51 protein-coding genes and 1 tRNA gene (2 of these 52 running past the window's edge) are annotated in these 57,671 nt (G+C 36.4%); 34 read left to right on the top strand and 18 right to left on the bottom strand.

Translation table 11 applies throughout. The features are described from left to right. On the top strand, window positions 1-1,075 hold the 3' portion of the coding sequence (locus FLUTA_RS20850; protein ID WP_052301380.1) for an SUMF1/EgtB/PvdO family nonheme iron enzyme. Its footprint begins 959 nt before the window's first position; the window shows 1,075 of its 2,034 coding nt (coding positions 960-2,034); the start codon falls outside the window, past its left edge; it ends in the stop codon at window positions 1,073-1,075. A 62-nt stretch (window positions 1,076-1,137) separates the two neighbouring features. Continuing rightward, entirely contained in the window at window positions 1,138-2,421 is a 1,284-nt protein-coding gene (locus FLUTA_RS12790; protein ID WP_013687302.1) for a UDP-N-acetylmuramoyl-tripeptide--D-alanyl-D-alanine ligase, read from the top strand. 90 nt (window positions 2,422-2,511) lie between these two features. Here the strand turns inward: FLUTA_RS12790 and FLUTA_RS12785 are convergent, their stop codons facing one another. Then, entirely contained in the window at window positions 2,512-3,654 is a 1,143-nt protein-coding gene (locus FLUTA_RS12785) for an acyl-CoA dehydrogenase (RefSeq protein WP_013687301.1), read from the bottom strand. A gap of 71 nt (window positions 3,655-3,725) precedes the next feature. Between FLUTA_RS12785 and FLUTA_RS12780 the strand changes: the two genes are divergently transcribed. The 15 genes from FLUTA_RS12780 (at window position 3,726) to FLUTA_RS12710 (ending at window position 20,854) form a co-directional block, all read left to right on the top strand. Then, window positions 3,726-4,796 (top strand): anhydro-N-acetylmuramic acid kinase, encoded by a 1,071-nt coding sequence (locus FLUTA_RS12780; RefSeq protein ID WP_013687300.1) that lies wholly within the window; start codon window positions 3,726-3,728, stop codon window positions 4,794-4,796. 115 nt (window positions 4,797-4,911) lie between these two features. Then, a complete protein-coding gene (locus FLUTA_RS12775; protein ID WP_013687299.1) occupies window positions 4,912-6,141 on the top strand; it encodes a Glu/Leu/Phe/Val dehydrogenase dimerization domain-containing protein in 1,230 nt (409 codons plus the stop codon). A 4-nt stretch (window positions 6,142-6,145) separates the two neighbouring features. After that, complete coding sequence (gene nhaA / locus FLUTA_RS12770) at window positions 6,146-7,348, top strand: Na+/H+ antiporter NhaA (RefSeq protein WP_013687298.1); 1,203 nt, start codon at window positions 6,146-6,148, stop codon at window positions 7,346-7,348. A gap of 174 nt (window positions 7,349-7,522) precedes the next feature. Next, window positions 7,523-8,257 carry a MotA/TolQ/ExbB proton channel family protein gene (locus FLUTA_RS12765; protein ID WP_148235440.1) on the top strand — a complete coding sequence of 245 codons (735 nt, stop codon included), beginning with the start codon at window positions 7,523-7,525 and terminating at the stop codon, window positions 8,255-8,257. Next, entirely contained in the window at window positions 8,248-8,643 is a 396-nt protein-coding gene (locus FLUTA_RS12760; protein ID WP_013687296.1) for an ExbD/TolR family protein, read from the top strand. The genes FLUTA_RS12765 and FLUTA_RS12760 overlap by 10 nt, the downstream gene beginning before the upstream one ends. 19 nt (window positions 8,644-8,662) lie before the next feature. Beyond that, on the top strand, window positions 8,663-9,409 hold the full coding sequence (locus FLUTA_RS12755) for a hypothetical protein (protein WP_013687295.1): 747 nt from the start codon (window positions 8,663-8,665) through the stop codon (window positions 9,407-9,409). 92 nt (window positions 9,410-9,501) lie between these two features. Continuing rightward, on the top strand, window positions 9,502-10,275 hold the full coding sequence (locus FLUTA_RS12750) for a hypothetical protein (RefSeq protein WP_013687294.1): 774 nt from the start codon (window positions 9,502-9,504) through the stop codon (window positions 10,273-10,275). Window positions 10,276-10,351: 76 nt separating this feature from the next. Continuing rightward, entirely contained in the window at window positions 10,352-11,296 is a 945-nt protein-coding gene (locus FLUTA_RS20845) for a hypothetical protein (protein WP_013687293.1), read from the top strand. 3 nt (window positions 11,297-11,299) lie between these two features. Next, window positions 11,300-12,547, top strand: a complete 1,248-nt coding sequence (locus tag FLUTA_RS12740; RefSeq protein WP_013687292.1) for a bifunctional folylpolyglutamate synthase/dihydrofolate synthase — start codon at window positions 11,300-11,302, stop codon at window positions 12,545-12,547. 58 nt (window positions 12,548-12,605) lie between these two features. Beyond that, window positions 12,606-12,680 (top strand) — tRNA-Val (locus FLUTA_RS12735). Further along, window positions 12,651-13,010, top strand: a complete 360-nt coding sequence (locus tag FLUTA_RS12730) for a GIY-YIG nuclease family protein (RefSeq protein ID WP_148235439.1) — start codon at window positions 12,651-12,653, stop codon at window positions 13,008-13,010. Before FLUTA_RS12735 ends, FLUTA_RS12730 begins: the two co-directional genes overlap by 30 nt. A 267-nt stretch (window positions 13,011-13,277) precedes the next feature. Further along, the gene (locus FLUTA_RS12725; RefSeq protein ID WP_148235438.1) at window positions 13,278-13,538 is read left to right on the top strand and encodes a hypothetical protein; all 261 of its coding nucleotides are present in this window, start codon (window positions 13,278-13,280) and stop codon (window positions 13,536-13,538) included. A 137-nt stretch (window positions 13,539-13,675) separates the two neighbouring features. After that, on the top strand, window positions 13,676-16,957 hold the full coding sequence (locus FLUTA_RS12720; RefSeq protein WP_013687289.1) for a tetratricopeptide repeat protein: 3,282 nt from the start codon (window positions 13,676-13,678) through the stop codon (window positions 16,955-16,957). Continuing rightward, a complete protein-coding gene (locus tag FLUTA_RS12715; RefSeq protein WP_043023808.1) occupies window positions 16,929-18,887 on the top strand; it encodes a DUF3857 domain-containing transglutaminase family protein in 1,959 nt (652 codons plus the stop codon). The genes FLUTA_RS12720 and FLUTA_RS12715 overlap by 29 nt, the downstream gene beginning before the upstream one ends. A gap of 2 nt (window positions 18,888-18,889) precedes the next feature. Then, window positions 18,890-20,854 carry a DUF3857 domain-containing protein gene (locus FLUTA_RS12710; protein WP_013687287.1) on the top strand — a complete coding sequence of 655 codons (1,965 nt, stop codon included), beginning with the start codon at window positions 18,890-18,892 and terminating at the stop codon, window positions 20,852-20,854. A gap of 80 nt (window positions 20,855-20,934) precedes the next feature. On the opposite strand, the gene FLUTA_RS12705 is transcribed toward FLUTA_RS12710, so the two are convergent. The 3 genes from FLUTA_RS12705 to FLUTA_RS12695 form a co-directional block, all read right to left on the bottom strand. Beyond that, entirely contained in the window at window positions 20,935-21,387 is a 453-nt protein-coding gene (locus FLUTA_RS12705) for a MarR family winged helix-turn-helix transcriptional regulator (RefSeq protein WP_013687286.1), read from the bottom strand. Between the two features lie 17 nt (window positions 21,388-21,404). Then, on the bottom strand, window positions 21,405-21,758 hold the full coding sequence (locus tag FLUTA_RS12700) for a helix-turn-helix domain-containing protein (RefSeq protein ID WP_013687285.1): 354 nt from the start codon (window positions 21,756-21,758) through the stop codon (window positions 21,405-21,407). 497 nt (window positions 21,759-22,255) lie between these two features. Continuing rightward, a complete protein-coding gene (locus FLUTA_RS12695; protein WP_013687284.1) occupies window positions 22,256-23,524 on the bottom strand; it encodes a TCR/Tet family MFS transporter in 1,269 nt (422 codons plus the stop codon). A 103-nt stretch (window positions 23,525-23,627) separates the two neighbouring features. Between FLUTA_RS12695 and mnmC2 the strand changes: the two genes are divergently transcribed. The 3 genes from mnmC2 to tpx all read left to right on the top strand — a co-directional run bounded on the left by mnmC2 (window position 23,628) and on the right by tpx (window position 26,237). Beyond that, on the top strand, window positions 23,628-24,299 hold the full coding sequence (gene mnmC2, locus FLUTA_RS12690; protein ID WP_013687283.1) for a tRNA (5-methylaminomethyl-2-thiouridine)(34)-methyltransferase MnmC2: 672 nt from the start codon (window positions 23,628-23,630) through the stop codon (window positions 24,297-24,299). A gap of 153 nt (window positions 24,300-24,452) precedes the next feature. Next, window positions 24,453-25,625, top strand: a complete 1,173-nt coding sequence (locus FLUTA_RS20840; protein ID WP_013687282.1) for a T9SS type A sorting domain-containing protein — start codon at window positions 24,453-24,455, stop codon at window positions 25,623-25,625. A 114-nt stretch (window positions 25,626-25,739) separates the two neighbouring features. Next, the gene (tpx, locus tag FLUTA_RS12680) at window positions 25,740-26,237 is read left to right on the top strand and encodes a thiol peroxidase (protein WP_013687281.1); all 498 of its coding nucleotides are present in this window, start codon (window positions 25,740-25,742) and stop codon (window positions 26,235-26,237) included. Window positions 26,238-26,354: 117 nt separating this feature from the next. Here tpx and FLUTA_RS12675 read toward each other — a convergent pair whose 3' ends face one another. Then, entirely contained in the window at window positions 26,355-28,754 is a 2,400-nt protein-coding gene (locus tag FLUTA_RS12675) for an outer membrane beta-barrel family protein (RefSeq protein WP_169312085.1), read from the bottom strand. Window positions 28,755-29,027: 273 nt separating this feature from the next. Here FLUTA_RS12675 and FLUTA_RS12670 point away from each other — a divergent pair, with 273 nt between their 5' ends. From FLUTA_RS12670 to FLUTA_RS12650, 5 genes are all read left to right on the top strand, one after another. Further along, entirely contained in the window at window positions 29,028-29,975 is a 948-nt protein-coding gene (locus FLUTA_RS12670) for a hypothetical protein (protein WP_013687279.1), read from the top strand. Window positions 29,976-30,056: 81 nt separating this feature from the next. Beyond that, window positions 30,057-30,623, top strand: coding sequence for an RNA polymerase sigma factor (locus tag FLUTA_RS12665; protein WP_013687278.1), 567 nt, complete (start codon window positions 30,057-30,059; stop codon window positions 30,621-30,623). Next, on the top strand, window positions 30,610-32,082 hold the full coding sequence (locus FLUTA_RS12660; RefSeq protein WP_013687277.1) for a hypothetical protein: 1,473 nt from the start codon (window positions 30,610-30,612) through the stop codon (window positions 32,080-32,082). The genes FLUTA_RS12665 and FLUTA_RS12660 overlap by 14 nt, the downstream gene beginning before the upstream one ends. Window positions 32,083-32,258: 176 nt before the next feature. Further along, on the top strand, window positions 32,259-33,035 hold the full coding sequence (locus FLUTA_RS12655) for a class I SAM-dependent methyltransferase (protein ID WP_013687276.1): 777 nt from the start codon (window positions 32,259-32,261) through the stop codon (window positions 33,033-33,035). A 101-nt stretch (window positions 33,036-33,136) separates the two neighbouring features. Further along, entirely contained in the window at window positions 33,137-34,672 is a 1,536-nt protein-coding gene (locus tag FLUTA_RS12650) for a YifB family Mg chelatase-like AAA ATPase (RefSeq protein ID WP_013687275.1), read from the top strand. 7 nt (window positions 34,673-34,679) lie between these two features. On the opposite strand, the gene FLUTA_RS12645 is transcribed toward FLUTA_RS12650, so the two are convergent. Genes FLUTA_RS12645 through FLUTA_RS12630 form a run of 4 tightly spaced genes read right to left on the bottom strand, consistent with a single transcriptional unit; the run spans window position 34,680 to window position 38,157 of the window. Then, the gene (locus tag FLUTA_RS12645; RefSeq protein ID WP_013687274.1) at window positions 34,680-35,384 is read right to left on the bottom strand and encodes an ABC transporter ATP-binding protein; all 705 of its coding nucleotides are present in this window, start codon (window positions 35,382-35,384) and stop codon (window positions 34,680-34,682) included. Beyond that, the gene (locus FLUTA_RS12640) at window positions 35,377-36,354 is read right to left on the bottom strand and encodes a FecCD family ABC transporter permease (RefSeq protein ID WP_013687273.1); all 978 of its coding nucleotides are present in this window, start codon (window positions 36,352-36,354) and stop codon (window positions 35,377-35,379) included. Before FLUTA_RS12640 ends, FLUTA_RS12645 begins: the two co-directional genes overlap by 8 nt. Window positions 36,355-36,361: 7 nt before the next feature. Then, a complete protein-coding gene (locus tag FLUTA_RS20835) occupies window positions 36,362-37,456 on the bottom strand; it encodes an ABC transporter substrate-binding protein (RefSeq protein ID WP_013687272.1) in 1,095 nt (364 codons plus the stop codon). Continuing rightward, a complete protein-coding gene (locus tag FLUTA_RS12630; RefSeq protein ID WP_052301378.1) occupies window positions 37,453-38,157 on the bottom strand; it encodes an FMN-binding negative transcriptional regulator in 705 nt (234 codons plus the stop codon). The genes FLUTA_RS20835 and FLUTA_RS12630 overlap by 4 nt, the downstream gene beginning before the upstream one ends. Between FLUTA_RS12630 and FLUTA_RS12625 the strand changes: the two genes are divergently transcribed. Further along, window positions 38,156-39,379 carry a DEAD/DEAH box helicase gene (locus tag FLUTA_RS12625; RefSeq protein WP_013687270.1) on the top strand — a complete coding sequence of 408 codons (1,224 nt, stop codon included), beginning with the start codon at window positions 38,156-38,158 and terminating at the stop codon, window positions 39,377-39,379. The two genes, FLUTA_RS12630 and FLUTA_RS12625, sit on opposite strands and share 2 nt — an antisense overlap. 191 nt (window positions 39,380-39,570) lie before the next feature. Here the strand turns inward: FLUTA_RS12625 and FLUTA_RS12620 are convergent, their stop codons facing one another. The 3 genes from FLUTA_RS12620 to sppA form a co-directional block, all read right to left on the bottom strand. Continuing rightward, window positions 39,571-39,984: a hypothetical protein gene (locus tag FLUTA_RS12620; protein ID WP_013687269.1), complete on the bottom strand. Its 414-nt coding sequence runs from the start codon at window positions 39,982-39,984 to the stop codon at window positions 39,571-39,573. Between the two features lie 246 nt (window positions 39,985-40,230). Then, window positions 40,231-41,241 (bottom strand): UDP-N-acetylmuramate dehydrogenase, encoded by a 1,011-nt coding sequence (gene murB, locus FLUTA_RS12615; protein WP_218916775.1) that lies wholly within the window; start codon window positions 41,239-41,241, stop codon window positions 40,231-40,233. 132 nt (window positions 41,242-41,373) lie between these two features. Further along, on the bottom strand, window positions 41,374-43,152 hold the full coding sequence (sppA, locus tag FLUTA_RS12610) for a signal peptide peptidase SppA (protein ID WP_013687267.1): 1,779 nt from the start codon (window positions 43,150-43,152) through the stop codon (window positions 41,374-41,376). Window positions 43,153-43,256: 104 nt separating this feature from the next. On the opposite strand from sppA, the gene folK reads away from it, so the two are divergent. From folK to FLUTA_RS12595, 3 genes are all read left to right on the top strand, one after another. Further along, a complete protein-coding gene (gene folK / locus FLUTA_RS12605) occupies window positions 43,257-43,793 on the top strand; it encodes a 2-amino-4-hydroxy-6-hydroxymethyldihydropteridine diphosphokinase (protein WP_013687266.1) in 537 nt (178 codons plus the stop codon). Window positions 43,794-43,873: 80 nt separating this feature from the next. Then, complete coding sequence (locus FLUTA_RS12600; RefSeq protein ID WP_013687265.1) at window positions 43,874-45,571, top strand: tetratricopeptide repeat protein; 1,698 nt, start codon at window positions 43,874-43,876, stop codon at window positions 45,569-45,571. A gap of 123 nt (window positions 45,572-45,694) precedes the next feature. Then, the gene (locus tag FLUTA_RS12595; RefSeq protein WP_013687264.1) at window positions 45,695-46,345 is read left to right on the top strand and encodes a hypothetical protein; all 651 of its coding nucleotides are present in this window, start codon (window positions 45,695-45,697) and stop codon (window positions 46,343-46,345) included. Here the strand turns inward: FLUTA_RS12595 and FLUTA_RS20830 are convergent. After that, window positions 46,342-47,181, bottom strand: coding sequence for an OmpA family protein (locus FLUTA_RS20830; RefSeq protein ID WP_013687263.1), 840 nt, complete (start codon window positions 47,179-47,181; stop codon window positions 46,342-46,344). The two genes, FLUTA_RS12595 and FLUTA_RS20830, sit on opposite strands and share 4 nt — an antisense overlap. A 68-nt stretch (window positions 47,182-47,249) precedes the next feature. Between FLUTA_RS20830 and FLUTA_RS12585 the strand changes: the two genes are divergently transcribed. The 5 genes from FLUTA_RS12585 to FLUTA_RS12565 all read left to right on the top strand — a co-directional run bounded on the left by FLUTA_RS12585 (window position 47,250) and on the right by FLUTA_RS12565 (window position 52,869). Then, the gene (locus tag FLUTA_RS12585; RefSeq protein ID WP_013687262.1) at window positions 47,250-47,783 is read left to right on the top strand and encodes a glutathione peroxidase; all 534 of its coding nucleotides are present in this window, start codon (window positions 47,250-47,252) and stop codon (window positions 47,781-47,783) included. A gap of 11 nt (window positions 47,784-47,794) precedes the next feature. Next, window positions 47,795-49,453 (top strand): hypothetical protein, encoded by a 1,659-nt coding sequence (locus FLUTA_RS12580; protein WP_013687261.1) that lies wholly within the window; start codon window positions 47,795-47,797, stop codon window positions 49,451-49,453. Between the two features lie 158 nt (window positions 49,454-49,611). Beyond that, complete coding sequence (gene gyrB / locus FLUTA_RS12575; protein ID WP_013687260.1) at window positions 49,612-51,564, top strand: DNA topoisomerase (ATP-hydrolyzing) subunit B; 1,953 nt, start codon at window positions 49,612-49,614, stop codon at window positions 51,562-51,564. A gap of 82 nt (window positions 51,565-51,646) precedes the next feature. Continuing rightward, window positions 51,647-52,252 carry a hypothetical protein gene (locus FLUTA_RS12570; protein WP_013687259.1) on the top strand — a complete coding sequence of 202 codons (606 nt, stop codon included), beginning with the start codon at window positions 51,647-51,649 and terminating at the stop codon, window positions 52,250-52,252. Beyond that, window positions 52,249-52,869 (top strand): NUDIX hydrolase, encoded by a 621-nt coding sequence (locus FLUTA_RS12565; protein WP_013687258.1) that lies wholly within the window; start codon window positions 52,249-52,251, stop codon window positions 52,867-52,869. Before FLUTA_RS12570 ends, FLUTA_RS12565 begins: the two co-directional genes overlap by 4 nt. Here FLUTA_RS12565 and FLUTA_RS12560 read toward each other — a convergent pair. The 5 genes from FLUTA_RS12560 to FLUTA_RS12540 all read right to left on the bottom strand — a co-directional run. Then, window positions 52,866-54,350 (bottom strand): DUF5723 family protein, encoded by a 1,485-nt coding sequence (locus tag FLUTA_RS12560; RefSeq protein WP_043023805.1) that lies wholly within the window; start codon window positions 54,348-54,350, stop codon window positions 52,866-52,868. The two genes, FLUTA_RS12565 and FLUTA_RS12560, sit on opposite strands and share 4 nt — an antisense overlap. Window positions 54,351-54,611: 261 nt before the next feature. Beyond that, window positions 54,612-55,469, bottom strand: a complete 858-nt coding sequence (locus FLUTA_RS12555) for a metal ABC transporter permease (RefSeq protein WP_013687256.1) — start codon at window positions 55,467-55,469, stop codon at window positions 54,612-54,614. Further along, window positions 55,459-56,298 (bottom strand): metal ABC transporter permease, encoded by an 840-nt coding sequence (locus tag FLUTA_RS12550; RefSeq protein WP_013687255.1) that lies wholly within the window; start codon window positions 56,296-56,298, stop codon window positions 55,459-55,461. Before FLUTA_RS12550 ends, FLUTA_RS12555 begins: the two co-directional genes overlap by 11 nt. 29 nt (window positions 56,299-56,327) lie before the next feature. Next, window positions 56,328-57,056 carry a metal ABC transporter ATP-binding protein gene (locus tag FLUTA_RS12545; RefSeq protein ID WP_013687254.1) on the bottom strand — a complete coding sequence of 243 codons (729 nt, stop codon included), beginning with the start codon at window positions 57,054-57,056 and terminating at the stop codon, window positions 56,328-56,330. Then, window positions 57,053-57,671: the 3' portion of a metal ABC transporter solute-binding protein, Zn/Mn family gene (locus FLUTA_RS12540; protein WP_013687253.1), read on the bottom strand. The gene runs 284 nt beyond the window's last position; only the last 619 of its 903 coding nucleotides appear in the window; its start codon lies off the right edge, out of view — the gene reads right to left on this strand; its stop codon occupies window positions 57,053-57,055. Before FLUTA_RS12540 ends, FLUTA_RS12545 begins: the two co-directional genes overlap by 4 nt.

The following is a 57,671-nucleotide window of genomic DNA, read 5'->3' as shown; positions in this document are numbered from 1 at the left end:
TGGAGCTGATGTTACTGCACCAGTTGAATCTTTCTGGCCAAATGACTATGGTTTATATCACATGGCAGGTAACGTTTCTGAGTGGGTTATGGATGTTTATCGTCCACTATCTTCTGAAGATTTCGAAGAATTCCGTCCTTTCCGTGGAAATGTTTTCCAAACAAAAGTATTGAATAATGATGGTGTTGTTGAGCAAAAAGACCAACAGGTAATGTATGATGTTCACGGTATGAAAGAATACTTGAATGCATTCGAGCGAGTTCGTTACCAACGTATTTCTGCTGCAAATCACTTACCTGGAGATTCTGTTATTTCAAACGGAATTCAAATGCACAATCAAGCTGAACACCGCACACAACGTGGTGTTGCTCCAGATCCTTACTTTGTTTCTCATGGTAAAAAGAAAGATTCAATCGAATTAGCACTAATCGCTGAGATAAACGCTGTTTTGGATAGAGCAATCGCTGATAAAAATGACAAATACGACATCGAAGCATCTTCATTAGTACAAGATGAAATTTTCGAAGGAATTTTTGCTGAACGTACAAGACAAGGTCGTGATGAAGAATACTCATTTGAAATCATTCCTATCTTACGTGAAGGTTTCAATCAATTCATCATCGGTACGCCAGGTAAATTGAAATACAGAAATGTAACTGAGGAAGAAAATATTGGGCGTCTAAACTACCGCAAAGATGATTATATCGATCATTTAGATGGAGATATCGAAAGCTCTATTTATTATGACAATGATGATCGTAAAAACGGAATTAATGAGGCAACTCGTGATCCTAACTTAATCATGTATCAAAATGAATTTGAAACGTATGATTTAACAGGAACTCCTATTAAACCAGAAGATAGAACATCTTGGCCAACAACATTAATCTCTGATAAATCTCGCGTTTACAAAGGAGGTTCTTGGAAAGATCGTGCTTACTGGTTAAATGCAGGTTCTAGAAGATTCTTAGACGAAGGTCAATCTACTTGTACAATCGGATTCAGATGTGCAATGGATAGAATTGGAAGCCCAGTTGGTCACAACTACGGTAAAAAGAAACAAAAGAAAAGATAATAATCAACTAATTGATTGAAACCCCGATCCCGTACAAACGGAATCGGGGTTTTTTATGAGATATGGAAGCACTATACAATCTATTTTTAGCGAGTACAGGTATTGAAACGGATACACGCAAAATTCAAAAGGGATCTTTATTCTTTTGTTTAAAAGGATTGAACTTTGATGGAAACAAATTTGCACAAGAAGCAATCCAGCAGGGAGCAATTGCAGCCGTTGTTGATAACCCTGAATATCACATTGAAGGAAAAACAATACTAGTAGACGACACCTTGCTTGCATTGCAAAATCTAGCAAAGCATCACAGATGTCAGTTTCAAATTCCCATTATTGGTATTACAGGAAGTAATGGAAAAACAACTTCAAAAGAATTGATTTCGGTAGTTTTATCCACACAATTACATGTTCACTTTACATCTGGCAATTTAAACAACCACATTGGAGTTCCGCTTACACTCCTCCAACTCAATACCACGCATGAAATTGCTGTGATCGAAATGGGAGCAAACAAACCAGGAGACATCAAAGAATTGGTTGAAATTGCTTTGCCAACTCACGGAATAATCACCAATATTGGAAGAGCACATTTAGAAGGTTTTAAATCTTTAGAAGGAGTCATAAAAACAAAAACAGAGCTATTTAATTTCCTAGCACAAAATAGAGGACACATCTTTGCTAATAAAGAAGATGAAACGATAACAAGTCACTTGCCTTCAAATACTCACAATCATTTCTACAACGATTCTAAGGAACTACATGGAGAATTAATAAGCTTGAATCCTTTCGTGAATATGACTTGGAGCGAGCCCAACTATACGAGTTCAGACATTCATACAAACTTGGTAGGCGAATACAATTTCATAAATTTCCTTGCTGCAATTCGAATTGGGCGGTTCTTCGGTATAAGCGCAGAAAACTGTAACAAGGCTATTTCCGACTATCAGCCAACAAACAATCGATCTCAGGTTACCAAAACAGAAAAGAACACACTGATTGTGGATTGCTACAATGCAAACCCAACAAGTATGCGCTCTGCCCTATCTAGTTTTGCAAAAATCGATAACCATGCAAAAATTTTCATTTTAGGAGATATGCGTGAAATGGGGGATGAAGCACCAGCGGTTCACGAAGAAGTTATCCAACAAACAATAGATTTGCGTCTAAGTGGATTTTTTATTGGAGAAGAGTTCTTGAAATTTAAAGGAACTCACCCAAATGCCATCTTTTTGAAATCAACCGATCCGTTGATTGAGCATTTTTCTCAAAATCCACCTGCTGATTTATTGATTCTATTGAAAGGATCCAGAGGAATTTCGTTGGAAAAGGTAATTCCATATTTATAAAAACATAGTACGGACGCGATGCATCGCGTCCCAACAAAAAAACGGGGCGAAAAATTTCGCCCCGTTTTTTTGTTATTGTAATGACCAATATTAATCAGCCAATATATTTCTTGAAATAACGATTTTCTGTACTTCAGTTGTTCCTTCATAAATTTGAGTAATTTTTGCATCACGCATCAAACGCTCAACATGGTACTCTTTTACGTAGCCATAACCTCCGTGGATTTGAACAGCTTCGACTGTTTGTTCCATTGCAACTTTCGAAGCATACAATTTCGCCATTGCAGAAGATTGATCAAAGTTTCTACCAGCATCTTTATCAGCCGCAGCACGGTAAACTAACAAACGAGCAGCTTCAATTTCTGTAGCCATGTCTGCAATTTTAAATGCAATTGCTTGGTGTTTGTAAATTTCTTTACCAAATGCTTTACGCTCTTTCGAATAAGCAGCCGCTAATTCAAAACCTCCAGCAGCAATACCTAATGCTTGAGCAGCAATACCGATACGACCTCCTGAAAGCGTTTTCATCGCGAATTTGAATCCAAATCCATCTTCACCAATACGGTTTGCTTTCGGAACTTTCACATCCTGAAACATCAGGGTGTGTGTATCACTTCCGCGAATACCCAATTTATCTTCTTTAGCTCCAACAATGAAACCTTCCATTCCTCTTTCAATAATCAAAGCATTGATTCCTCTATGCCCTAATTCAGCATTTGTTTGAGCAATTACAATATAAGTAGAAGCAGTCGAACCGTTTGTAATCCAGTTTTTTGTTCCATTTACAAGGTAATAATCACCCATGTCAATTGCTGTTGTGCGTTGTGAAGTCGCATCAGATCCAGCTTCTGGTTCAGACAAACAAAATGCGCCAATTTTCTCTCCTTTTGCAAGTGGAGTCAAAAATTTCACTTTTTGCTCTTCATTTCCAAATTTTTCCAATCCCCAACAAACCAATGAATTGTTTACAGACATACATACCGAAGTCGAAGCATCTACTTTGGAAATTTCTTCCATTGCTAATACGTAAGACATGGTATCCATACCGCCACCTCCGTATTTTGGATCAACCATCATACCTAAGAAACCTAATTCACCCAACTGTTTCATTTCTTCGACAGGAAATCTTTGTTCTCTATCGCGGTCAATTACCCCAGGTTTTAAAACGTTTTGAGCGAAATCACGCGCAGCTTCTTTTACTGCTTTCTGTTCTTCTGTCAATTCGAAATTCATCTATATCGTAGTTTATTTTATATTTGTTTAAGAAGACAAATGTACCGATAAAAACTTAATTTTCGTCTTTTATGAACTCATTCAAAATAATTGGCTTAATGTCAGGAACCTCTCTTGATGGAGTGGATATTACCTTTGCATCGTACACTAAAATTTCCGACAAGAACTGGGAGTTTAGCATCCAGGCTGCACACACTTTTCAATTCAATGAATTACTACTCTCGAGCCTGCATGAATCAACTAAGTTATCTGGCTCTCAATTAGCAACATTGGATCACGATTTAGGTGTTTTCTTAGCAGATTGCATCAATCAATTCATAACAACTAATTCCATTCAACGAGAGGAAATACATGCAATCGCATCACACGGACAAACCGTTTTTCATCAACCAACCAAAGGATTTACAACACAAATTGGTAATCCGGCTGTGATTGCTGTAAAAACAGGAATAAAAACAATTGGCGATTTTAGAACAAAAGATGTCTTGTTTGGCGGACAAGGAGCGCCTTTAGTTCCAATTGGAGATGTGTATTTGTTTGGATCAAAAGCAGATGGTTTTATCAATATTGGTGGTTTTGCAAATATCAGTTTTGAAGAAAAAGGAGTTGTTAGAGCCTACGATATTTGTCCAGCAAATCTGCCAATGAACAAATTAGCGCGTTCCAAGCAGTTGGAATACGATAAAAATGGCGATTTGGCTCGAGCAGGTGAATTAAATTATTTCCTACTCGATTTGTTGAATAGCTTGGACTACTACAAAGAGGAAGGACCAAAATCGTTGGGAACGGAGTGGTTGGAACAGCACTTCTACCCGCTTCTCAAATTCGACAAAGACATCGAAAACAACTTAGCAACAGTTGTAGAGCACATCGCAATTCAATTGGGAGAAATTTGCACTAAAAACAACTTGAAACGGGTAATGATAACTGGTGGAGGTGCAAAAAACACGTTCTTGATTGAACGATTCAAACGATATTATACGGGCGAAATTGTAACCGTCGACAATGAACTCATTGATTATAAGGAAGCTCTTATTTTCGGTCTTTTAGGTGCCCTCAATTTAAACAATGAACCAAATTGTTTATCAAGCGTTACTGGAGCTGACAAAAATGTAATTGGTGGTGTTCATCATTTACCTTAAAAACAAATCTATTGTGAGGAATAATCACAGAGATTACTACCTACTATCATTCTAAAAGAGCAATAATGCCTACTTTTACAACTCAATAATTATCGAATAATAGAATTTAACATATATGAAAGATTTACTTCACAAGTTTGAAAACAAACGCCCAGAGATCGTTTTTGAATGGAAAGACGCAGAAACAGAAGCAGAAGGATGGGTTGTCATTAACTCATTACGCGGAGGCGCTGCTGGTGGAGGAACTCGTATGCGCGTAGGTTTGGACAAACGTGAAGTAGAAAGTCTTGCAAAAACAATGGAAGTGAAATTTACAGTTGCTGGGCCTCCAATTGGTGGTGCAAAATCTGGAATCAACTTTGATCCAAAAGACCCACGTAAAGAGGGCGTTTTGAGACGTTGGTACGCAGCTGTTACACCACTTTTGAAACATTATTATGGAACTGGAGGAGATTTAAATGTTGATGAAATTCATGAAGTCATTCCAATTACGGAAGATTGTGGAATCTGGCATCCGCAGGAAGGTGTTTTCAATGGGCATTTCCAACCACGTGAAGCACAAAAAATTAACCGCATTGGTCAATTGAGACAAGGAGTTCTGAAAGTAATCGAAGACAAACAGTACAGTCCAAGTGTAGAAAAGAAATTTGTAATCGCTGATATGATTACTGGTTACGGTGTTGCTCAATCAGTTGCCCATTATTACGATATTTGGGGTGGTGATTTGAAAGATAAAAAAGTCATTGTTCAAGGTTGGGGAAATGTAGCTTCAGCTGGAGCCTATTATTTGGCTCAATCAGGTGCTAAAATCGTTGGTATTATTGACCGTGTTGGTGGCTTAATCAATGAAAATGGATTCTCTTTAGAAGAAATCAAACAATTGTTTTTGACAAAAAACGGAAACGAAATCATTCACCCAGACTTGAAGTCTTTTGATGAAATCAATGCAAAAATCTGGGATATTCAAGCTGATGTTTTTATTCCTTGCGCTGCTTCTCGCTTAATTACGCAAGAGCAAGTCGAACGTATGATTAAATCAGGTGTTCAAGTAATAGCTGCAGGAGCAAATGTTCCGTTTGCAGATAAAGAAATTTTCTTCGGACCAATTGCAGATTACGCAGATAATCACCTTTCAATTATTCCTGATTTTATTTCGAATTGTGGAATGGCACGTGTTTTTGCTTACTTGATGAGTAACGACTTGAAAGAATTGACTGACCAAGGTATTTTTGAGGACACAAGCAAAATTATTGGCGATGCTTTGAAGAAAACACATGCTTCCAATTCATCTAAAACGGGAATTGCAAAAGCTGCATTTGAAATTGCTCTGAATCAATTAGTATAAGAATATGGCAAGAAGCGCCTCAAAGAATCAAGTCTTTAAAAAATTCTTCGAGAGTGAGAAATCGAGTGGTTTAACGCTAATTGCATTTACCATTCTATCTCTTCTTTTGGCAAATTCTTCGATCAAAGATCAGTACACCGAATTTTGGGAAATGTCACTTGGTGGAATGACGATTGAGCACTGGGTCAATGATGGCTTGATGGCTATTTTCTTTTTATTGGTTGGCCTTGAATTGAAACGCGAATTTCTTGTTGGTGAACTTTCCTCCCTCAAAAAAGCAACACTTCCCATTTTTAGTGCTTTGGGAGGAATGCTTATTCCTGCTGGAATTTACATTTTCGTAAACCTTGGAAAACCAACCAGCATTGGATTTGGAATTCCAATGGCAACAGATATTGCATTTGCTTTAGGAGCACTTTCTCTTTTAGGAAACAAAGTGCCTCTTTCAATTAAGGTTTTCTTGACAGCACTTGCAGTGATTGATGATTTGGGAGCAATTGTGGTTATCGGCGTTTTCTATACAAAAACTATTTTCTGGCTAAACTTCGGCATTGCACTAGGTATCTTTGTTGGATTATTAGTGTTTAACAAACTGAAAGTAACTTCCCTTTGGGTTTATATTCCTTTGGGAATCGTTATGTGGTATTTCATGCACCATTCAGGAATTCATGCTACCATAACTGGAGTACTTCTAGCATTAGCAATTCCCGCATTTGGCAAATCAGCCAATGCCATTTCTCCATCACATCGTCTGCAAGAAGCATTACACTACCCTGTTCCCTTCTTTATCTTGCCTTTATTTGCTTTGGTAAATACAGCAATCGAAATTGGTCCAACTTGGGATACCGCATTGCTTCATAATGCCAGTTTAGGAATAATCATAGGGCTAGTTCTTGGGAAACCGATCGGAATATTTCTGTTTACGTGGATTTCTATTCGATTTAACTTTGCTGAAAAACCACTAGGCACGACTTGGAGTCAATTATTTGGAGTCGGAATTCTTGGCGGAATTGGATTTACGATGTCTATTTTCGTGACGATTCTTGCTTTTTCGGAGAAAGAAATCATCAATGATTCGAAGTTTGCAATTCTTATTTCTTCATTATTAGCTGGATTAATCGGGTATATTTGGTTGAAAGCTAGTTTTAAAGATCGCTCAAGAAGAATCAAAACTCAGAAAAAAGCGACCGCTAAACACGCGAATTAAGATTGTAGTTGTAACCAAAACATCATCAGTCACTTATTCAAAGTATACACGCGAATTTCAAAAATCCAATCCCTATAAACAAAATACTGTGAATATCTCTTGAGATTAAGGGGGAAAACAGCTTTTATTGGGCGTATTTTTGGAAATTGATTCATGTATTCATTTATAGACCAGATGAGAAAAGCAGCAATATTTACACTTTTATTTTTAGCAACTCCACTAATAAGCTTAGCACAAGTTGTTGAAAACACGGCGCAAAACGCTGAAAAAGCAGTTCCCGGCGAAAAAATCACTGCATTAGATTTCGTAATGAAAGGCGGGGTTTTTATCATCCCAATTATCATTTTGTTATTCTATACCCTGTATGTAATTATTGAGCGATTCCGATATATTCGTCGTATGTCTGTATACAATGCAAATTTGTTGAATGACATTCGAATGAACTTGGAGAAAGGAAATATTCAAGATGCATTGAATACCGTCCAACGCGATCAAAGTGCTTATGGATCTGTTGTTGCAGAAGGAATTCAAACCATTGGAAGACCAGTTTCTGAAATCGAATCCAACATGGACAAGGTGGCCAATATTGAAATTGGTAAGATGGAAAAAGGAATGGGTGTTCTTGGATTAATTGCTGGTATCGCACCAACATTTGGATTTATTGGTACTATTGCGGGGGTAATTAAAATATTCTACAACATCTCGATTTCTGAAAATGTGAGTATCGGAAATATCTCAGGAGGTTTATACGAGAAAATGATTAGTTCTGGAGCTGGTTTGACAGTTGGTATCATTGCCTATTCTGCGTATCACATTTTAAACGCAATGATTGATAACTACACCTTAAAAATTCAGTCTACGAACTTAGGATTTATTAATATCATTCAACGTCCAGGGAAATGGCAATAAAACGCAAAAAACGATTTCATGCGGGGGTTGAATCCTCTTCCATGAGTGATATCATGTTCTTTTTGCTTTTGTTCTTTTTGATTATTTCAACATTAGCAAACCCGAACGTGATTCAAGTTCCGCTTCCAGACGCGAAGGATACTGGTCAAACAAATGTTCAACATCTAACGTTGACTGTAACTAGTGACAAGAAATATTACTTGGACAAAGAAGAAGTAACTCCAGAAAACCTAGAGGTTCGCCTATTGCAAGAAACAAAATTGCGAAAAGATGAAACCGTAGTGATACGTCCTGCGTATGACCTAGATGTTCAGGAATTGATAGACTTGTTACAACTTGGATTGAAGCATCAATTGAAGTTTGTAATAGCTACCAAAGCTGGCTAATTCATTAAATTCAAGAACTATGAAGGTTAGTTTAGAATCAGAAAAAACTTACGAAGTAAAAGACCGTAAAGTTGCGGGAATCATTTCCGCATCTGCTTTTCTAGTTCTATTAACCATTCTTTGTTTCATTGGATACCGGTTTTCGAATCCTATCATTCCAAAGCAGGCCTTATATGATGAATTAACTTTAATTCCGCTCGACCCACAACTTTTGCAACAAGGTCTCGGAGGAAGTCAATCTGGAACTCCTGCAAAAGTAAAAGCAACAGAAACGACTCCTTTACAAGTGGAACAGATTCTAACGCAACAGAGTAGTAATTCATCTGTTAAGTTGGGTAGTTCTAGTATTACGAATACAACTACTCCGAATAACAATCCCGCAAGTGCGCAACATACAAGTGATAATCCGTTTGCAACAGGTGGAATCAATGATGGAAACTACCGCGGAAATAGTACCGATGCGATTCGGGATAATCAAAATGACAATCCTAAAACGGAAGAAAAAGTAAAACGAAACTTGGTTTCTTTTCCCAATACACATACTATTCAATCAAATGACAACTGTAAAATTGTCTTATCTGTTTTAGTAGATCCAAACGGAAACATTGTTGAAAATCCAACTCTCATAAAAGGCAATTCTACGACGAATGATGTGTCCTTAATTAATCAGGTGATTAGTGCAGTAAAGAATCAAGCTCAATTTAACACGGTGAACACGACTAAGAATACAAAAGAGGTGATTACCATTCGAATTACAGCAAACTAGTTTTCGCTAAAAGTTATTAAAAAATGAACGTTTCCCGATTTGAGTGGTAAATTGTAATTACTAACAAGTTCGAAAAATATAGAATTAAGACCATGGAAGAATTTGCTTTTGAAACAGTAAAGGCCGAAGAGATTAAAGATCGAAAAGTAGCGGGAATCATTGCAGCATCTGCATTTGTTACGCTATTAGCGATTCTTCATTTCTTAGGATATCGAATCCCAACTCCCCCACTTCCCGAGCAATTATTGTATCAGGACATGGAGATGGAATTAATCCCTCTTGAATTGGAAGAACTTCCCAAAGGTTTAGGCGGTGGCGGATCAGGAACTCCAGCAAAAGTTGAAAAGGCTGAAACAACTCCGCCTCAAACGGAACAAATCCTGACTCAATCAAAAAGCACTACGAGTGTGAAATCGGGAAATTCCAATATGAACAACACAAAAACTCCTACCGACAATCCTCCAAGTGGAAAAAACACCAGCGATAATCCGTTTGGAACTGGTGGAAGCGGCGGCGGAGAAGGAAGTGGAAACGGCAAGGGTATTGGAAATGATGACGGCAATGGAACTGGACCTGGTTCTGGAGGCGATGGTTCTGGAGGAAATGTAAAACGATTTTTGGTAGAACAACCGAATACAACAAACATCAAATCCAATGAGCCTTGTAAGATTATTTTATCCGTATTGGTTGATCCAAATGGAAATATCATTGGAAAACCAACGTTCGTAAAAGCTTCTTCTACTACAAATGATATGGTTTTAATTAATCAAGTTATTCGAGTAGTTCAAAACGAAGCGCGTTTCAACAAGGCCAATACAACAAAAAATATGAAGGAAGCAATCACAATACGCATTGTAGCCAACTAGTTTTCGTTAAAAGTCCTTTAAAAAATTAATTGTTCATTTTTTACTTGTAGCTTTAAAGTGGTTTACAAAGAGGTTTATGGCATTCGTTTATATTCTATTTCTTCTCATCATTGTTTTTTCGCTTTATCAATATATTGAGAATAGTGAATGGGAAGAATTTCGCACAAATAATCTGAAAGCAATCTTTGCCAATCGTAATAAACGATACGGTGCCTATCAAATAAGAACCCGTGAATCTGCTGTTTTAATGTACATCATTCTAGCATTTGTCCTTGCTGGTGCACTTTCAATTTACGCGAAAACAATTTACAACAATTACGAAGGTCTCAATTCTATGACCTTTAGCGAAGTTTCTGATACCACTCAATTTTCCTTGAATAATCAAAATGTGGAAGAAACTCCTCCAAGTCAATTCAACTTCAATGGCAATAATGGAGACGGAATGCCAGAAGCAAAGGATGGTGGAGAAAGAGCGGAAGAAAATCCAGAAACAACGGAAAATTCTTCTGAACCTCAGACAAAGCCAGAAAAGACCAAACCAAAAACCCCTGAAGAATCCATTCAAGATTTTGAGAAGCAACAATTCAATATGACTGGTGGAGCTGCTGAGCGAGAAAAGATTCAAAAAGAAATGGATCAACGCAAAAAAGAGCGCGAGGAGAAGAAAAAGCAGCAACAGAAACAAGAAGGCGGGCAAGGAGGAAATATAGGTTCAAATACTGGAACACAAGGTAAAACACTGGCTGAATGGAACATGAATGGCAGAAAACCGCATCAAAATAATCCGGATTACATTAAGATTCCAGGTTACATGTGTGGGAAAGGTGTGAACGAAAAAATTGTCGTGAAGGTGAAAGTCAATTCCAATGGCGATGTATATTGGGCGCAATCTCAAGCACCTGAAGGTTCAAATCCATGTTGTGTAGACCAAGCAATCAATTACGCCAAGAAATCGCGTTTCGAGTTCTCTCAAAAAACCATCGAAGAAGGAACTATTACGTATTATTTCAAGTCTCAATAGATCATGAATTACTCAGAAACTATCGATTGGTTGTTTCAGCAATTTCCCGCTTATCATAACCTTGGAGCTCAAGCATACAACCCTGGACTTAAAAACATCGAAGAACTCAGTGCCTTTTTTAACCATCCAGAAGAAAAATTGAGATTCATTCATGTAGGTGGAACAAATGGAAAAGGTTCTGTTTCCAATATGCTAGCTTCGATTCTTACCGAAAGCGGAGAAACAGTTGGATTGTTTACTTCCCCTCACCTATTCGACTTCACAGAACGCATTCGAATCAATGGAAATCCAATTGATAATCAATTTGTGATTGATTTTTGCGAAAAAGTTCAAAATCATAGTTGGAGTATTGAACCATCCTTCTTTGAAATAACTTGGATGATGGCACTGGATTACTTTCATCAAAATAACTGTTCGATTGTGATTGCAGAAGTTGGTTTAGGTGGCCGGCTAGATGCCACCAATATCATTCAACCCATTATTTCAGTAATCACCAACATTGGATTAGATCACATCAACATCCTTGGCGACACCAGAACTAAAATTGCCTTTGAAAAAGCTGGAATCATCAAACAAAATATACCCGTTGTGATTGGCGAAGTAGATTCCGAAACCTTTCCAGTTTTTGAAGCTACAGCAAATGAACGAAATTCGAGAATCATCATCCCACTTCATCAAGACAGTTCACTTCCAAAAGGAATTATTGGCTATCAAATAGGCAATTATTCGATTGTTTCAGCCGTCTGTGATTATTTAGAAGAACAAGGTTTTTCATGCAATCAGCCAATCCGTGAAAACGGAATTCTGAACTTAAAAGCAAATACAGGCTTCTTTGGTCGGATGGAAATAATTAATCACTCTCCTCTAACCATTGTGGACTGCGCGCACAACGCAGAGGGCATTCATGTACTCATGAAATCCATTCAAGAAGTAAACAAAGGAAGACTTCATTGCATCTATGGAACCAGTTCGGATAAAAATTTGGAGACAATCATCCATGAACTACCCGCAGAAGCAGCTTATTATTTCACCACTTTTGAAAATCCGAGAAGTCTTTCATTCGAAGAATTGACTCAAAAAATGACTCCTCGCATAAAAAAAGCTACTTTTTTTGATTCTCCCATCAAAGCCTTAAAAAAAGCGCAAGAAACTGTAAACAAATCGGATACGATTCTGATTTTCGGGTCGTTCTTTTTAGTTCATGATTTTTTTGAACTTTTTTTTGAAAAAGGGCTTGCAGAAAAGAAATAATGCCTTATATTTGCACTCGCGTTTGAGGAACAACGGTAACTCAGAAAACGTTAAGCACGGGAGATTAGCTCAGTTGGTTCAGAGCGCCTGCCTTACAAGCAGGATGTCGGGGGTTCGAATCCCTCATTTCCCACTTGAAAGAAAAAGCCTTGCAAATTTTGCGAGGCTTTTTCTTTTTAATACTTCACCATTCATTTTCTACACTTACATCCTATATTCATCATCGAAAGATAAATTCTATATCGGAAGTTCTGAAAATCCTCCAGAAAGACTAAAAAAACACAATAACAAGAACAAAGGGTTTACAAATCAAACCCATGATTGGAAAATTGTTTTTACACAAGGATTTGATACACGTGCAGAAGCAATGGCATTCGAAAAGAAAATCAAAAACTGGAAATCTAGAAGTATGATTCAAAAGCTCATTGATTCTCTTGGTTCAGAGTGTCCCGATATGCTGTAGCAATCGGGAATGTCGGGGGTTCGAATCCCTCATTTCCCACTTGAAAATAAAAGCCTTGCAAATTTTGCGAGGCTTTTATTTTTTTTCTAATAGTTCGGCGCCAATGAAGGTAGTTTAATTTGAAAAAGACTATAACGCTTTTTACCATTTATGAATACCTTTATCAAGTTCAAAATTATTTCTGTTCAATCTATGAAATTACTGATACTATCAATGAGCCTATTCTCACTTTTTTCTTTCAAAAAACAAAAGCAAAATGATTTTCTAATGATTGTAGACGACGGATTTACACTTTCAGATGGGAAAATTGTAATTACTGGACAAATACAAACAGGCAAGATTTCCGTTGGTGATAAAATCACTTTCAGTTATAAGGAAGATGTTTATGAACTGAAGGTTGAATTTCTGGAAATTTTCGGCCAATCTCCAGAAACCAAAACTGCTTATGCTTCACAGTATTTAGGAATTCATGTTTCGGGAGTTCCAAAATACTACTTTTATCACGGACAGGAGCTGAGAAAGAAATAATTCTAAAATCCCCAAGGGTTTTCAACAAAAGCCTGACGTATCTATCAAATTTCCATTACACCATTCTTATATTTAGAATATTCATTAAATTTAGTGTCTAACTGATTAGTTCGTCAACTTAATTGAATACTTACTTTATGAAGAAATTATTACTCCTCACTGTTCTTGCTCCATTTTCTTTATTTGCCCAAAAAAACATTTCTCGTGTAGTTGCTAGAGATGTTATTGATAAAGGTGTCGAGCTACATGATAGCGAAAAATACGAAGAGGCAATTTTAGAATATGAAAAGATCAATATCAATGATACGGCGTATGCCTTGGCACAATATGAAATTGCTTTGAGTGAAATGCAATTGGAACATTATGATAAAGCGCAAAATATTCTAAATGATTTGTTACAATACAAAATCCGATTCAATTTTAAACACCGCGTTTATTTGACTTTGGGGAATTGCTACGATCAAAACAAGAAGCCCGATGAAGCTATTCGGGTATACAATGAAGGGTTGAAATTGTATCCTTATCAACACAATTTGTTATACAACAGAGGTCTTGCTTACGCAAATCAAAAGAAATACAAAGAAGCAATTAGCGACTATAAACAAGCAATTCAAAGCAATGTTTATCATGGAAATAGTCATTTAGCTCTAGGATTATTGGCAGCAAATGAAGGATTGTATGACCAAGCAATGATGTCACTATTAACGTTTACATGGTTGAATCCAGATGACTCTAGAGCACCTGGGATTACTGGTATCATGGAGAGAATTGCCAACGGATCTTTTGAAAAAGAATCTAAGAATATTAAAGAATTGCTAGGCCCCGATAATTATGAGGATTACAATTTACTTTTCGAAAACAAGATTGCCTTGCAAGATAATTACAAAGCAAAAATGAGTGTTCCAACTGCTTATGGAAAGCAATTGCATTTGTTTCTGAAAAACAACACCTACGATAAGGATAACATGGATTTTTGGAATCAACATTATATGCCATTCTTTGAGAAAATTTGGAAAGAAAAAATGTTTGACCAATTTACAATGGTTCCTTTAATTGGATTTGAAAGCCCAGAAATTCAAAATTCCATTAAGTCTAAAATCCCTAAGATTAAAGCATTCTACGATTGGTCAAAAACAGCCTATAAAGAAACAACATCCAGCCAATACATGGAGTTTGAGGGGAAAATGCAATGGGTAAATGTTGATTACAAATCAAGTCATTTGGAAAGCATTGGAAAACTGAATGACAAGAATGAAAGCATTGGAAACTACTTGGGATATCACAAAAATGGATTATTAGAAATGCGTGCTCATTTTGACGATCACGGAAAATCTATTGGAACATGGGAAATTTACAATGATTTTGATGGTAATATTTCACGAAGAATTGAATTTACAGCAATTGAAAAAGAGAAAATCCAATACTCGTATTATTTCAGCGGCGAATTATATGTGAAGTACAAAATGATTAATGGTATTGAACAAGATACCGTGACTTATTTTTACCGAAATGGAACTGTGAAAGAAAAATACTTCCTCAAGGATGCTAAAAAAGATGGAATTTACAGATCCTACTTTCCCAATGGTCAATTATCCGTTGAAATGAATTACAAAGCTGGAATTGGCGAAGGAAACTATATCTCTTACAGCAATAATGGTGTAAAAGATGACGAGTTTAAATTGGTCAATGATATAATACAAGGCATTCGTAAAAAATACTATTCAAACGGTCAGCTCGCATCTCAATACAACTACGTGAATGGGAAATACGATGGTGAATACACGACCTATTTTTACGATGGTCGTATTGAAAATAAAGGAACCTATAAAAACGGTGTTGAAATCGGGAAATTTGAAGAATATTATTCCAACGGAGCTTTAGCAATTTCAATGCAATTAGACGAATCAGGAAAACAAAACGGGATAAATACCCAATATGATTTGGATGGAAAAAAATTCGAAGAGTTGGAGTTCTCGAAAGGAGAATTGAAATCAATTACCTATTACGACAAAGCAGGAACAGCAAAGGTTTTGGCAACCAAAAAAGGAAAGAAAATTGATTACATCCGTTCTTATCCAAATGGTAAAAAATCGGTGGAAGGTCAAATTACAGACGAAGAAAGAACTGGAGAATGGAAATATTATGACAAGTATGGGAATATCACTTCTATCGAAAAATACAAAGATGGAAAAGTGACCGATACCTTGAAAGAATTCTATTCCAACGGCCAATTGGAAAGCTTCTGTGTCATCAAAGATGGTAAACGAGATGGTTTATACCAATCCTTCAATATTTTTGGAGACTTAACAAGTGAGGGGTATTATTCTGAAGGAGAATACGACAATGAATGGATTGGTTATTTTTCCGATGGAAGCTTCTCTTACAAAAACTTCTATGTTCAAGGAAACAAACAAGGATACCAAATCTCGTATGATGTTGAAAGTAAGTTGAACTCCATGGATGAGTATGACAACGGTAGAATTATCGTGCATACGCAATTCGATACTACCGAAAATATGATTGGCCAGTTGGGAGAATACAACGGTGAAATCAAATTAAAAGATCCTACAAACTCATACGTTCGTTTTATCGGAAATTACAAAAATGGAACTGCTGACGGGAAATTCACTTGGTATACTATTAACAATATCATCACTTGTGAAGGAAGCTATAAAAATGGAGACAAAGATGGTATTTGGAAATGGTACAACAAAGAAGGTAAACTAATCCGTGAATCGAAGTATGTAAATGCAAATATAGACGGTGTTGAAAAACGTTACAATGATGATGGTTCAATCGAATCAGAAATCACATACATCAATGGAGATCGTCAGGGGAAATTCACTTATTACCATCCAAACGGAAAATTATCCATCGCAGGAGTGCATTTGGACGACAAACGCCATGGAGAAGTAACATACTACGATACAAAAGGGGCTTTGATGATGTCTAGAACTTACGATTATGGGATCTTCACGGCCTATTCTTATCACAATTCAGAAGGAAAATTGGTGAAACCCATTGAGTTAGTTGGTAACGAAATGAAAGTTGTTACTTATTACAAAACAGGTAAAAAATCAGGTGATCACACACGGAAAAATGGACTTATTGAAGGAAGATACATCACCTACCATGAAAATGGGAAAGTATGGGAAGATGAAGGATACGAGCACGGTGAATTATCTGGAAAATCTCTTGATTTCAATGAACAGGGTATCAAAGTAAAAGAAATTAACTACTTGAAAGATCAATTGCATGGAAAATACATGATATTCAATGCAGTAGGCAAATTGATTTATGAGGCGATGTATCGTTTTGGAGAATTACATGGCGAAGCAAAAGAATACAACGCAGAAGGAAAATTAATACGAATCGTTACTTATTATGGAGATGAAGCAATCAAAATTCAAAAATTCTAAAAGTTTCACTCTTTTATTCGGTTTACTTTTCATCGGTTTCTGCTCAACTGCTCAAACAATTGATATTCTAGCAACTTATAAAAAGAAGTATCCTGGGAACCACATTGTTCAAACAAAAAATGAACGCACGGTCACGATCAAATATGTAAAGGGCGTTCCTACACTGGTTTATCATTTCGAATACGAAGATTTGATTATCGATAAAAATGGTGCAAGCATGTTATCGGAATATTCCATTGATTTTACTTCATTTGAGGCAATTGCCAATATCGAAGCATATTCAATCATTCCAGTTGGAACTAAAAGCAAAAAAGTAAGTTCCAACGAAGCATTTACCCGAGACGCTGAGGCAGACAGAGGAATTTTTCACGATGACAACAAAGAAACAGTAATCGTTTTCCCAGGTTTAGTAGAAGGTGCATTGCGACATATTTCCTACGATGTGACTATGAAGGAGAATAATTTTCCCTTCGGATTCATTTTTTTCGACTATTCTCCGTGTGAAAACCCAACATTTAAAATAATTACTGATACATCGATTCATCTTATGCTGAAGGAATATTATACAGATAAAATCCAGCTGAAAAGAGAAGAATCCATTTCCAAAAATATCAAAACAACAACCTACAGTTGTGAAAATGCTTTGCTGTTAAAACCAGAAGAAAATGCTCCAAACATGCGTTATTATGCACCGCAAGTTTTAGGGCAGCTTTCTTATTACAATTACAAAGGAAAACGAACCAATGTTGGAAGTAATTTACAAGATTTACACACCAACTATGCACCAAATGTAGCTGAAGTTGAAAATGAAAAACCAAGTCCTGAAATCACTCGGATTGCAGATTCTATTACCAAAAACCTCACAAACAACTTAGATAAAGTAAGAGCAATCTATTATTGGGTTCAGGATCATGTGAAATACATAGCCTTTGAAGAAGGAATGGGCGGATTTGTGCCTCGTCAACCAAATGCCGTTGTGGACAAACGATTTGGAGATTGTAAAGACATGGCTTCGTTGATTTATTCCTTATTGAAAGCGGCAAATATCCCAAGTTACTTAACATGGATTGGTTCTCGAGACATACCGTTTAAATACAGTGACTTTCCTAGTGGAATGTGTGATAATCACATGATAACAACCTACAAAGAAAACGGAAAATTCTACTTCTTAGATGCAACCAATTCCTTTCAAACAATGAATGCATCTACTGGATTTATTCAAGGAAAAGAAGCGCTTTTACACATTAGTCCAACTGAATTTGAATTAACAACCGTTCCGATTCAAGATGCCAATTACTCATCGGTGGTTGATCATTCTAAAATCAAAATTGAAGGAAAAGATTTGGTTGGTTCATCCACTTGTTCGATGAGTGGATATTACCATACATTGATTGGAAATTATGCAAAAGATGTGCTTTCAAAGGATGAATTGAAATTTTTGACAGGAATCAATCAGCGTGGAAATAATTCGTTTTTCGTAACAAAAGGGCACATGAAAAACATGCTTGAAAGAGATACAATTGGAATGATGTACTTTGATTGGACTTGTAAGAATTACTGTACAAGTTTGAACGATGAAATTTACATCAACCTAATTTTGAATAAGACTATTACGTATCAAAATGAATTGAAAGAAACACGTGTTGCTCCTTTTGAATTAGATCATGAGTTTTCAGATACGTATATTGTAGAGCTTGAAATTCCAGAAAATTATGTCGTGAGTAGCCTGCCTAAACCAATCTCTTACCATTCAGATATGGTTGACTTTGATGTAAACTATGTACAAACTGGAAATCAGGTTGTTTTAACACTAACAATCGCTAATAAGTTCACCATTCTCGAGCCGAGTCAATTTCCAGAATGGAATAAATTCATCGCACAAAAGAAAAAAGCATTATCGGAAACCATCGAATTAAAACGTAAAAAATAACTATGAAACAACTCTTAATCATTCTTATCGCATGTGGTTGTATGAATTACACCATTGCTCAATCGGAAGTGAAACCAATTTACCTCAATTATGACTGGAAAAGTACACCAGAAAAAATAGAAGCTTCTGAAAAAGACAAATTGAAAGATGAAGTGATGCTTTTCGAAAAAAGAAGTGTGGAATTTGCAGAGTATGGCGATGGATTCTATCAAATGGTTCTACTTCACAATATTCAATTAATCAACACAGATGCGGGTATTGAGGAGAATAACAAAGTCTATATCTCCAACAAACCAGGAGCAAAAGTACTGAAACAAAAAGCCCGCGTTATTAAACCAGATGGGAAAATTATCAATCTAAAAGAATCAGACATTCAGGAATCTAAAAATGAAAATGGAGAAGTTGAATATCGCTATTTCGCTTTGGAAGGTTTGGAAAAAGGCAGCTATATTGAGTATTTACATTACATGAGCGAAGAACCAACTTTATCTGGCGCTTCCTTATACCTTCAATCCTCCATCGACAAAAAGAAAGTTGAATACGATATTATATGTCCGAAGCACCTGGAACTCATGTTTCACTCTGTGAATGGAATGCCTAATTTTAAAAAAGACACTTTAAATGCGGATGTTAATCGCAGCTTTATTGATACCACAAATATTGAAGGTTTAAAAGACGAAGAATCGAGTGCATACAATGCAAACCTGATGAAATGTTATTACAAATTGCAAAAAAACACTTCTTCTGGAAAGTCCAATTTGTATACTTACCTAAACGTTTCCAAGAACGTATATTCTAATTTATATGAAACTCCATCGAAAAAATCATCCAAAAAAATTACTGAATTGACCTCAGAAAATGCCTTAGGAAAAGGCGATTTAGAGTCAAAACTGCGCAACTTAGAATACAATCTAAAAACAGAATACGGGTTGACGGAAGAGTACTTCGATGGAATTAGCGATTTAGACAATATTTTGACGAAGAAAGTCACCAATGAAACTGGAACGATCAAATTGATGATTGCTTGCTTGAAAGCACTCAATGTGAAATTTGAGGTTGTTATGACTTCAAACAGAGATGAAAATCCTTTTTTAACCGATTATGAAGCTTACAACTTTTTGGATGAAACACTTATTTATTTAAGTGATTTGAAAAAATATTGGTCAGCTGGTATTTTTTCCCGCATTGGCTTTTCCCCTTTCGAATTCAATAACAATTACGGCTTATTCATTGAAGAACGCATTGTGAATGAACAAGCTTTTGGAGTGGGGAAAGTAAAATACATTGGTGGAACAAAAAGTGAAGAATCCATTGACGAAATAAATACAATTGTAACATTCGACGCTAGTTTATCAGAACCTACAGTTCAAGTAGAACGAAAATTATCAGGCTACAAATCCATGATTCCACAATTCATCTTAGACATGGTACAAGATGACGCAAAGAAAACTGAACTTAAAGAAGATGTTTTGTTGTATATCGATAATGAGGCAAAATTAACCGATGTTACTTACGAAAACGACAATGGTAAATTAGCCGGGAAAGAACCATTTGTTGCGAGAGGGAAAATATCTGGAACATCTTTCATTGAAAAAGCTGGAAACAAAACCCTTTTAAAAATTGGAATGTTGATTGGGCCACAAGCTGAAATGTATAACAAAGAAGCACGTAAATTACCTGTATCAACTCAATTTACTCGTCAATATGTACGAAAAATCATTGTAAATATTCCAGAGGGAGTAACAGTAAAAAATCCAGAGGTATTGAATTTCAACATTGTTACAAACGATGAGAAAGCTTTACAATCTGGTTTTGTGTCTTCTTACGAAATGAAAGGAAACCAATTGATTGTTACCATTAATGAATTCTACAACAAAGTAAACTACACCGTTTCAGAATACGAAATGTATGAAAAAGTAATCAATGGTGCTGCCGATTTCAATAAATTGGTGATTGTACTGGAATAAAAAGAATCCATAAAAAAAAGGTGCCATCGAATTCGATTAGGCACCTTTTTTTTGCTCTGTTTTTTGATTCTAAAGCGTATTTATCGTTTGCAATTGGTTGCAATTTGAGTCATCACCTTCGTTGCAATTTGCATTTCTTCTTGTGTAAGTCCCGTCAATGCATGTGAGCGATTGTTCGGAATGACCTCGTCCATCGCATCAATAGCATCTAGAGCTTTTTGTGTGACCAAAATATCCATCTTTCTGCGGTCTAATTTATTGATCTTACGCTTCAAATATTTAGATTCTACCAATAAGTTAATCATTCGATTAACAGAAGCTGCATCTTTAAATACCTGTTCCGAAATTTCATTTTGCTGAATTTTTGGATTTTCAATCAAACACTTTATCACCAACCATTGGTCGATTGTAATCTGATGACCTAAAGATCTTAAACGAGCTTGCGCAAACTGACGGTAAGTTCTTATTGCTCTATCGATCTTATAAAAAATAATCGAATCTAATTTTTCCACTTGAGTTACGTTGTAGTACATGATGAATTGAGTTATTATCAGGACGTCAAATAATCACTCGAAGTTGCATTCCGTGGACAAAAACCATGAATTCTTTTAAAAGCCTTGCTGAACGAGGCTAAATCTGAATATCCAAAAAGCGAACTGATTTCTGTCCAAGTATAGCTTTGTTGAATATGTAATTCTTTCGCTTTTTGCATTTTAATCCTTCTAAAATAGCTCGCAGGTCCAATTCCAATTAAAACTTTGAAGCTTTTATTCAGTTTAGAAACGGAGAAACCAATCATTAGAGCATGTTTCGAAATATCAAAACATTCTTGAGGATGCTCATGCATATAATCAATCAATTTCTCAATTGCCTTGCGATCTTCTGAGTGCAACATTTGTTTCATAATCACGAACTGTTAAAAACAAATATACTTGTTTTATCATTAATTGACACATCAATTAATGATATGAAATCATTTTATATTGCCATTTATCACTGATAACAAACCGTTTACATTCAAGTACAAAAACAGACAATAGGCAAACGAAAAAAAACAAGCAGTTTTGAAGAAATAAACTAAATAAAAAGGATATGATACAATGGTTCATTCAAACAAGCATTATCGATCTTTTCGCAATTTTCGGTAAAAAATAAGGTAAGATATTTCTTCAAGGTTAGGTATGACTCCGTTTGTTTTAACACTCTTACGAAAAACTTGGTTTTAGTCAGAGTAAATAGGTAGATAGAGAGTATGGTTAGGTAACATGAGTAAGTTGAGATACTTCAGCAATTAACAAAGCGAAACAAACGAAAGTCAGAACCCGAAACAGAAGAAAAAACAGCTGTTTTTAGCTGAGTAAATTAAAGAGGAAAGTTCCGACACTCATTGTCGGAACTTTTTTAGTTTTCTACAGATTCTTCTGACTGCTCATCCAAAAGTGCTTCATTTGCTTTAAAAGCAATCTTACTGAAGACATACCGTAAGAGAATCAAGGCAATAATTGCCAAAGCTCCAGCGACAAAGAATGGAGATCCATAAAAGATCGAATTTTTCTCCGCCAATGGAACAGATTTGTAAAAAATCCAAATCATGAAAATCGGACCGATAATTTCAGCCAAACTCATCAGAGAAGTAAAAATCCCTTGCAATTCTCCTTGTTCGTTGCTTTTAGCTTCGGCTGAAACTAAAGAGCGAATACTTGGATCCACAATTCCTGAAAATGCATAAGGCAAAATAATCACATACATCATCCAACCATAGGGAATCAAACCAATTCCAAGTGTTACCACACTTAATATGACCAAGCCTAAAGTTGCGGCGCCCTTCTCTCCCATTTTCTTAACGATTGGTCCAGATAATGCTCCTTGAACTAAGCCAAAACAAACTCCAACAACTGCCAATGAAATTCCCACGTCTTTTGTTTCCCATCCATAACGTGCTATGGTATAATAATTCCACACCGAATGAATTGCCATATTTGAAAGTAATACAACAAAAGTTACTACAAACAATCCCCTATATTTTGGAAAACGAACGATTTGCATGATCGCACCAATCGGATTCGCGCGTACAATCTCAAACTTTCTGCGGTCAGAGACAGGCAATGACTCTTTCAAGATCAATAAACCATAAATGAAATTCGCCAAAGATAAAAATGCGGCAACCATGAAAGGAACACGCAAACCAAACTCAGATGCAGCTGCTCCGATTGCTGGTCCGATAACAAATCCGATTCCAAAAGCCGCTCCAATCAACCCAAAATTCTGAGCTCTGTTCTCATTGGTAGAAATATCTGCGATATAAGCTGCTGCTGACGTGAAACTTGCACCAAACATTCCAGAAATAGCTCTACCAAGTATCAACCATCCCAAACTTGGAGCAAAGTACATGAATACATAATCCAAGCCCAAACCAAGAAGCGACATTAAAATGATTGGTCTTCGTCCGAAACGATCACTCAAATTTCCAATGAGTGGAGAAAACAAAAATTGCATACATGCATATGGAATCAAAACTGGAATGGAATATTTGGATGACTCAGTTATGGACAAATGTGTTACATCTGCAATCAAACTTGGAAGTGAAGGAATAATAATCCCCAACCCAATGGAATCAATACAAATCGTAATTAAAATAAATAGTAAGCCTTTGGTTTGTTTTTCACTCATGCTTCAAAATTAAGGATTCATTTTAGTTGTTGGAAATCTGAACTTTAATTTTAGGTAAAATGTACCTGATGAATTATCAATTATGAATAGCTAGCTTTACACCATGAAACGTGAATTGGTAAAAACTGCAGATGGTTCAACAACAATCTATCTTCCGGAATGGAACGAACATTATCATTCAAGTCATGGTGCATTGCAAGAGGCACAACACGTTTTCATTAAACATGGGCTAAACCCAAAATCAGGCGATTATCTAACGATTTTTGAAATGGGTTTCGGAACTGGATTGAATGCACTCCTCACCTATTTTGCTTCGGAAAAACGCAATCAATACATTCATTACATTGGGCTCGAAGCTTTTCCACCAAGTGCAGAAGAAATTGAAGGAATGAATTACACTTCCTTTACCCGCGATGAAGAAGCGGTGGAAGTTTTCAAAAAAATGCATCAGGTGGAATGGAATGTAGCACGCGAGATTTCAGAACATTTTGTACTTGAAAAAGTCGGAAAACAGATTCAGGAATTGGAAATGGGAAAAGAAACAATCGATTTGTGTTACTACGATGCATTTGGCCCCAGAGTTCAGCCAGAACTATGGACTCCGGAAATTTTTCAAAAAATCTACGATTGGTTGAGTCCAGGAGGTGTTTTGGTAACATATTGCGCAAAAGGACAAGTGAAACGCGATTTGAAGTCTGTTGGATTCGAAGTGACTTCATTGCCTGGTCCTCCAGGAAAGCGTGAAATGACGAAGGCAGTAAAAAAATTATTCTGAAAACTCCTGATAAAACACTATTTTTGAGTAGAATAAACCAAATAAAGGGCTGTAAACAAATAGCAACTCGGGTTCATCAGTCAAAAATAATCTGACACATTTAATCATAAAGCACCTCCTTTTGGTGATCTTTTTTTAGAAACTATTTTCACTATGACACAAAGATCTTTCCTACTCGCAATTACCCTGTGTATCTCTTTTATAAATAATTTGAAAGCCTTGGATATTAATGGAAATATTCAAGTAAACGGAGTTACCCGAACGTTTATCATTCACTCACCAGGCACATGCGTAGCCACTAATTTACCAACGGTCTTAGTGTTTCACGGAGATGGAGGGACAGCCTCAGGAATTAAAGGTTACTCAGGATTTGACGCTGCAGCTGATAACAATGATTTTTTAGTCGTTTATGCTCAGTCTACCAACGATTTAGGAAACGGAATATGGAATAAACCTGTAGACGGCGATGAAACAGGGGAACCACAAGATGTTGCTTTTGTTTCTCAGTTGATTGACTACCTATGTACTAATTATGGGATTAACAAGAAACAGGTATATGCAACTGGTCATTCCGGAGGAGCCTTTTTTTCATACAGATTAGGGGTAGAGTTAGCTGATAAAATAGCAGGAATAGCGCCTGTTGCAGGTAATATGTATGGTGATAATAACTATTTGACCACTTATTCGCAAAATTCATTTGTTCCAGTTCCTGTGTGGCACATACATGGAGATGCTGACGGGACCGTAGCTTATCCAGATTCTGATTTTACACCAACAGCTTGGAACGAATGGCCATTGTCTTTTTTTAGTGCACCAGCAAGTGCTTGTGGAGCGAATACATACAATGCTTCAAACGTATCCACCATTGTTTCTGGGGTTCAAAAATATCCCTTTTGTACGAGTGGCAAAGAAGTTTCAATCATTCGAATCGTAGGAGGAGGACATGGCTGGCCAGCGGTAAATGGCTTTAATGCAGCAACAGCAATCTGGAATTTCTTCAAAGACTATCAACTAGCGAATTTAGCGAGTTGTCAACCAGGACCTGGCAACTGTACTACAGGTATTGGTTCGGGAAATGTCTACGGAGAAGACTGGATTACCATCTATCCAAATCCAGTAAAAGAAACAGTGATCCTACAATTTCATATCCCTTTAATTTCCATCCAATTAACTGACTTGTCGGGTAAATTGATTACTGAAAAACAGGTAAATGGAGCAACTGAAACACAATTACAACTAACTAATTTACCATCAGGAATTTACATTTTAAAATCTATTGATAAAAGTGGAAATTTCGCCATTCATAAACTAGTTGTGGAAAATTGATTCACAGGATTTAATTCTTTACTACCAAAAGTTATTTTGACATGGATTAATTCGTAAAAACAATCATTTCTGTCATATTTACTTCTAACTTTAGACTGGTAAAAAATACAACAAATGGCAAACGTAACATTAGGAGGAAATCCTCTACACACAAGCGGTGAATTACCAGTAAAAGGAGCACACGCAGCAGATTTTTCATTAGTAAATGCAGACTTGGGAACTATTTCACTGGAAAATTACAAAGGAAAAAAATTGATTTTAAATATCTTCCCGAGCATTGATACAGGAACTTGTGCAGCTTCTGTGCGTGAATTCAACAAGAAAGCTTCTGCTTTGGAGAACACTACTGTTTTGTGTATTTCTCGCGATTTACCTTTCGCTCAAAAACGTTTTTGTGGCGCAGAAGGAATTGAAAATGTAGTAACGCTTTCTGATTTCAGAGATGGTGAGTTCGGAAAAAACTACGGATTGGAATTATTAGATGGTCCTTTGAAGGGATTGCATGCAAGATCAGTTGTTGTTTTGGATGAGAATCACAATGTTGTTTACACAGAATTGGTACCGGATATTAAAGATGAACCGAATTACGACGGAGCTTTGGCTGCATTGTAAAAAATAAATTGAATATGAAAGTCCCGTTTTACTTAGGTAGACTGGGACTTTTTTTGTCTCATAAGGATAAGTGCAAGATTATCCACCACTTACCCGGGTAATATTTTATCAGAGGCATCATTCCCCACCCACATTTGGCAAGTTCAATCCATCCGAATCATTCTTTTCCACTTTCCCAAAGGAATAAGAAACTTTGAACCAAATGATTCGCGTGTCCTGCTTAGAATAACTGTTCATTTGAATATTTGGAAACGAAACCCGGGCATTACTTTGGTCGGTATTGAAAATATCCTCAAATGAAATCGAAGTCTTCCACTTTTTGTCGTAAAACTCTCTACTCAAAATAACATCAAAAGCCGAGCGATTTCTTACAAACTCATAAATCTGATAATTTCCTTTACTCGTGATGTAATAATCAATATTCATTCGAATTTTCCAAGGTAAAATAAATTGTGAATACACTCCCAAAGTCCACATTCCCTTATTCGGATTCACATAGTTATAGCCCGAAATACTCGTCTTCGTATAAGAAGTATAAATGTATAAAAAGGACATTTTATCTACGTCAACAGGATCATCCATGAATTTCAGTCCTTTCGTAAACAAGGCAAATGGAACTGGAATTGCTAAAAAATAATTCATCGAGTTCACATTGTTATAAGTACGGTAAGTTTGAACCGTTTGTACCGAATTTGGTGCGACAACTACTTCGTTCAGATTCAGAAACTGCGAATGCGTGAAATTGACTGAAAACTGCGCATAATCCAAAACAGTGATTTTAAATTGCGCATTGTCATAAAAATTAGGCTTCAGCTGCGTATTTCCACTGGAAGAACTAAATGAATCATAATATCCTGAATTATTTGGATCGTACTGTGTGAAATTTGGGATTCCGATTTTCCGAGAATACGTTCCAATGATATTCACCATGGAATTCATGCGATAGATTGCATTAAACGATGGAAAGAAATTGAAGTAATTATTTCGTGCAGTACTTGTTACATTGGAAGCTCTTCTCAAACTAAAATTTTCAGCTCTTAAACCTGCACCAATGGATACTTTCTTTCCCAATTTCTTTTTTAAATCCACGTAGGCAGCCAAATTATCTTCCACATAATCAAAGTCAATCACAGAAGTATAGAACGGATTATCAAAAATATCTGAAGAGGAATTATTCAAATTATACGACCCAATATTTTTCACATCCATCAAGCTGTACTTTACTCCTGTGTTCAGATAAAACTTGATTTTTTCAAACGGAATTTCGGCATCAGCTCGCAAATAGAAGCGATTGATATTCATATAATAATCCAAAATACTGTAATCATCCGTTGCCGAAATTCGTTGGGTATTGCTTCTTTTCGACTTGTTCTGATAATTGGAATAAAATGCCGTCACATTCAACACCCGTTTCAGCGTATCAAATTCCTGTCTGAATTTCGCAATCCCTTCGTTTCCCATTCCATAATTTCGGGATTTATAATCGGTTCGAAGTTCAACTGCAGGACTAATCGATTGGCTTGCGGTCACTGAATTTCCGTTGATCTTATTATCGCCGAAAGAACCGTTGTAATTCAGCATCAAACTGGAACGCTTCGACAAATTCAACGTCACTGAAGGTTTGAAGTAATAATAGCTATTCCGAGTTTGTTCCTTTCTATCGGAATTTAAACCAATCTGCGGATTAAACGAATTGAATACACGCTCGGAAGTATCTCTGTTGGAGCGTTCATTATTGGAATATCCCATCTGAAGTTGCCAACTCCATCTGGATTGCCTTCCATTTAAAACTAAAGAAGGAGAAATTTTCTGATTCTGATTCAACCCATAACTCAAAGTCACCGTTCCAGACAACCATTTCGTCGCTTTCCCAATGCTGTTGATATTGATCACCGCTCCACTTACATTTGCATCAAAAGAAGCTCCTGGATTCGAAATAATTTCAATCGTTTCAACTGAATTCGCTGGCAAGCTCTTCAATAAATTCATCAAATCATCTGTCGACAAACTACTTGGAACTCCTTCGAAATAAACAGTTGCTAATTGTCCGCCAATAGCAAATCCTCCCCCAGGATAAGGCATTACTCCGGGAACTTTCAAAATGGCATCGTAAATACTGCTGATTGATAAAACGGGATTATCCTTCACTATCAAGGTAGTTTTATCTGCTTCAATTTCGATAAATTTTCGTTGAACTCCCGTAATCGTTACCTCATCCAATTGTGCTATGGGTTCTTTCAGTTTAAACTCACCCAAAGAAATGGAATCGGGCGTATTTGCTTCAATCTTAAAATCCACCAAAATCAATTCATACAATTGCGTTTTAATCTGAACGGTATAAACTCCTGGAATTTTAGGAATCTCCAAATACTTTTGGCATACTGAAAACTGTTCTTTCAATAAAACACTGTCTTTTCCCGCAAAAACAGAAGAAAGAGTTAATTGCTTGGGAACATCTTCACAAGGAATATCTTTTACAGAAATTGAAAAACGAATCCATTGCGATTGCCCGAACAAAACAGACGAAAAAAGAAAAAAACAAATAACAATAAAGATACGGCACATAGGAAAGTCAGCGTTTCGTTGCTCAAAATTAAACTATTCATTCGATCTGAAACGAAAGAAATGTAATCAGTTACAGAAATCGAGGATTAATGGCATTTCAATAAAACAGATTCAGAAGTGCATCTCCAGGCGCTTTTTTATTTTTATTCAAAAAAAAGTATGCTAGCCCCCCCCCTGAATAGTTCATTTGTTTCGTTCTTATTTGAAATACTAAAATTAAACATCATGAAACACTTCAATCTATCATCAGTGCTAATGGCAGGTGCCTTACTGATATTCTCAACCTCTTGTAAAAAAGACAAAACACAACCTACAACTCCAGATCCAACTAACCCGGCAACGAATTACGCATCGGCATTTTTTAATAGTAATCTGAGTAACGGTAAACAAACCTTTACCATCAATGCTGGACAAACTCAAACCATTACTGGAAACAAAGGAACGGTGATTCATTTCAATCCGAATTCATTTGTGACAGCTAGTGGTACTCCAGTAACTGGAAATATTCAAATTGAATTCGTTGAAATTTACAGTAAAAAAGACATGATTTTAATGAACAAACAAACCGTAGGTAAAGTATGGAATGGAGTTAGTCCATTAATCTCAGGAGGGCAATTTAATATTGTTGCTAAGCAGAACGGTCAAAATCTGAAACTGGCTCCAGGAGCAAATTACCTAATTGAGGCTCCAGCACCGAATGGAACAACGAATCAAATGGGACTTTTCTATGGTCAAATTGACAATGAACAATTGGAATGGACACAAGTTGATTCATCAAATATGAGTGCGGGTACAGGAATTTATTCCGCATTTCCAGATAGCTTGGGATGGGTAAATTTAGATTACTTCATGAACAATTCGGAACCACTCTCCAAGATTGATGTTCAAATTCCATCTGGATTCACAACCCAAAATACAAGAGTCTTTGTTTCAGTTGACGGAGCAAGTTCAATGGGAGGAATTTATCAGGTAAGTTCTGGGATATTTCATTCAGGAGGTTACAAACTTCCTATTGGTATGAATGTTCATTTCATTATCATTAATCTGGATAATAACGAAATTCATGCAGCAGTGATTCCAGCAGCAATAACAACGGATCATTTTCAAACAGTTGGTTCATTAAACCTTTATTCTCTTGCACAATTAGAAGCATTACTGAATAATTTACCATAGCGCCACTGACTTACACATGAAAAATTACGTTTAGATAGTAAATACCTCATTTTTAAGTTTTTTTATTAAAAGAGTCTAATCTTGTTCGAATTAAACACTGATACCATTTCCTCTGTAAAAAAAGGTGACCGAAAAGTCATCCTGGATTTATATCACCACACTTTTCAGGTGTTAATGGGGAATGCCGTACGTTATACAAACGACAAGGAAAATCAGATGCAAATTGTGAATAATGCTTTTATGAAAATCATTTCCGGGATCGATCAGTTTCAAATTGGTACAGCTTATTTTTCCTGGGCTAAACAGATTGTTAAACGAGAAATAATCGATGATTTCAGAAAGAACAAACAATACAAAGAGCTGTTTCAGTACAATGACAATTATCAAAACAATGCGTTGAGCAAAGAACCTGAGATTGATCTGACTTTTGAAGCAGAAGAATTACAGCAAATGCTGAACACACTGCCCCCGGCTACGAAGATGGTTTTCAACTTATATGCCATTGACGGGTATTCATCCAAAGAAATCATGGAAGAGTTCCAGATTTCCTATGAAACCGTTAAATGGCACATCAAAGAAGCACGGAAGAAATTGAAGGTACAGATTGAGATTACCCAAACTAAAAAGATCGGTTTTGAAAAAAGATAAAAATCATATCGACAAACTGTTCAATGACTCATTGAATCAAAGGTCTTTCGACATTCCTGAAGCATTTCTGGAAGATTTAAACCAGCGTTTGGATACTTCTAAGAGAAAAAGACGGATTTTCTTTTGGTTGTTCACAGGATTACTATGCATCACAGGGGTGTCACTGGTCATTTTCTTTTCTCTCCAATCTCCTTCTTTTCCGTTATCCAGCTCCAAACAATTTACTCAACCAACCAATTATAAGTTTTCACAATCTTATACAGCAATTAACCCTGAATCAGGATTTGGTAAAATATCGCTGAGTATAACAGAAGGTAAAATGACCATTTTCGATACAACAACTGAGAAAGCGGATTGTATTTCCACGGCTACTATTCAGACAAAAAAACAAGCTGTAGAAAAACAAGTTCAGATCGGATTGTATGTTCAAAAATACATTCAGTCAAAAATCAGTAAAAACAACGTGAACGGTCAGATTGTTGATGCGGGCAATCCAGATAGTCAAGTTCCAGTAAGTTTGAATGATCTAAATAAGACATCGGACAAATCCATTTCAGGAAACACAACAGTCAATCCAAAAGATGACGTCAAAGATTCCGCTGGTACAGAATCTAATTCGACAATCGTTTCCAAAATGGAAAAGGATAGCACACTTGTGTTTAACCATGCTGATACAACATTCAATCCACTTACAACTTCAAATGAGGATTCGGATGATGAAACAAAAAATAAACCAAATAACAACTGGAGAAAAGAAATTCAATTGTACGGTGGTTTGGGAGCAAATTTCATCAAGGACGTCTCGACCAATAAAACGTATCTTGATAAGTTGAGCGAAAATCAATCTTCCATTCTGACTGCTTCATTCGGAGTAAATGGGAATTTGTCCTACAAAAATTTCACTTTCGGTTCAGGGCTTTCTTATGCACAGAGTGGAGAAAAAAACAGCCTTGATATCAATAAATACTATTTAAAAGATTCAACAGTCTCAGAACATATCATTGACACCATTTTAGTTCTAGATTCATTAGGCAATTGGGTTCAGGAAATACACGATACAACAATCAATCATAACTATCAATTTCAGGATTCGACTTCGCAACGAACTTCCTTTAAAAATACTTATTCCTGGATTTCCATTCCGATTCATTTCGGATACCGTTTCGAATTGGGCAATTACGAACTGATTCCAAGGTTTGGCGCACAGTTCAATTTCGGAATAGCCAAAAACAGAGGAAATTTCCCAAATGGAGATTTCACTGAAATTATGGAATACCAGGCCGTCAGATTCAATATTTCTTACCTCATCCAACTGGAAGTGAGGAGAAACTTCAACAGATGGCATATTTTCATCAATCCAACCTTTAAATCCATGATTAATCCAGCCATATCCAATGATCTCCTAAAAAGAAGATATTCTTCCTGGGGAATTCAGTTCGGAGTTGGACTAAAGCTTTAGATCTAAGAAGTACAGCAAATTCCAATTCATTATTTTTTGCCCGTCATAGCACATCAGCTATAACGGAATGGTATTTCATTGCTTCATTATTTATAAACAAAACGAAATCAACCACCTACAAACTCAAAGTTCCACTTGAAAAAAACAGTATAAATCTCCATCATAAAACTTGAGTTATGAATTACTTTAAAACAGAAATCACAAGCAATCACATTGTATCAGACAAGCCTCTTCATGAACGCCTTTTATTCCCTTACATTCAAATTGCATCACAGTTGAAAGGTGAAATCCTAGAATTGGGTTGCGGCTGGGGACGCGGAGTTGATTATTTCCAGTCTGACGAGATCCGCTATACTGGAGTTGATAAAAACAAATCGTTAGTCGACGATCTTCAGGTCAACTATCCAAGCTGCAATTTTCAGCAAGTCACACTTCCTGATTTAAGTGCTTTTGCAAATAACTCTTTTGATCACATTATTGCTTTTCAAGTGATAGAACACATTGAACAGGATGAGCTATTTCTAGAAGAAATTCACCGTATCCTAAAACCTGGTGGTAAACTTCACATGAGTACTATCAACAAACGTTTTTCTATTTCCCGGAATCCATGGCATATCCGGGAGTATGATTCAATCGGATTGACCATTCTGTTGAAAATGTTTTTCTGTAAAGTAGATATGAAGGGAATTGAAGGAAATGAACTTGTTTGGAAATACCATTTCGAAAACAAGAAATCCGTCAAACAAATTATGCGTTTTGACTTCTTCGGGTTGCAATACAAACTCCCTGCAATGTTACTTCGTATTCCTTACGAACTTCTAAATCGTTTGAACAGAAAAAAAATGATTCATTGTCAGCAAGGTAAATTCCTGGATATCAGTCATAAAAATTTTCATTTGAACGAAAATCCTGATTTGGGTCTAGATCTGTTTGTAATCTGCACAAAGGCTTAATACTTATGATTTCAAATTAATCTATTAATGATTAATAAATAATCAAAATAGTTGTTTCAAATGAACTTTATACTTACCTTAAAGTAAAAAACGAAACAATTATGCTAGTAAAAACATTTGGAAGCGCTGTCTTTGGGATTGATGCAACAACAATCACTATTGAGGTGAACATAGCAAATGGAGTGAATTTCATGTTGGTTGGACTACCAGATAAAGCCGTTCAGGAAAGTCATCAACGAATTAAAGCTGCTCTGAAAAACAACAACCTCAATTATCCGGGAAAAGAGATTACAGTTAATATGGCTCCAGCTGATATCCGAAAAGAGGGTTCAACGTTCGATTTGGCAATTGCAATTGGAATACTGGCAGCTTCTGAGCAAATTTCAATTTTGAAACTAGAACAGTTTCTTCTTTTGGGCGAGTTGTCCTTAGACGGAACCTTGCAATTGATGAAAGGCGTTTTACCCATTGTGATGCAAGCAAAAAAAGACGGATTCAAAGGAATTCTACTTCCCAAGCAAAATGTGTCTGAAGCAGCAATTGTAGAAGGAATCGATGTTTATGGAATGGAAAACATGCAAGAAGTGATTGATTTTCTCAATGGAACAAGGGAATTTAATCCTGAAGTATTCAATATAGAAGAAGAATTCAATCGACAATTACAAGACAACGAAGTAGATTTTAGAGATGTAAAAGGTCAAAGCGCTATCAAAAGAGCTTTTGAAATTGCAGCCGCTGGCGGACACAACGTGATTCTAATTGGACCTCCAGGAGCAGGAAAATCGATGCTCGCCAAAAGATTACCGACGATTCTTCCTCCAATGAGTATCGAAGAGTCCTTGGAAACAACTAAAATTCATTCCGTAGCTGGAAAAATTGGAAAAAACAACGGCTTGGTCACTCAACGACCATTTCGTAAACCCCATCATACTATTTCAGATGTTGCTCTTGTTGGAGGCGGATCTTATCCACAACCTGGAGAAATTTCATTGGCGCACAACGGTGTTCTATTCCTAGATGAACTTCCCGAATACAAACGCCAAGTATTGGAAGTAATGCGACAACCTTTGGAAGATAGAACAGTTACTGTTTCTCGCGCGCGCTTTTCCGTAGACTACCCAGCTGGTTTTATGCTCGTTGCAGCAATGAATCCTTGTCCATGTGGCTATTACAATCATCCCGAAAAAGAATGTTCGTGTGCACCAGGGACGGTTCAACGTTACCTCAACAAAATTTCTGGACCACTATTAGATCGTATTGACCTTCATGTAGAAGTAACTCCTGTTTCTTTTGATGATCTAGCATTCAACGCACCAACAGAAACCAGTGCTGAAATTCGAGAACGTGTTATCCAAGCAAGGCTCATTCAGTTAAATCGGTATCAAAATTCCAGTACTCATTGTAACGCGCAAATGCAGCGCAAAGAATTGACTCATTATTGCGAAATCACAGCTGAAGGAAAACAGTTATTGAAACAGGCTATGGATCGTTTGGGACTTTCTGCTAGAGCCTATGACCGCATTTTAAAAGTTGCACGAACAATTGCCGATTTGAGCAATTCTGAAAACATCGAAACGGTTCATTTATCGGAAGCAATTCAGCTGCGAAATTTAGACCGAGAAAACTGGGCCGGATAATTTTGAGTTAAATTCCAAAAGCTTGTTTCACCAATTCATCGTGATTGATTGATTGATGAGATTGCAGAGTCTTGGAATTCTTTTCGATCACCAAAATTCTCGAACAGAATTCAATGCAAAAGTCAATATCATGAGATGCGATAATAACCAATCGCTTGCTTTCTTTAGCAATGCTTCCCAATAAAGACATCACTTCTCTCTTCGTTGGATAATCCAAAAAAGCTGTCGGTTCGTCTAAGAGAACAATTGGAGTCTCTTGAATCAATGCTTTGGCAATTCCAACACGCTGTCGCTCCCCGTCACTCAAAGTGGAAGTAGATTGATCCAACAGAGAATCCAGATGAAGTGTTTGGATGTATTTTTGGATGATTGATTTGTCTTCCTGAGATAAACGACCAGTAAATCCAGTATAGGAATGTCGACCTAATTCTAAGTATTCACTCACTTTTAGATAATCAAAACCTAAAAAATGATTGTCAACCAAGGTAATCTTTCGTGCTCTTGCGAGAAGCTTCAAATCATTCCAATCTTGACCTTCAAAACTTACTTTTCCATTCGAAAATTTGCCTTGAACCAATGAGTCCATCAAGGTAGATTTTCCCGATCCATTTGCTCCAATTAACGCAACAAATTCTCCTTGTTTGAGTTCCAAACTAAGAATTTCATACAACCGTTGTTCGTGTCCTATACTGCAATTTTCAAACTTAAGCATTGTGAATGTTTTTAAGTAAAAGAAATAGCACAATCGGAGCACCAAGCAAAGCCGTTAAACTATTGATGGGTAAAACCATAATCGGCTCAAAAATGCGAATCAGCAAAACACACAAAACCATAACGCTTGAACCAATTAATCCAGAAGCTAGGAGCAAATGACCATGCTGAGCCGTTTTATAAAACATACGCACCAAATTGGGAACGATTAAACCGATAAATCCAATAGGGCCACAAAAAGCTGTAACTAATCCAGCCAACAAGGAAACTACAAATATGACTTTCCAGCGCGTTTGCTTAACTTTAACCCCTAAAACAGCTGCAGGTTTTTCTCCTAAAATGAGTGCATTTAGTGGTTTTGTCACTGAAAATGCCAAGCCAATTCCGACTAAAAACAGCAAACTAATCAAAGGAATTTGGTCGATACTTACTTGCTGTAAAGAACCCATTCCCCAGATAGAAAAAGCCTTCACGCTATTCGCATCTGCTTTCATCAGAATAATATTAGTAATTGCAGAGACAAAGGTTCCCAACATCATTCCCACCAAAAGCAAAGAAACCATGGAGCGAATTCGAGTAGCAATCACCAAAATCAGCAATCCAAAAATCAAAGCACCAATCGTAGCAGAAATAGTGATTCCTAGATCCAAAATTTCCAGTCCTAAAATTGAACTTCCCATAATTGTTAACGCAACCATCAAATGTGAACCTGCTGTAAGTCCAAGAATAGAGGGGCCTGCAAGCGGATTATTGAGGGTTGTCTGTAGCAATAACCCAGCAATCGACAATGCAAACCCAGCAATGATTGCAATAAATAGTTCTGGAATTCGGTAAATAACAAAAAGTTGCCAAGCCTGATTATTGGTTGTATCTAAGAATGAAAACCAAGGATCATCTCCGTGTGGAAAACCGATTGCAATCAACGTAATTGCAACAAACAGGATTAATGAAATCAAATGCTTTCTCCACATAAAGTTCCTACTTCAGCTGTTTGTAAAAGTGTAATTTCGCTTTCGTATCTCCTTTTGCAATATGCATAAAATCTTCCAAAAGCCAATGGGGATTTACAGGACTGTATTCCCAATAATAGTTTGGATCGTGCATATAACCGTATACTTTTCCTTTTTGAACTGTATGAAAATACTCGAATTTTGAATTCAATTGGAACAATTTATTCAGTGAAGATGCTTCTGCATTGATCCAAATATCACAGGACTGATCATCTGTGAAAACTTGCTCAAAAGTTGGAGTAACACTTGCCGTACCGTTGGTTTTTTTATAAAAATAATTCAGGCCGCCATCTTTCATAATTCCAGCCATGAATGAACCCCCTGCTGGAGCATACCAAATATCACCGACCAATCCGCCTGCAATGACTTTCTTCTTTTGAGTAATTCCTTTTGCTTCTTCTTTGATTTTCAAATAAGATTCAACTACCTGATTGAAATACGTATTAGCCTGTTTATCCTTGCAAATTAAAGCTCCGAAAACTTTGATCCATTCCGCTTTTCCAAGTGGATGTTTTTCTTCCCAATCGTAATTTGCCATACAAACAACTCCTAGCTGTGCAAATTTTTCTTCGTTTGGAAAAGGCTGACCAAAACCGCTGAAAATAATCAATGGGATTTTTGCTTTCAATACTGCTTCTGGAGTTAAAGCTGTTTCGTAACCTGCTGTTAGTACTTTTCCAGCATTTATACCTTTCACGAGTTCTTTATTCGAAATGTATTGCTTTTCAGTCGTTGCTTTAATCGATTTTATTCCTCCAATCGCATCCAACATTCCAACAAAAGAAGTCGAAAGCGCTGCCATGTTTTGAACCGGAACTTCAATGATTTTAATATTTTCAGGTCGCTTCATTTTAGAATTTCTTGGAATCAATGCATACCGATTTTCGATTTTCAACGACTTTGGGTTTTTTACACTCAACTCTTTGTATCCCAATTTTTGGTCAATTGAAACCAAACGTGCATATTGAAATCCATTTACATCATCTGGATTATTTTCTGATTTTTTAGTCGTACATGAAAAAAGTAGAACAACTAGTGAAAAGAGGAATAAGGTGTTTTTCATTGAATGGGACATTTGGTTTGTTGCATTGCTTCAGCCAATTGCTGATCGGTCGAAGTTCTTGTATTCAAATCAGTGATAATTCGATTAAAATCAACTTCATTTCTATTTTGAGACAATTTAAAAGCAGCCTCCAAAGACTGAATTTCGATTCGAAACCCAACAATTTCTTGTATGTAGGAATCTACTAAATCCGTTGGCCACTGATTGATATGAACCTTATTTTCTCGGTTCACTTCAAACGAATCGACTAACTTGGTCAAATGATTTTTCAATTCTAGATCCGTCAATCGTTCAATTCTTCCTGAAACATGAACCACTTCATAATTATATGTTGGAACATTGACGTGTGTATAAACCGAAGAAGAAATATATCCGTGAGCACCTAAAACAATCAGTTTTCCTTGATTCGCATTAGAAATACTCGAAACTATTGAATTTTCCTTGGCTACATGAAACTCCAAACACTTTGTAGATTGCTCAAATTCAGTGGTAAAGGGGATGTGAACAATTGCTGGAAAACCATCCGATCCATTCACCGTCAAAGCACCAAAAGGGTGTCCTTCTAAAAACCTTAGAATCAACTCCCGATCATTCCCTTCAAACTCCTTTGGAATATACATAAAGCAAATATACCATTTCGGAATCAACTGCTCTGTTAGGGAATGAGATAATTGGGTTAACTTTGTAAAAAAGTGTTCCATGCGATTTTCAGATTATCCCATTTCCGACGAGATCAAAAAACAATTAGAAGTCTTGGGTTTTAAACGACCTACAGATATCCAATTTAAAGCCATATCTCCAATTCTCAATGGAGAAGACGTTTTTGGAATTGCACAAACTGGAACAGGAAAAACAGCTGCTTTTGCCATTCCAATTATTCATAAACTGAGTACTTCGAGACCAAAATCAAAAAGTCCGAGATGCATTGTTTTGGCTCCAACACGAGAACTCGCTGAACAAATTAAAGACGCATTTGAAAGTATTGGAGTTGGCTCCAATATTCGAATCACTGCTATTTTAGGAGGATTGGAGCAAGACAAACAGATTCAAGAACTGAAAAGAGGAACGGATGTAATCGTTGCGACACCAGGCCGTGTATTCGATTTGCGTTCGCAAGGCCACCTTTCTTTGGATTCCATTCAATTTTTGGTGTTAGACGAAGCCGATCGCATGTTGGATTTAGGATTTGCACACGACATGAAAGCAATTCACAAGCTATCTCCTCAGCGAAACCGCCAAACAATGTTCTTTTCGGCAACCATTGACAAGAAAATCAAAGCATTGGCTTATGACTTAGTACGGGATGCGATTCGTATTCAAATTTCACCCGACGACCCCGTTTCCAAAAATGTAGAACACGGAGCTATTACTGTTGAAATGGACGATAAGCGCTTCTTTTTAGAAAACATCATCAAGGAATACGAAGAGTTTAAATACGTTGTTTTTGTACGAACAAAAGTGCGCTGTGAACGTGTTGTTGCAGCAATGGAACGCGTTGGAATTCACTCAGAAGCATTGCATGGTGGAATCGAGCAAAAAGACCGCTTCGCAGTATTAGAACGATTTAAATCAGGCGAAAACAAAATCCTCATCACAACAGATGTTGCCGCAAGAGGAATCGATATTCAAGGAGTAGATTACGTCATTAATTATGATTTACCCGATCAGCCAGAGCAATACGTGCATCGAATTGGACGAACTGGTCGTGGAGAAAATAAAGGTCAAGCACTTTCATTCTGTAGTTCGGAAGAAGAAAAAATGTTGGAAGAAATTGAGCTATACTTAGGCTACGATATCGAGAAAATTGAAATTAGCAAAGGAGATTATTCAGCCATTCTAAGAGACACCGAGGATCTATCCTATAACTGGAAAAAACTCCTGGATGAAGCCAATGAGGAAGACGGAACTAGCGATAGTTGGTAGAAAGAGATCAAAATAAGGTTCAAAGTTGTTTAAGGAAATTTATTTGAACATTTGAACATTTGAACATTTGAACATTTGAACATTTGAACATTTGAACATTTGAACATTTCTAAAAAAATGGCCATTCTTTGCGAATACGCTGAAGCTTCAGCACAAGCATTCGAGCAGCCCTCATATCATTTTAGTAACTACTATTTCGAGGCAACATCGTATTGGATATCAATCTGTGAAAATTGAACATCCATTTCATTCCAAGAAAACAATTCGACATATAATCCAGTAAGAGAATCAAAAACCGTCACGCGACGATCTTTTTTGCGGTAAGATTCGTATGCTTTTGCATCAAATAATTGCCTTTGCGAGCGAAGAACCATTTGATTATCAGCAAAACGATAAGATTGCGCCATGACATAATTCAACTTCGCCAATTTGCGGCTATCTTTTTCTAAAGACAATTGTTCCTCTGGAGAATAATTTGCCTGAATTAATCGCTGAGTAACAGGTGCGCAATCACTCATTTTTTGAATCAAGGTAAGGGTGTTAGTTTGAGAGAATCCTAGTAAGCTTATGCAAAGAAAAGCTAAAATGGTACTTGTAGTTTTCATAGCAGTGTGTTTTAAGATGATCTTAACAATGACTTTCATTATTAACTATCTAAAAGCTATGAACTTTTTATGTACGAATCAAATTTGTTCGAATTATAACATTTACACTCGCCGAAACAAACCGCTTATTTACTGATATTTACAAATAATCACCAAAAACACGTAACTCATCCTAAAACTAAATTCAATCATTATGCAAGCATAAATATTCAGTCAAAACCCAATTTTATTCATTTAAATTCCGATTTATAAAATATTTACTTCTCGCTCCAGAGTTACACCAAACTTTGACTGAACATCTTCAATAATAACGGTCGATAAATCATAAATCTCTGAACCAGTTGCTTCACCATAGTTCACTAAAACCAACGCTTGTTTTTCATGTACACCGCAATTTCCTACACGCTTTCCTTTCCAGCCCGCTTTTTCAACCAACCAACCAGCTGCCAATTTTTCCTCTCCTGACTCTTGCGGATAATGAGGTGCATCTGGATAATTTTGTGCCAATTGAGCGAAAACTTCTTTAGAAACAACAGGATTCTTGAAAAAACTTCCTGCATTGCCTAAGAATTTTGGATCTGGAAGTTTACTTCTACGAATATTCATCACCGCCTGACTAACAGTATCAACGGTAATTTCTTCAACACCCATCACTTCTATTTCAGACTGGATTGCGCCATAAGTTGTATTAATGATCGGGTTCTTCAGCAATTGATAGGTAACAGAAACAATGACATATTGATTCTTTAATGCTCTTTTGAAAACACTTTCGCGGTATCCAAATTCGCATTGTTCTTTCGTAAACTGATGCAACTCCAATGATTCGATATGAAACGCTTCCAAAGAAACGAATGTATCCTTCATCTCCGCTCCGTAAGCTCCAATATTTTGCATTGGACTTGCTCCAACGCTCCCTGGAATCAGACTCATATTCTCTATTCCTCCCCAACCTCTTTCTACAGAATACCTAACAAAAGAATGCCATTCGACTCCTGAACCCACTTTTAATTGGATCATTTTTTCCGTTTCATGAACCACTTCAATCCCTGAAATTTCATTCTTAATGACAAAAAAAGGAAGATCTTGAGTGAGTAAGACGTTACTTCCCCCACCCAAAATGAAAATAGGAGTTTCAGTATCTCTTTCAGATAAAAGGGTTTCCAATTCTTCAATCGATTCGAAACGTCCGAATGATTTTGCTTTGACGTCAATACCAAAAGTATTGTAAGGCTTTAAAGAAATGTTGTGTTCAATCATGACGCAAAAGTAACGCATAAAAGCACTTCAATTCAAAATGATGAATTCAAAATTCAAAAAAAATAGGAGCGAATCTCGCATGCGCGAGACCACCCCTACTGTTTCAAATTTTATCCGCCTCGGCGGTAATTCTTAATGTAAATCAATATCGAAAGGCATTCTCATTTGAATCCCAGTATACGAATCTAGTTTCATCAATCGTTTCGTTAAGTCTTCAATCACCTTCGGAACGGCATTTTGTTTGATTTTTACGGATTCCTGGTCTTCCTTAGATAATTGCTCAAATAAATCTTCAATTGGATCTTCTTTCACTTTCGGGTAATAAATCACTTGCGCTTTTTTTACTTTCGCTTCTTTAATCGCAAAAGCCAAAGCATCATTGAATCCACCCAATTTGTCTACCAATCCAATCTTCAATGCATCTGCGCCTGTCCAAACGCGACCTCTCGCGATTCGGTGAACTTGATCAATTTTCAATCCACGACCATCAGCTACACGTTTTTTGAATTGTAAATAAATTTGATCGACCTCCCCTTGAATAAGCGTCAATTCTTCTGGAGACAATTTTCGATTCGTAGACAAAACACTGTGTTTATTCGTTTGAACACGATCAAAAGTCAATCCTAACTTATTCTCCATAAATCCACCTGTGTATGGAATCACTCCAAATACTCCAATAGAACCAGTAATAGTTGTTGGCTCAGCAAAAATGGTTGAGGCTGGAGTTGCGACATAATAACCACCAGATGCTGCAACATCCCCCATGGAAACAATCACTTTCTTTTTCTTGGTAGTTAAAGAGACCTCTCTCCAAATCTCTTCCGATGCCAATGCACTTCCTCCAGGGCTATTCACTCTAAAAACAACTACCTTAATATCATCATCATTGCGTACTTCTCTGAAATACTTACAAATTTCATCAGAAGTCATTTCATCTCCATCAACAGTAATTCCTCCTTCACCAACAATTACAGCAATATTTGCAGTAGCAGATCCGTCGGAATATGCCAATTGCTTATTCTTAAATCCTTTTTTCGCGTAATCTTCGAACGCCATGATATCTTTCAAGTTTTTTAAGCCTGATTTTTTCAAAACGATTTCTTCCACTTCATCGCGGTATTTCGCACCATCAATCAATTTTAATTTTACAGCATCATCTACTCGTTGAATTTTCGCATTTTCAGCAATGTCATTCAATTGAGCAGCAGTTACTTTTCGATCAGCCGCAATTTGAGAACGCACATCTTCCCAGATAGAACTCATGTAACGTTGCGTTTGCACGCGACTAGAATCACTCATATCTGTTCTAAAATAAGGTTCAACTGCGCTTTTGAAATCGTTGTTTGATCCGCGAATTACTTGCATTTCAATCCCTAATTTGTCAAATGTATTTTTAAAGAACATCAATTCTCCACCCAAACCTATGAACTCCATCGCAGATGTTGAAAAACCATAAACTTCATTTGAAACAGAACTGATGTAATACTGCTTTTGAGTAATCACTTCACCGTTCAAATAAGCAACGATAAATTTTCCTGATTTTTTGAAATCCTTCAGTCCATTGCGAATTTCCATTGCCGTTGCATAACCACATTGAACATTTCCCAACTCCAAATAAATCCCCTTCACTCTTTTATCCTCTTTTGCTTTTTCCAAGCCCATCAAAATATCTGCCAAGCCAGTAGTTTTATCCATCGAAATGCTTGAAGGATTTATACTCGAAGAACTTCTTTCACCAATTGCACCAGCAAGAGTCATATGTAACACACTTGAATCTTTTGAATCAGGCTCATTGCCGAATATAGATCCAAAAACAATTAACCAAAAAATCCATCCAAAAACGGATAAAATCATGGAAGAGACAAGTGTTGGCCAAAAAATGCGCCAAAAGGAAATTTTAACTGTAGACATATTGAAATAACTTTGAAACAAATATACGTTCAAATAAAAAAGAGAATCTATTTTTAATGATGTAAGTTAACTTTACTCCATCGAAAGGAAAATAAGTGATATAAATGGCAAGAGATAAAACCACCAACTACACTGATTTAATTTATATCGGAGTTGGAACAAATCTGGGAGATCGTTTACACAATATTCAAAGTGCTATTGAGGAATTAAAAGCAATGAATATCGTTGTTATTCGAACAGCTTCCATTTATGAAACAGAACCATGGGGATTTGAAACATCAGATACCTTCTTAAACACCGTGTTTGAATGCTCCAGCTCAATGAATGCAATGGATTGTTTAAAAGCCCTTCAATTTGTGGAAAAAAAAATGGGCAGAAAAAAGAAACTCAAAATCGGGTATGAGTCCCGTGTAATTGACCTTGATATCTTATTGTTCAAAAATCAACAAATCAACCTTATTGAGTTAACTATCCCACACCCTTATCTTACTGATAGACAGTTTGTAATCATCCCAATGGATGAATTAGTTAACGACACTTTTTTCACCTCTTTGTCCACAAATTTTACGGAACTAAAAAACAGATTTAAAGACTTGAAAACACCATTCGTCGTTCATTATCCTCCACTTGTCAATGAATAAATAGCAATTAATCTTTTCAGGTTAAAAAAAATGATTATTATTGCAAGGAATTTTATTAAGGTAGTAACTAACAATTGAATATGAAAAAGCAAAGTATCAAAGGATTAGCTTTTATCGCTGTAACTGGTTCGCTTGTTTCAAGTTGTGATCTTTTAAAGGATCTGGATTACACAGTAACTCCAAGCCCTCTTGAGATGCACGCTGACAGTGTACGCGTAAAAGTTGACGTTAAATTCCCAGAGAAGGGAATCAAGAAGAAAGCATATGCTGAATTAACTCCAAAATTGGCTGGAACAGCTTTAAAAACTGTAACAGTACAAGGAGAGAAAGCAACAGCAAACGGTACTGTCATTCAGTACAAACCAGGAGGAACAATGACATATACAGATGTTGTTGCTTACAAACCTGAGTTTGAATATACTGAATTAATCATCACTGGTAAAGTATTCAAAGGAGGTAAAGAGAAAAAAGACAAATTTGCAGATACAGAAATCGCAAAAGGTACTATTATCACTCCTTACTTAGTAAACAAAGATTTCAAGTGTATTTACGCGAAAGATGAGTTCAAAAGAGTAATTGAGCATACAGCTCCTGCTCAATTCAACTACTTGAAAGCTAAATATGATGTTCGTAAAACAGAATATAAAGATACAGATATCGTAAATTTAGGAAATTGGTTAGCTGCTGCTCAATCAAATCCTAAAATCAATATCAAATCAATCAATATTACGGGTTTTGCTTCTCCAGAGGGTGAAGTTGCTAAGAATGAAACATTGTCTTCTGACCGTGCGAATTCTGGTAAAGCTGGAATGATTGAAGTGTCTAAAAAAGCTAAAAACGAAAAAGCTTCAGGTGAAATTTACAACCTAGCTGGTCGTGGTGAGGATTTTGATGGTTTCAAAGTTCAATTGGGAAAAAACACAAGTATCAAACAAGAAGATAAAGATTTGATTTTACGTGTACTTCAAATGTATGCTGATCCAAATCAACGTGAGACTGAAATGAGAAACTTAGGTAAATCATTTACAGAATTAGACAAAAACATCTTCCCATTGTTACGTCGTGCTGAAGTAAGTGTTGTATATGATTTGACAGGTTATTCTGACGATGAGTTGAAAGCTATTTCTACTTCAGATCCACAAAAATTGACTTTAGAAGAATTGTTATTCACAGCTACTTTGACTGAAGACTTAAACGAGAAAGCTCGTTTGTACCGTGAGGCTGAGAAAAAAGATCCTTCTGATTACCGTGCTGCAAACAACGTTGGTGTTGTATTGTATAACCAAGGTAAAGTTGCTGAAGCGAAATCTCAATTCGAAAAAGCAAATGGTTTAAAAGACAACGCTATCTCTAAAAACAACTTAGGTGCTGTTGCTGGAGTAAGTGGAGATCGTAAAAAAGCTGCAGATTTATTCGGTCAAGCTGGTGGTGCTGGTGACGAAGTAAACTACAACAAAGGAATCATTGCTATCCAAAATGGTAAATATTCAGAGGCTGTAAGCGCATTTGGTGATGCATCTTTCAACAAAGCTCTTGCTCAATTGTTGAATGGTGATGCTGCTGCTGCAGTTAAAACTATTGACGATTCAAATGATAAAGAATCAGGTCAAGGTTATTACTTGAAAGCAATCGCTGCTGCTCGTCAAAGCAAATTGACTGACTTAGTTAGCAACTTGAAAAATGCAATCGGTAAAGATGCTGCATGGAAAGCTAAAGCTGCTAAAGATCGTGAGTTCTTGAAGTATGCTGAAGATGCTTCTATGGCATTTATCAAATAAGAGAAAACATCGTTTTCGATAAACGTCAGCCTTAGCTGACAATATAAAAATTAGAAACCCTGATTCCGCTCATATGGAATCAGGGTTTTTTCATTATATTCGCTACTATACAAATCAGTATTTATGAATTCAATTTTTCTTCGCGCAAAACACTGGCAATTATTTATTCCATTGGTCGCTATACCATTTGTTTTATTTATTGCATTATTCATTACCCTGATAGTAGCCACAGTTAATAACCCACCCAAAGACCCAAGTGAAATTAGTTGGATTTTAATCTTTTTCCCTATTATCGGGATGCTTTCTGGCCTCGTTCAATTTGGATGGTTTTGGAATGTGTTAACCAAAATAAGCACCCTAATCCCTTCTGGTATTGTTAAGCTTCCGATGAATAGAATCAAAGCTTTTACTATCATACCAGCAATTTATATGTGCGTCATTCTCCCGTTATTTATATCCATGTCTTTTAAAAACTCAATTAATCCTAATCCAGGAGAGGTTGCTGGACTCGTTTTATTTGGAATAATTGTTTTCTTTCTTCATATGTTCAGTATGTTCTGTATCATGCACACATTATTTTTCGTTGCAAAAACGATAAAAATAGCAGAACATCAGAAAAACCTTCCGTTTTGGAAGTTTATTGGTGAATTCTTTTTGATTTGGTTTTTTCCAGTTGGAGTTTGGTTCATTCAGCCAAGGATCAACAAATTAATTGATTCTGAGAACAATTTACAAACAATTAAACATCGTGACTTCGTGGATGATTTGGCTTAAATAAACTCGAAATCTACTCTCCTATTCAACTGCTTACCTTCATCGGAATTATTGTCACTAACAGGATTCTTTTCTCCTTTAAAATCTATGACAATTCGATCTCTTTTCAATCCAGCCTTGACAAAAAAGGCAATGATTGCTTCTGCCCTTCTCTCTGACAAACCATCATTGTATTGATCAGATCCATCAGCATCCGTATTTCCAGTAACTTTTACACGTAGATCTGTATGACTATTGATTACATAAACGATTCGATTTAAGAAGCTTTCAAACTCAGGTCTAATATCTGATTTATCATAATCAAAATAAATCGGCTTGAAGTCGAAATTTTTACGTTCCAAATCCCTGATTTCTTTTGATTTGCGTCCATTTTTCACATCATCCACAAAAATAGACCTCCACGATTGCAGTTCAACACTCATTTTTTCTCTGGAAATTTTCTCATTAATCTTGAAACAAATCACCTTCCCAGAAACGCCTTTACATTCCAAGCTAGAAAATCTCCCTTGTAAATAGCCCGTACTATCCACAAAAGCTAAATCAAAATTAAGCGTACACCAGCGATTACCATAAACATCAGTTTTCTTTATAATGGTAGTTTGTTTGGCCTTCACTGTTTTACCTTTCGACTCAACTTTGAGCATTCGAACGGCGAAACCTTCTTTTCCAGTCACATCCTCTCTTGAAATTGGATCTTTCCCTAAGTCGAAATAAATAATCGATGCTTGGTCAGCTTTTTGTCCATCTTTTATCAATACTCCTTTCCAAACACCTGTTACTTGAGCACTTGAAAAAAATGAAATAATTAATGAAAAAATCAGTAATTGATAGTTCATATACACTTATTCGTTAATTTTAAAAAAAAGTTTCTTTTAAGAGATAAGTAAGTATTAAAAAACTGAATATGAAAACGATATTGATTTCTTTATTGGTTCTAATTAGCATTATTGGTAATAGTCAAACTATATACGATTTTAAAGTTACTGATATTGATGGCAAGGAATTTGATTTGGCATCTTTAAAAGGAAAAAAAATTATGATCGTGAATACTGCATCTAAATGTGGATTAACGCCTCAATATGAAGAATTGGAAAAACTATACAATACTTACAAAGACAGCAACTTTGTCATTGTAGGTTTCCCCTCTAATGATTTTATGTCTCAGGAGCCTGGTTCAAATGATGAAATTAAGGAGTTTTGTAAAAAGAATTACGGTGTTAGTTTTCCAATGATGAGCAAAATTGACGTGAAAGGAAAAACAATGCATCCATTGTATGTGTTTTTAACAGAAAAATCTAAAAATGGAGTTTCAGATAATTCTGTTAAATGGAATTTTCAAAAATACTTAATCAATGAGGAAGGCAAATTGGTTAAAGTAATATCGCCTTCAACAAAACCGCTTTCTGAAGAGATTGTGTCCTGGATTGTAAACAAATAACAAACATACAAATGAAGATTAAAAACCTCGCTACCTTAGCATTCATTGGGGCTACCTTTGTAAGCTCAGTATTAGCACAAGATGAAAAAATCACCACTTCAAAAGAATTTGAATACAAAGTTGGTGAACCATACCCTGTTGTTGACGCTGCAGTAAAAAGTTATACTTCTCGAGATGGAGGTGTAATATCTTTCAAAATGAATAGCCGTTCGGTTACCATTCAAAAATTCTCAGGCTCACCGTTGGGTCAGGAATCTAGTAAATTATATGAAGATTTTCCAAACGGGACCGTTTACGAAGATGATATCGAAACAGAAGATTTTGTTTACCTGCTTTACTCTGTTTGGGACAAACCAAACAAGGTAGAACAACTTTATGTAAGAGCAATCAACTTAAAAACCGGAGAATTCGAAAACGAAGGTGAGCGTATTATTTCTGTAGCCGGAAAAGTTACGGGTGGAGATGGAAATAAGTTCAAATTAGCTACTTCCTTTGATAACTCTAAATTGTTGGTACGTTTCCGTAAGAAACCGGAATCCCGCAATGACAAAGTAAACAAAGATGTAATCGGTTTGTATGTCTTCGATACTAAGGGGATGAAACAATCATGGGGGAAAGATGTTGAAATGCCATACACGGAAGCTCGTATGGACAATATCGATTACGCGATAGGTTCAAACGGAGATGTTTTCATTTTGTCAGAAGTGATGAAGGATGGTGAAACCAGAAAATTTGACCGTGATGGCAATCCTAATTTCGACAACCAATTGATCGCAATTTCCGAGTCCGGAGTAGAAGTAAATGCATCAAACATCAATGTGAATGGAAAATTTGTTACTCAGGCAAGTTTCTTCGAAGGTAAAAACGATGGGTTGATGATCGCAGGTTTCTACGGAAACAAAAGAGGAATTCAAACAGACGGTATTTTTTACTGTTCTTTGGCAAAAGATGGAACACAATCCGATTTTAAGTCGTTTGAAATCCCATTGGAACTGATCAAACAATACATGTCTCAAAGAAGCCAGGAAAAACTGGAGAAAAAAGAAGACAAAGGGAAGGATTTGGGAATGACCAACATGGTATTACGTGATATCCTGATCCACGATGACGGAAGCATCTTCTTTGCTGCTGAGAAATACTACGTAGTTAGCCATACTGACACAAAGACAGGAACAACTACTTACGATTACTACTTCGAAGAAATGTTAGCGGCTAAACTGGACAAAAACGGAGAATTGGCTTACATGAAGAAACTTCCGAAAAGACAGCATAGTAGTTCTGGTGGTTCTGGATTCGGATTCGTTAGCTTTAGCGGTTTCATTGGTGCAAACTTCTTTAGAAACAGTGAACTTAGTTACAAGTTAGTCGAATCGAAAGATAATTATTACATCATGTTTCTGGACAATGTTAAAAACCTGGAATTAGCTGAAAACAAAGTTCCTGCACGACATGAACAAGGAAGGGGCGGTTTCTTAACAGCTTATCAGCTCAATAAAGAATCTGGCGTCGTTAAAAAACTCTCTATCCTTGACACAAGAGATGCTCAAAGCTACGAGCTATTCCAATTTTCACCTAAACGAATTGTAGAGCTTGGAAACAACGAATTCGCGGTAGAATGTTATATAAAAAAGAAACAGGATATTATGATCCGAATTAAGATTCAGGATTAAGGCAAAAGGCTCCGATTTGATCGGAGCTTTTTTTGCTTTCAACGTTAATATTTTGTTGATAAGTACTAGGCATTAGCACCGTTTCAAGCAAGGAAAAACGGCTTAAATTTCGTATATTTGTTCTGCATTGAAAAGTGCATTTTTTAAGCAATTTATTTATGAGCGAAGAAAAAAAGAATCAGGATTATTCTGCAGATAATATTCAAGTATTAGAAGGCTTAGAAGCTGTTCGTAAGCGTCCAGCCATGTACATCGGTGACATTGGAATCAAAGGGCTTCATCACCTTGTTTACGAGGTTGTTGATAACTCCATTGATGAGGCTTTGGCAGGTCATTGTGATACGATTGGAGTTTGGATAAACGAAGACAATTCGATTACAGTAAAAGACAACGGGCGTGGTATCCCAACTGGTATTACAAAGAAAGAAGGAAAGTCTGCGTTAGAAATTGTAATGACAGTACTCCACGCTGGTGGGAAGTTCGACAAAGACACCTACAAAGTTTCTGGTGGATTACACGGGGTTGGGGTTTCTTGTGTGAATGCTTTGTCTATTCATTTACATGCAGTGGTTCATCGCGATGGAAAAATCTTTGAACAAGAATACCAAATTGGAAAACCATTATACGAAGTACGTGAAATTGGAAATTCTGACAAACATGGAACTGAAGTAACCTTCAAGCCAGATGGAACTATTTTCGAAAACACAGAATACAATTACGATACTTTGTGTGCTCGTATGCGTGAGCTGGCTTTCCTAAATAAAGGAATTACAATCACAATGACGGATTTGCGTGAATTAGATGACAATGGAAATCCTACGTCTACTATATTCCATTCTGAAGGTGGATTGCGTGAGTTTGCTCAATATTTGGATCGTAACCGGGAGCCATTGGTGGCTGATGTTATCTATTTCGAAGGTGAGCGTGAAGGTATTCCTGTGGAAGTTGCCTTAACTTACAACACGTCATACACAGAAAACATTCAAGCATACGTAAACAACATTAATACACACGAAGGTGGAACACACTTATCCGGTTTCCGTCGTGGTTTGACGAATACTTTGAAGAAATATGCTACTGATAGTGGTATGTTGGCAAGAGAAAAAATTGAAATCGACGGTGATGACTTCCGTGAAGGATTAACAGCAGTTGTTTCGGTAAAAGTTCAAGAGCCACAATTCGAAGGACAAACAAAAACAAAATTGGGTAACCGTGAGGTTACAGCCCCCGTTTCACAAGCGGTTTCAGAAATGTTGTCTATTTATTTAGAAGAACATCCAAATGAAGCTAAAATTATCGTTGATAAAGTAATTTTAGCTGCTAGAGCTCGTCACGCTGCTCGTAAGGCACGAGAAATGGTTCAACGTAAGAACGTGATGACTGGTTCTGGTTTACCAGGTAAACTGGCTGACTGCTCTGAAAAAGACCCTTCTCTTTGCGAGATTTACTTCGTCGAGGGAGATTCAGCGGGTGGAACTGCAAAACAGGGACGCGATCGTCATTTCCAAGCAATCATGCCACTTCGCGGAAAGATTTTGAACGTTGAAAAAGCAATGCATCACAAAATCTTCGAAAATGAAGAGATTAAGAATATGTACACTGCTTTGGGTGTTCGCATTGGAACTGAAGAGGATTCAAAAGCATTGAATATTGAAAAATTACGTTATCACAAAATCATCATTATGTGTGATGCTGATGTGGATGGATCGCATATCGAAACGTTGATTTTGACATTCTTCTTCCGATTCATGAAAGAGTTAATTGAATTAGGTTATATCTATATCGCTACTCCTCCATTGTATCAAGTGAAAAAAGGAGCAAAATCAGATTACGCTTGGAATGAAGATCAACGCGATATATTAATCAATCAATTAAAAGGTGGCGGAGCAGATTCTTCTGTAAATGTGCAACGTTACAAAGGTTTGGGTGAGATGAATGCGGAGCAATTATGGGATACAACCATGAATCCAGAATACCGAACACTTCGCCAAGTAACGATTGAAAATGCGGCTGAGTGTGATCAAATCTTCTCCATGCTAATGGGAGATGAAGTTCCGCCAAGACGAGAGTTTATCGAAAAGAATGCGAAATACGCTAAAATAGATATCTAATCTAAAAAGCCCCGATCATCAATATCGGGGCTTTTTTTTTATATTTATACCAAATCAATTTTAGTCAAACGAAATACGTCTTATGCTTTATCGATTATTGATCTTGTTTTCCCTCACTTTTTGTCTTACTGGATGCCCTGATTTTGATAAAGAAAATAAAAAAATTCGAGAAGAATTTAAGACCAACCACTTTAATCTAAAACTAGATAAAACACTTAAATACGAAGGAATATCTTTCAAATTACCATCAAGTTTTACTCGTCATTTTTCTCATTTACACACCGTAAAAAATTCTTCTTTAACACGCAATTGTGGAGCTCTAAACATCTACTTTTCCGTAGAGCGCTTTGATAAAAAAGACCTAAAACGAGCATTTGTATCAGAATATGGTATTGAAAATGATTTGTTAAATACCTTTCAAGATGCTTATGTTTGGAGACGGTATGAATCACTCAATGAAGCTGGAATTTCCATCAAGAAAGAACTTCCGAAAAGTCTAAAGCAAAAGGGGGTTATTCAAACAGTTGCTGGTGATGGCGATTATGGAACTCAAACTTATTACGCAACCTCAACGATTAAAGTAGCCGATAATTATTACGTTTTTCAATGGATTAGTAGTAAGCCAATAATGAATTACACGTATGATGACTTCGAACGAATTTTAAAAAGTATTCGAAAAGCAAAATGACGCACGAAGAACTACTTGAAAAATTCTCTCAGGAATTACCTGGAGAAAAATCTCATTTAGCTTTTATGCCTTTCCGAGGTAGCTCTTTGGAACAATTAAAGAGTGGTATTTCCTATCGAGATGCTGCAGTGGCAATTATTCTATTTCACAATGCTAAAAATGAGTTGTCTACTATTGTCACAAAAAGGCAAAATTACGATGGCTCTCACAGTGGACAAATCAGCTTTCCAGGTGGAAAAAAAGAAGTAAGTGATCGTAATCTGCTGGAAACTGCAATCAGAGAATGTTATGAGGAAATAGGTATTGACGCAAGTTCCTTTGAACTTTTAAAAGAATTAACGCCACTTTTCGTTCCTGTAAGCAAATTTCTAATCACTCCCTACATCTTTTACGCTCACACCCATTCATTTGATTACGTAGCCTCTGAGCGCGAAGTTGCTCACATCTACGAATTAGATTTAATCAATCTATACAAACCAGAATCAATTGTAGCAATCGATTTAGAACTTAGCTCCGATTTCAAAATGAAACGCGTTCCACATTTCCAACAAGGAGAAATTCTTATTTGGGGAGCAACTGCTCTTATCTTAAATGAATTGAAAGATATTCTGAACTAGAATCTTACTCGCGCAAATCCTAAAGCAGCAGATACACTTGTCCCATTTTTCAAGAAGAAACTTAAAGCATCACGAGATGCAATTCCAAACTCATATGCACCATCTTTTAGAATAAAAGTCACACCAAGTGGCATATTGTGTTTATAAATTCCTCCACCATAATACCCAATGCTAAATTGAAGCCATTTCACTGGAATAATATCTGCCCCGACCGAATAAACGGGATTTTGAAGAGATCCTGGGTTTTCTTTATTGAATGGTGCCACAATATCTAAACCAATTCGGACATATTTTATTGGATCAAAACTCACCCCAAATCTAAAATCAGAGGCATTAATTACCGTGTATTTTTGCTCCCCTTCTAAAGTCAATAATCCGTTATCGCGAACCAATTGGTTGACCGATTGTGTAATATTATCACTATTCACTCCTCCCAATTCAAAAGATGCAAATAAGGTGTCTTTTACTTTGTAAACATTTCGTTTGTAGGTTACTGATCCAATATTATTAACCGCTACGGCAATTTTCAACTTGTTAAAAAGGATGAGACTTGCCGATAAATCAATACCGTATCCTGTTCCCATGACAGGAGCAAGACCTTTGCTTTTAGTCTTCACATTCGATCCACTTACATTTCCATAATTAATATCGAAAGTTGGCGTTATGGAGCTGAACATCCGAATTCCAGTTTCATCAGAAGTCATATTAAACATGGCCATTGAAGTGATTAATCGAGCTCCAAGTCCTGCATACACTTCAAAAACAGAATCTTTCCCAAATAACTTTCGTCCATATCCAATATTATAGCTTCGACTCCAAAGCATTTGAATTTGTGTTCCTTTCGTTAGCGCACTCAATTGAATTGGTACATTTAATGAACCACTGATGACATTATTCAAAGTATCTTGAGAGATATTCGCATTATTTGCAATTCGAGAAGTATCTGAGCCATACACAACCGTTAATGAATCAAAAACGGAAGAGACTTTTCCTCTAAACAACAAATCTGTAGTTTGAGAATTTAATTTGGAATACCAGCTATAGCTTTCTCGAATATTGAAGGCAATTCCTCCGAATTTTTCATTGTAATAAGAGAATCCAAGCCAATTGTAGTCAAAATTGATAGCAACACCAGCTTCCGCATAATTACCAACAGATTCCATTTGTCTTTTATAATCAATTTCATTTGGATTCTTATGTTGAGCGGCATTGATTAGCGTCTTACTAAGATTCATCAATTTCTTTGAATTCAATGAATCTGAAGAAACACCAAATGCCATTTCGGTTGTTCCAAGCGTAAACTTCTTTCCTGCATAACGTGGTCTCCAACCTAAAGCAGATGTATTAATTCCGAGAGCATGATAATCCGTAACAAATGGAGTAGAAACTCCTTTTCCTACAGTTGGAAAAGCTACTCCTTGAGTTTGAGAGTATGAAAATGAGATGCTTAGTAGAAATGCGAGTGCTAATTTTAGTTTCATAAGTCGTAGAATGAGGTCTAAAGAAACAAAAAAAATGGCTACAAGAACAGATAAAAACAAAAAGAGGAGTAAATTCATTAAAATTTACTCCTCTTTAAGCTAAACCATGCTAAAACTATAAAACCCAAAACTAACAACTATGAAATTGTCGTTCTTGAAACAAAGATACATCAGTTTCTTGAATCACACAATAAATTTTGCTTTTTTTAACGCCATTAATCATTTGATTCTTGTATTCTTGAAATGATTTTAGATATGCCTTTAGTTCAATTTAGCCTTAACGCTTTGTGACGTGAGAATAACAGAACCGATGAAAATCAGGCCATTTACGCAAACAATTAGAGGAGAAATTGAAATATTAATCCATTTTCCAAGAAATACTCCAAGGATACATGATACGATTCCTATGCATGCCGAATAATAAAAAGTTGTCTTTAAAGTCTTTGAAAATTGTAGAGCTGTAGCTGCAGGAAGAACTAATAATCCCACCACAAGAATAACTCCAACACTTTCAAAGCTTAAAACCGCATGAATACTTAAGAGTAACATTAAAGTCAACTGAAAAAACTTAATAGGAATTCCAATAAATGATCCAAAATGCGGATTGAAAGCCCAAATTTTCCATCCTTTGAATCCTACTATGAGAACAAAAAGAAGAACAATCGTTAGTGGTAATAATTGTAAAATAGCTTTTGTTCCATAGAGGTATCCATCAAAAATAACTTGATCTAAAATGGAAGTTTCTAAATCTCCATACAACACACATTCCTGATCCAAGTCACTATTTTTACCTGCAAATAAAGCAATCATCAAGACGCCAAGAGCAAATAAAAAAGTAAATGTAAAACCAATGGCTGCATCCTCTTGAACTTTCCATCGTTTGCGAATGAAGTCGATTATGAAAGTGGTTAAGAAACCTGTCGTTGCAGCTCCTATTAACATGGGAAAGGAATCTCTGGATCCACTCAATAAATAAGCAACTACGATTCCTGGTAAAACAGCATGCGAAATAGCGTCACCTACCATTACCAAACTCTTTGAAACCAATAAAACACCCAATAAAGAGGCCGGAATGGCTACTGAACAAGCCGTTAGAATCATTAGTACATCATTTTCCATAGCTCTTTGTTTTAGATTGCATTCTAACAATGAACGCTACGATTATTGCACATAAACTCAAAACCAATATAATACATGGTCCTGTTGGAATATTTCGTCCCAAGATTGATATGAAAGACCCTACTAAAGAAGAAAAAGTTCCGAAAATTAAAGCTAAGATTATGAGTTGATTGAACTTGTAAGTCAGCATTCTAGCAGTCAAAACAGGAATAATCAACAAGGCTGACATCAATACAACTCCAACCGCTTGGACTCCCATTGCTACGACCAAAATTGTCATAGAGTTCAAAATAAAATCATTCCAACGAATCGAAAATCCTTTGCTAATCATAAATTCTTTGTTGAAAGCAAAACTAAACATCACTCGATATCTGAAAAATACCATTGTGATAATTACAAAGGAAACGATGGAAAACAGAATCAAATCCGTGAGATTCAATGCAGCTATTTTCCCGAACAAAAAATCACTCAGACCAGCTTGTCCATCGTCTGGTCGGCCTTGAATGTATGAAAGTAATGCCAACCCAAAAGCAAAGAAGATACTCAAAGTCGCAGCAACTATCGTGTCTGATTTCAATTTGGTTTTACGCTGTAACCAAGATATTTGTTGAGTAGCAAGCCAACCTGCGATAAAAGCTCCCAACATCAAAACAGCAGTACTTCGATAGCCAGTAGCCATATATGCTAAAACAATTCCTGGTAAAATAGCATGTGAAATAGCATCGCCAATCAATGATTTTTTTTGCAAAAAAGTAAATGTTCCAACTAAGGCCGCACAGATTCCTATCAATGCAGTTCCGATAAATACGATCCAAATACTTAAATCCATCTTAAAGTCTCTAAATTATTGTTCAGTTCTTATTTTCTATTTAGTAAAAATGTCATTCCATACGCTTTTTCAATATTCTCCGCCTTCAAAATGGAATCAATTGGCCCATGAGCGATTAGTTTCTTATTTAGAAGAACAACATCATCAAAATATTGAGCGACTACCGATAAATCGTGATGAACGATAACGATTGTTTTTCCTGCATCTCGCAATTTTTGAACGATTGCTAAAATCGCATCCTGAGAAGCCATATCAATTCCTACAAAAGGCTCGTCCATGACAATCAACTCTGCTTCTTGAGCAAGCGCTCTCGCCAAAAAAACACGCTGTTGCTGTCCACCAGATAATTGACCTATTTGTCGGGTTCCAAATTCTGAAAGTTGTACCTTTTTAAGAGTTTCTTTCACAATCTGTTTGTCTAATGAGGTTGTTCGTGCCCACCACTTCTTAGGCTGAATCCTCCCCATAGCAACCACTTCTTCTACTGTAATAGGGAAATCCCAATCAATAGATTCTCGTTGAGGAACATATGCGATTTTGGAACGGTATTTCTCTAAAGTATTTCCAAAAAACGATACTTCTCCGCTTGAAATTGGGACAATTCCTAAAATACCTTTGAGCATCGTTGATTTCCCTGAACCGTTTGGACCAATAATCCCTGTTATTTTACCCGATTCAATAGATACTGAAATGTTATCCAATGCCAGCATCTCTTTATAAGAAATCGTCAAGCCTTTTATTTCAATTGCTTTTTTCATTCCAATCCTTCTTTTATAGAAATTACATTGTGATTCAACATTCCAATGTATGTGTCTGCACCACTTCCTTTCGATCCAAGTGCATCTGAGAAAAGCGTTCCTCCAATAGTTACCTGATGGCCTCTTCTTGTCACAGAACTTAGAACACTATTCAAAGCTTTAGGACTCACAGAATTCTCTACAAAAATGGCTTTGATATCATTCTTGACAATGAAGTCAACTAAATCAACAATATCTCTTACTCCAGGTTCTTGCGAAGTTGATACTCCCTGTAAAGCTTTCACGCGAATATCAAATGTTCTTCCAAAATAATGAAAAGCGTCGTGAGAAGTAATTAACACCCTTTTGCCCTTTGGAATTTCGGCCAATTTTTCTTTTAATTGAGCAGTTTTATGTTCCACTTTTAGCATGAAATGGTAGAAGTTTTCTCGGAATTCCAATTCATGTTGTGGGTAAAGTTCGATTAATTGATCTACTACTCCATTCATTCCTTGAATCCAAGAATCCGTATCGAACCAAACATGCGGATCCGGAGTTATTTTATCAGTAAACAAGACTTTATTGGTTGGGAAGTCCAATTGAACAGATACAACGGCTTTTCGTTCCGATAATCGA

It is taken from the genome of Fluviicola taffensis DSM 16823 (assembly GCF_000194605.1).
Lineage (GTDB): Bacteria > Bacteroidota > Bacteroidia > Flavobacteriales_D > Crocinitomicaceae > Fluviicola > Fluviicola taffensis.
The sequence above is the reverse complement of the archived record's forward strand: the minus strand, read 5'-3'. Positions and strand labels throughout refer to the sequence as shown.

Bases quoted from the DNA above. Each gene is read 5' to 3' on its own strand.
- FLUTA_RS20830 (WP_013687263.1), bottom strand. From the start codon at position 47,181: ATGAACTATCAATTACTGATTTTTTCATTAATTATTTCATTTTTTTCA.
- FLUTA_RS12630 (WP_052301378.1), bottom strand. From the start codon at position 38,157: ATGGAACACTTTTTTACAAAGTTAACCCAATTATCTCATTCCCTAACA.
- mnmC2 (WP_013687283.1), top strand. From the start codon at position 23,628: ATGAAACGTGAATTGGTAAAAACTGCAGATGGTTCAACAACAATCTAT.
- FLUTA_RS12710 (WP_013687287.1), top strand. From the start codon at position 18,890: ATGAAACAACTCTTAATCATTCTTATCGCATGTGGTTGTATGAATTAC.
- folK (WP_013687266.1), top strand. From the start codon at position 43,257: ATGGCAAGAGATAAAACCACCAACTACACTGATTTAATTTATATCGGA.
- FLUTA_RS12580 (WP_013687261.1), top strand. From the start codon at position 47,795: ATGAAGATTAAAAACCTCGCTACCTTAGCATTCATTGGGGCTACCTTT.
- FLUTA_RS12550 (WP_013687255.1), bottom strand. From the start codon at position 56,298: ATGGATTTAAGTATTTGGATCGTATTTATCGGAACTGCATTGATAGGA.
- FLUTA_RS12705 (WP_013687286.1), bottom strand. From the start codon at position 21,387: ATGTACTACAACGTAACTCAAGTGGAAAAATTAGATTCGATTATTTTT.
- FLUTA_RS12720 (WP_013687289.1), top strand. From the start codon at position 13,676: ATGAAGAAATTATTACTCCTCACTGTTCTTGCTCCATTTTCTTTATTT.
- tpx (WP_013687281.1), top strand. From the start codon at position 25,740: ATGGCAAACGTAACATTAGGAGGAAATCCTCTACACACAAGCGGTGAA.
- FLUTA_RS12790 (WP_013687302.1), top strand. From the start codon at position 1,138: ATGGAAGCACTATACAATCTATTTTTAGCGAGTACAGGTATTGAAACG.
- FLUTA_RS12545 (WP_013687254.1), bottom strand. From the start codon at position 57,056: ATGAAAAAAGCAATTGAAATAAAAGGCTTGACGATTTCTTATAAAGAG.
- FLUTA_RS12750 (WP_013687294.1), top strand. From the start codon at position 9,502: ATGGAAGAATTTGCTTTTGAAACAGTAAAGGCCGAAGAGATTAAAGAT.
- nhaA (WP_013687298.1), top strand. From the start codon at position 6,146: ATGGCAAGAAGCGCCTCAAAGAATCAAGTCTTTAAAAAATTCTTCGAG.
- FLUTA_RS12595 (WP_013687264.1), top strand. From the start codon at position 45,695: ATGAATTCAATTTTTCTTCGCGCAAAACACTGGCAATTATTTATTCCA.
- FLUTA_RS12730 (WP_148235439.1), top strand. From the start codon at position 12,651: ATGTCGGGGGTTCGAATCCCTCATTTCCCACTTGAAAGAAAAAGCCTT.
- FLUTA_RS12650 (WP_013687275.1), top strand. From the start codon at position 33,137: ATGCTAGTAAAAACATTTGGAAGCGCTGTCTTTGGGATTGATGCAACA.
- FLUTA_RS12625 (WP_013687270.1), top strand. From the start codon at position 38,156: ATGCGATTTTCAGATTATCCCATTTCCGACGAGATCAAAAAACAATTA.
- FLUTA_RS12760 (WP_013687296.1), top strand. From the start codon at position 8,248: ATGGCAATAAAACGCAAAAAACGATTTCATGCGGGGGTTGAATCCTCT.
- FLUTA_RS12785 (WP_013687301.1), bottom strand. From the start codon at position 3,654: ATGAATTTCGAATTGACAGAAGAACAGAAAGCAGTAAAAGAAGCTGCG.
- FLUTA_RS12655 (WP_013687276.1), top strand. From the start codon at position 32,259: ATGAATTACTTTAAAACAGAAATCACAAGCAATCACATTGTATCAGAC.
- FLUTA_RS12755 (WP_013687295.1), top strand. From the start codon at position 8,663: ATGAAGGTTAGTTTAGAATCAGAAAAAACTTACGAAGTAAAAGACCGT.
- FLUTA_RS12565 (WP_013687258.1), top strand. From the start codon at position 52,249: ATGACGCACGAAGAACTACTTGAAAAATTCTCTCAGGAATTACCTGGA.
- FLUTA_RS12560 (WP_043023805.1), bottom strand. From the start codon at position 54,350: ATGAAACTAAAATTAGCACTCGCATTTCTACTAAGCATCTCATTTTCA.
- FLUTA_RS12585 (WP_013687262.1), top strand. From the start codon at position 47,250: ATGAAAACGATATTGATTTCTTTATTGGTTCTAATTAGCATTATTGGT.
- FLUTA_RS12555 (WP_013687256.1), bottom strand. From the start codon at position 55,469: ATGGAAAATGATGTACTAATGATTCTAACGGCTTGTTCAGTAGCCATT.
- FLUTA_RS20840 (WP_013687282.1), top strand. From the start codon at position 24,453: ATGACACAAAGATCTTTCCTACTCGCAATTACCCTGTGTATCTCTTTT.
- sppA (WP_013687267.1), bottom strand. From the start codon at position 43,152: ATGTCTACAGTTAAAATTTCCTTTTGGCGCATTTTTTGGCCAACACTT.
- FLUTA_RS12775 (WP_013687299.1), top strand. From the start codon at position 4,912: ATGAAAGATTTACTTCACAAGTTTGAAAACAAACGCCCAGAGATCGTT.
- FLUTA_RS12780 (WP_013687300.1), top strand. From the start codon at position 3,726: ATGAACTCATTCAAAATAATTGGCTTAATGTCAGGAACCTCTCTTGAT.
- FLUTA_RS12740 (WP_013687292.1), top strand. From the start codon at position 11,300: ATGAATTACTCAGAAACTATCGATTGGTTGTTTCAGCAATTTCCCGCT.
- FLUTA_RS12645 (WP_013687274.1), bottom strand. From the start codon at position 35,384: ATGCTTAAGTTTGAAAATTGCAGTATAGGACACGAACAACGGTTGTAT.
- FLUTA_RS20845 (WP_013687293.1), top strand. From the start codon at position 10,352: ATGGCATTCGTTTATATTCTATTTCTTCTCATCATTGTTTTTTCGCTT.
- FLUTA_RS12765 (WP_148235440.1), top strand. From the start codon at position 7,523: ATGAGAAAAGCAGCAATATTTACACTTTTATTTTTAGCAACTCCACTA.
- FLUTA_RS12695 (WP_013687284.1), bottom strand. From the start codon at position 23,524: ATGAGTGAAAAACAAACCAAAGGCTTACTATTTATTTTAATTACGATT.
- FLUTA_RS20835 (WP_013687272.1), bottom strand. From the start codon at position 37,456: ATGAAAAACACCTTATTCCTCTTTTCACTAGTTGTTCTACTTTTTTCA.
- gyrB (WP_013687260.1), top strand. From the start codon at position 49,612: ATGAGCGAAGAAAAAAAGAATCAGGATTATTCTGCAGATAATATTCAA.
- murB (WP_218916775.1), bottom strand. From the start codon at position 41,241: ATGATTGAACACAACATTTCTTTAAAGCCTTACAATACTTTTGGTATT.
- FLUTA_RS12600 (WP_013687265.1), top strand. From the start codon at position 43,874: ATGAAAAAGCAAAGTATCAAAGGATTAGCTTTTATCGCTGTAACTGGT.
- FLUTA_RS12715 (WP_043023808.1), top strand. From the start codon at position 16,929: ATGAAGCAATCAAAATTCAAAAATTCTAAAAGTTTCACTCTTTTATTC.
- FLUTA_RS12640 (WP_013687273.1), bottom strand. From the start codon at position 36,354: ATGTGGAGAAAGCATTTGATTTCATTAATCCTGTTTGTTGCAATTACG.
- FLUTA_RS12570 (WP_013687259.1), top strand. From the start codon at position 51,647: ATGCTTTATCGATTATTGATCTTGTTTTCCCTCACTTTTTGTCTTACT.
- FLUTA_RS12725 (WP_148235438.1), top strand. From the start codon at position 13,278: ATGATTGTAGACGACGGATTTACACTTTCAGATGGGAAAATTGTAATT.
- FLUTA_RS12700 (WP_013687285.1), bottom strand. From the start codon at position 21,758: ATGAAACAAATGTTGCACTCAGAAGATCGCAAGGCAATTGAGAAATTG.
- FLUTA_RS12620 (WP_013687269.1), bottom strand. From the start codon at position 39,984: ATGAAAACTACAAGTACCATTTTAGCTTTTCTTTGCATAAGCTTACTA.
- FLUTA_RS12670 (WP_013687279.1), top strand. From the start codon at position 29,028: ATGAAACACTTCAATCTATCATCAGTGCTAATGGCAGGTGCCTTACTG.